The organism is Pantoea sp. BAV 3049 (assembly GCF_009765445.1).
Taxonomy (GTDB): domain Bacteria; phylum Pseudomonadota; class Gammaproteobacteria; order Enterobacterales; family Enterobacteriaceae; genus Erwinia.
In genome coordinates this window covers 386,762-442,919 of the sequence record NZ_WHOY01000031.1, presented here as the reverse complement: position 1 = coordinate 442,919, position 56,158 = coordinate 386,762, and the positions used below count along the sequence as shown (strand labels likewise).

Below are 56,158 nucleotides of genomic sequence, written 5' to 3'. Positions count from 1 at the left end.
CGAGACGCCTTTTGAGGCGGCCAACCGTGAGCTGAAAGAAGAGGCGGGTTTTGGCGCGGAGAAGCTGGAAGCGCTGGGTAAACTGACGCTGGCTCCCTCTTACTTCTCCAGCAAAATGAACATTCTGGTGGCGGAAGGGCTGTATGAAGAGCGGCTTGAAGGGGATGAGCCGGAGCCGTTGCCTCAGCTGCGCTGGCCGCTTGATAACCTGCTGGCCCTGCTGCAGGAATCCGATTTTCGTGAGGCGCGCAATGTCAGTGCCTTGTTCCTGGTAAGGGAATGGCTGGTTAAGCAGGGACGGCTGAGTTACTGAGTCAGTAACTCCACCGCGCGGCAATAAAAAAGGGATGAACCACTTCGGTTCATCCCTTTTTTGTTAAGCCACCGGGAAGCCCGGCGCTTAATTTTTAGAACAGCTCATGACTCTGGCCGTTATCCATCAGCGTGGTGCCCACGTCATGCACGGAATATTCCGTTGGCTGGGTGCCGTTAATGAAGAACTCCTGGCGGGTGTTGCCACCGCCGTTAGCCAGTTTGCCGGTGCTGCGGTCGATGGTCACGGTAACCACGCCGTCCGGCGGTGTCAGCGGCTGAACCGGCACGCCATCCAGTGCCGTTTTCATGTACTCATCCCAGGCTGGCTGAGCACTCTTCGCGCCGCCTTCATAGCCGGAAATCTGATCCTTAATCGCGCCGGATGCGGTAGTGCGGCCCAGATCGCGACGATGATCATCGAAGCCAATCCACACGGAAGTCACCACGCCAGGGCCGTAACCGGAGAACCAGGCATCTTTCGAGCTGTTGGTGGTCCCGGTTTTACCGCCGATGTCGTTACGCTTCAGGTCGCGGCCTGCACGCCAGCCTGTACCCATCCAGCCCGGCTCGCCGAATATGTTTGAGTTAAGTGCGCTTTTGATCAGGAATGACAGTGGAGTGTTGATCACGTGGGGCGCATACTGCTGCTGGCCATCCTGCTGAGCCTGCTGCTGGGTAACCTGCTCCAGCTGTGGCTGTGGCACGGCAGTGTTCGCACCTTCCTGTGAAACTGCCGGGTTTTCCACGCTGTCTTCACTCAGCGCCACGGCTTTCTTCGTTTCACCGTAGATCACTGGCAGATTGCATTCCGGGCAGGCAACTTTAGGTTTCTCTTCAAACACGGTATTGCCCTGTTCATCCTGGATCTTGCTGATGAAGTAAGGGTCAACCAGGAAGCCACCGTTTGCCATTACCGAATAACCGCGCACCATCTGCAGTGGAGTGAACGAGGCAGAACCCAGCGCCAGCGATTCGGTATGCACAATATTTTGTGCCGGGAAGCCGAAACGCTGCAGGTATTCCGCCGCATAGTCGACGCCCATCGCACGCATGGCGCGAACCATCACCACGTTCTTGGACTGGCCCAGACCCTGACGTAAACGGATTGGTCCATCATAGGTTGGTGGGGAGTTCTTCGGACGCCAGTCGGCACCGGCACCGGCATCCCAGCGGGAGATCGGCACGTCGTTCAGAATCGAAGCCAGCGTCAGCCCGCGATCCATTGCCGCTGTGTACAGGAACGGTTTGATGTTCGAGCCGACCTGACGCAGCGCCTGAGTGGCACGGTTAAACTTGCTGAGGTTAAAGTTGAATCCACCGACCAGTGCGCGAACCGCGCCGTCATGCGGATCGAGGGAAACCAGTGAAGAGTTAACGTCCGGTACCTGACCCAGCCACCAGTCATTTTCCACCTGACGCACCCAGACCTGCTGGCCTGCCTGCACCACTTCGGTCACCGACTTCGGCGTGCGGCCCTGAACGGTGTCTGATTTGTACGGACGCGCCCAGCGCATTCCCGCCAGGTTCAGTGTCACATTACTGCCATCACGTAGCAGGGCTGTGGCCTGGTCGTTGTTGGCTTCGGTAATCACCGCCGGGATCAGCGGGCCGTATACTGGCAGCGCCTTCAGAGTCTTCAGGATTTCCGTCTGATTCCATGCGTATTCACCGCTTTTCCACAGCACGTTCGACGGGCCGCGATAGCCATGACGCATGTCATAGTTCATCACGTTATCCTGCACGGATTGCTGTGCTGCCAGCTGCAGCTTGCGGGTGATGGTGGTGGTTACCTTAAAGCCATCGTTATAGGCATTGTCACCATAACGTTTGACCATTTCCTGACGAACCATCTCGGTCAGATACGGCGCAGAGAAGGCAATCTTCGGCGCGTGGTAGTTGGCGACCAGTGGTGAACTGCGTGCGTCATCGTACTGCGACTGGGTGATGTAGTGCTGATCCAGCATACGGCTGAGCACCACATTACGACGCTGCAATGCCCGCTCGTGAGAGTAGAGGGGATTGAATGTTGACGGCGCTTTTGGCAGACCGGCAATCATCGCCATTTCGCTTAGTGACAGCTGATCGACATTCTTACCGAAGTAGACCTGCGCCGCTGCGCCAACGCCATAAGCGCGGTAGCCGAGGTAAATCTTATTCAGATAGAGCTCAAGGATTTCGTCCTTGCTCATCATCTGTTCAATACGGATGGCGAGGAAGGCTTCCTTGATTTTACGCATCAGCGTGCGCTCAGGGCTGAGGAAGAAGTTTCGGGCCAGTTGCTGAGTGATGGTACTGGCTCCCTGTGAAGCATGACCGGATACCAGCGCGATACTTGCTGCACGGAAAATACCGATTGGATCGATACCGTGATGCTCATAGAAACGGCTGTCTTCGGTAGCGATGAACGCCTTGGTCAGTTCCGGGGGGATTTCCTGCAGTTTCAGCGGGATGCGGCGCTTTTCACCGTACTGAGCAATCAGCTCATTATCGGCGCTGTAGACCTGCATGGGGGTCTGCAGTCGCACGTCTTTCAGCGTGGCAACGTCGGGCAGCTGTGGCTCTATATATTTGTAAAGGCCATAGATCGAGCCTGCGCCCAGCAAAATGCAACACACTGCAAGGATCAAAAGATACTTTACGAACTTCACCTGATATTTTCCATTTTAAGTCGCCTGGACAGTTTATAAACAATCGCGCGGTAGTATAAAGGCAAGCCAGAAGCCTGGATACCTCAATTTCTGAGAGGCATGTTCCCGGCACTTTCAATCTCTGGCATTGACGATAGGGAGATCGCGATAAATGGCATTTCAGACATGGCAAGTCGGCCTGGATATTCAGAATGGGCAACTCTGTGCCCTTGGCATCCAGCGCCGCCGGAACGGCTGGCAACTTCGCCACTGGTGGCAACATGCGCTGCCGCACGATACGTTAACCCATGGGCTACTGCAACGGCCCGGGATCGTCATCGCTATTCTGCAGCGTTGGCGAAAGCAGTTGCCCTATCGTGTTTCATTACGGGTTGGCTTTCCGCCTCAGCTGGTGCTGCAACAGCAGATCGAGCTGCCGCGCCAGCAGTTACGCGAACCAGAGCGTAGCAGCTATATCGTAGCAGCGGCGAGGCGATTTTTCCCAATTGAGCCGGAGACGCTGGCGCTGGATTACCGCCAGGCACAGGAACCCGGCAGCCAGCTGTGGCTCACCGCCACCCGGCGCGAGGCACTGCTGAGCTGGCTAAACTGTCTGCAGGAAGTCCGCCTGACGCCGCAGGTGCTTGAGCTGACGCCTGCTGCGCTGTATGCGATGGCGAACACCCTGCGGCTCGATCCAACGGCGGCGCTGGTTCATCGTCTGCACGATCACTGGTTGTGGTTTTCTCCTTTAAAACCGCAGATCTGGGGCTGGTGCGCTGCGGAAGATGCCCCGGATTTCTCCACGTTGCGCCAGCAGCATCTGGCTGGCGCTTCCTCATTTTATTACAGCTCAATCAGAGAAGAAGCGTTGCCAGAGGGCACGCAATGGCTCAATCCGCTGGACGCTTTTGCCATGAAGCAGCCGCCGCTGCCGCGGGTGCCGGGTGCATTTACTCTGGCGGCGGGGTTGGCGCTGCGGCCGGGGGATCGCTGATGGTCTGGGTCAATCTGTTGCCGTGGCGTGCCCGGCAACTGCAGGCGCGAATGCACCGCTGGCTGCTGGTTTTGCTGGTGCTGCTGGCGGCCTTTCTGACTGCACTCCTGCTGGTTGCTGGTCAGCAGGCGGTTAACGCCCGGCAGCAGTTGATGGTGCTGCGACAGGAGGAGAGCAGCCAGCAGATTAACGAGCTGAAAACTCGCCTGGCCGCACGTATCCGTCAGCGTGAGGTTCTTGAGCAGCAGCTGGCCACCCGTCAGCAGGTGCAGCAGCGTCTGGAGCAGTGGGTAGATTTTTCCCTGCGGTTGGCGGAGCAACTGCCTGACATGCTGTGGCTTAGTGAACTGACCAAAACGCCGGAGCGGCTGACGCTAACGGGCTTTTGCCAGACGATGACCGATGTGCAGGATTTTCGTCAGCGCCTGCAGCAGCTCCCGCTATTTGGCCAGGTCACCACCGGCAAGCTCAGCCGCCGTCGGGACGGAATGATCCATTTCAGCCTGCTGGCAATTTTGAGCGGCGCGGAGGGCACCGGCGTGGTGTCTCAGACCGGTCGGCCTTTAAAAGGAGCCGGGTGATGAGCGGTCAGGGATGGCTGATTCGCTGGCTACACCAACCGTTGTGGCTGAGGCTGTCCAGCGTGGCTTTCGGCAGTGTCCTGCTGGCGCTGGCGCTCTGGCATTTTGGGGTGCGGCCGCTGTGGCGTGAGGCTGAAGCGCTTGCCAGCCAGCGTCGGCAGCAGGAACAACGATATCAGGGCAGCCTGCGTGCCCTGCTGCATCAGCCTCCGCTTCAGAGCATCGATGCTGACATTGTCAGACTGCAACAGGCATTGCTGCCCGATAAACGCCAGCTCCTTTCATTGCCGGTGCTGATTGCCAGGGCCGGAGGCGAGCTGGAACTCTGGCAGCCTGCCGGTCAGGGTGGAGAACTGACGATCAAGCTGCGCTGGCAGGGTGTACAGGCCGTTTTGCATTATCTGAGCAGACTTCAGTCCGGCGTCATTCTGCCCCAGTTCACTCTTAAGGCTGAACAGGAACAGCTGCACTTCAGATTAATACTGAGGCGGGCTCATGAAGACTGATCGATGGCGATGGCGGGGTAGTTTACTGCTGCTGACGTTATTCTGCTGGCGGGGCCAGGCGGAGCGGGACCCTTTTCAGCCGCCGCAGTCAGTGAGTTGCCTTAGTTCGCCAGCAGCGGTGCCGTTGTGGCAGCTACGCGGGATAGTGGGCCGGGCTGAAAATTATCGGGCGTGGCTGGTCTCCCCGCAGGGAAAAGGAGCGCTTTGGGCGCAGCAGCAATGGCCTGATGAACACTGGCAACTGCTGAAAGTAGAGGCGCTGAGTATTACCGCGGCGTCAGGACTGGAGTGCCAGACCCCGTTACGAATAATGTTAAAAGGGAGCATTTATGCCAGGGATGCAAAGAACGTCGACAGCCTGCATAAGGCGATACCTGCTGAGGGCAGGCCTGAGGCCAGGGACGCGGTTGGCCGGAATCGGACGGAAGCTAATGATGCCGGGGCTGAAACCGTGGACCGGCGCACTGGTTCTGCTACTGAATTTGCTACCGCAGCAAATCAGCCTGGCGGCATTGCCTCCGTCTCTTCCGCTCGCCAATCCAGTTCCGTTATCCCTGGCGTTCGATAACGCGCCGGTTGGGGAAATCCTGCAGGCGCTGGCGGATTATCAGCAGCTGAATCTGGTGGTGGCTCCCGACGTGGAGGGCACATTGTCGATCAGGCTGAAAGATGTGTCCTGGCCGCAGGCACTGGCGCTGGTTGCCCGGCTCGGACGGCTTACTATCGAGCATGAGGATGGCATTCTGCTGGTCTGGCCGCACAGCTTGCAGGAGGAGCGGGAGCGCCAGCAGGTGCTGCGCAGGGAGGAGGCCGAAAAGTCATTGCCCTTGCACACGCTCTCTCTGACGCTGCTGCATGCCGACGCGGCCAGAGTCAACGCCAGCCTGCAGGCCGAGCGTGCAAAGTTAATGACGCCGAGAGGGAGCGTGACGGTAGATGCACGAACTAACAGTCTGCTGTTACGTGACACCCGGGCAGCGCTGGAGCAAACCCGCCTTTGGGTAGCCGCGCTCGACGTGCCGCTGGAGCAAATCGAGCTGGCGGCCCATATTGTGACTATCACCGAAGGGAGCCTGCGTGAGCTGGGCGTTAGTTGGGGAATGAGCGGTGAAGAGCAGGTAACCCGTGCGTTACGGGCCAGCCAGCTGCGGGTGGATTTGGCCGCGACCAGTCCGGCACTGGCCGCAGGGTTCACTTTTGCCCGGCTCGACGGGAGGTTGCTGGATCTGGAGCTGAGTGCGCTGGAGCAGGAAAACAAACTGGAGATCATCGCCAGTCCACGTCTGCTCACCTCGCACCAACAAACCGCCAGTATTAAGCAGGGCACCGAAATTCCATATGAAGTTTCCAGCGGCAGCAGTGGCAGCACCTCGGTGGAGTTTAAGGAGGCGGTACTGGGAATGGAGGTCACGCCGGTGGTGCAGCCGAATGGGCGGATAATGCTGAAATTGCACATCAGTCAGAACCTGCCGGGCAGTACCCTGCGCAGTGGTGACGGTGAGTACATTGCTATCGACAAACAGGAGATCCAAACCCAGGTGACGGTCAAAGATGGACAAACGCTGGCGCTGGGGGGCATTTTCCAGCAGCACAACGCGCAGAATAAAAGCCAGGTGCCGCTGCTGGGCGATCTCCCGTTGATCGGCACACTGTTCCGTCACTCAACGTCAGAACAGAAACGGCGGGAATTAGTGATCTTTATCACACCGAGACTGATTCGTGAGGAGTAATGCGTTTTTTAGTCCAAACTGAGGAGCCAGGTGCTTTTTTGGCGGATTGCGACCATATGCGTTTGACGCAAGAGCGGAATTAGCTTACAAGGTTTAGCGATTTTTGATTTATGGGCCTCGGTTTGGCTTCAGAGAATGCATTTAACCCGTTTTTTATCGTGCGCAACCGGCGTAGCCGATGCAGTGACATCGGGCTGATAAATGAAGCGGACTGAAACGCGCCCGATGAGTGCGCAATGGGCAAGGTCAATTTAATCGGTTGCCAAAACACCTTCAGTGTTGAGATAATTTTCATCTGACTCTCGCACTATCGCTCATGAGGTTTCAGTTCATGTCCTGTCCGGTTGGACGGGGTATCATTAACGAATTGTCTTAGTAATACCGAAAAAATGGCAGAGAAACGCAATATCTTTCTGGTTGGGCCTATGGGTGCCGGCAAAAGCACTATTGGGCGTCAGTTAGCTCAGCAACTCAATATGGAATTTTTCGATTCCGATCAAGAAATTGAGCGACGTACCGGAGCGGATGTGGGTTGGGTGTTCGACGTCGAAGGCGAAGAAGGCTTCCGCGATCGCGAAGAGAAAATAATCAATGAACTCACCGAGAAGCAGGGCATTGTGCTGGCTACCGGTGGCGGTTCCGTTAAATCCCGTGAAACGCGCAATCGTCTTTCTGCTCGCGGTGTAGTGGTGTATCTGGAAACCACGATCGAGAAGCAGCTGGCGCGTACTCAGCGTGATAAAAAGCGTCCTCTGCTGCAGGTGGAATCCCCACCGCGTGAGGTGCTGGAAGCGCTGGCAGATGAACGTAATCCGCTGTACGAAGAGATTGCTGACGTCACTATCCGTACCGACGATCAGAGCGCGAAAGTTGTCGCGAATCAGATTATCAACGTGTTGGAAAAGAGCTGAATCAGCTCAAAACCCGCCTGCGGGCCAAAGTAATAAGGTGATACAGCTTCATGGAGAAGATTACCGTCACTTTGGGGGAGCGTAGTTACCCCATTACGATTGCTGCCGGACTGTTCAACGATCCGGCTTCTTTTTGGCCGCTCAAGGCGGGCGACCGGGCCATGCTGGTGACCAACCAGACTCTGGCCCCGCTCTATCTTGATCCTTTGCGCCAGCGGCTGGAAAGCGCCGGCGTGAAGGTTGACCAGGTCATTCTGCCTGACGGCGAGCAGTATAAAACGCTGGAAGTAATGGATCAGGTCTTTACCGCTCTGCTGGAAAAACCCCACGGTCGCGACACCACCCTGATCGCTTTAGGTGGCGGGGTGATTGGCGATCTGACCGGATTTGCTGCGGCAAGCTACCAGCGCGGCGTGCGTTTTATTCAGGTTCCTACCACGCTTCTTTCCCAGGTTGACTCATCCGTAGGCGGCAAAACTGCCGTAAACCACCCGTTAGGTAAGAACATGATCGGTGCGTTCTATCAGCCAGCGTCGGTGGTGATCGATCTTGACTGCCTGAACAGCCTGCCCGCTCGCGAGCTGGCTTCTGGCCTGGCGGAAGTGATCAAGTACGGCATTATCCTCGACGGTGAATTCTTCAACTGGCTGGAGGCTAACCTTGATGCGCTGCTGGCGCTCGACGGCAAGGCCATGGCGTACTGCATTCGCCGCTGTTGCGAGCTGAAAGCCGAAGTGGTGGCTGCCGACGAGCGTGAAATGGGCCAGCGTGCCCTGCTGAATCTGGGCCATACCTATGGCCACGCTATCGAAGCGCACATGGGCTACGGGAACTGGTTGCACGGTGAAGCCGTGGCGGCAGGGATGGTGATGGCTGCCCGAACCGCTGAGCGTCTTGGACAGTTCAGCGCTGAAGATACCGACCGGATCATCTCGCTGCTGCAACGCGCCGGGTTACCGGTCAATGGTCCTGCAAGCATGGTGGCAGAAGATTATCTGCCGCACATGATGCGCGATAAAAAAGTCCTGGCTGGTGAACTGCGTCTGGTTCTGCCGCTGGCAATCGGCAAAGCCGAAGTGCGCAGCGGAGTAGGGCATGATACGGTTCTGGCTGCGATTAATGATTGTCAGACGGCCTGAAGCCGCCTAAACGGGCGCAGGCCCCCTTAATTTGATGAAGTAACTGCCGCTCAAAGGGTATGGGGTGGCGTCCGCGCTCTACTGGAGGAGGTTGAATGGACGAGTTTAAACCGGAAGACGAGTTAAAACCTGACACCAGCGACCGCCGCCCGCAGCGGTCCCGCAAAACGTCTTCAGTCCCTAAAGTGCCTGTTTCCCGTCAGCACATGATGATGGGGATCGGTATTCTGGTTTTGCTGTTGCTGGTACTCGGTATTGGCTCCGCGCTGAATACCACGGGTAACAGCAGTAGCAGCCAGCAGCCTTCTTCCCAGCCTGGCACATCCGGCAGCGGCGGCGATAAAAGCATCGATCTCTCTGGCTCATCGTCCATGAGTGGTCAGAATGCGGGCCAGCAACCTGCACCTGATGCGACGGCCGCGAATCAGGCTCCGGGCAGTACGTCGGCTCCGGCGGCCAATGGCCCACAGGAGCTGAGTGCGCCTCCGGTTTCCCCAACGCCAACTCAGGCTGCACCGGTACAGACGCCGGCGAACCAGCAGCGCGTTGAGCTGCCGGGAGATCTCAACAGTGCTCTGGCTAATCAGCAGGGTCAGGTTGATAACGCGGCGCAGGGTGCGCAGGATAACGGCAGTTCACTGCCAACGGCTCCGGCTACCGTGGCTCCTGGTGCTCATACCAGCGCAGCGAAACCGGCAGCCGGTCAGCCCCATCAGGCCACCCAACGCCCGGCTACACAGCATCACAGCAAACCGGCTGCCAGCCACAAGCCTGCTGCCTCTCAGCCAGTGAAAGAAAGTAAGCCACAGAGCACGGCCAGCCATACGGCTTCCGCTCCGGCGAAATCTGCTTCAACCTCCGTACCGGGCGGCAGCTATACGCTGCAGCTGAGCAGCGCTTCGCGCTCTGATACGCTGAATGCCTGGGCGAAGAAGCAGAACCTGAGCAGCTACCACGTCTATAAAACCACCCGTAATGGTCAGCCATGGTTTGTGCTGGTCAGTGGTTCCTATGCAACGCCAGCCGATGCCAAACGCGCGGTTTCCTCTCTGCCAGCCGAAGTCCGGGCGCAGAACCCGTGGGTGAAGCCGGTCAGTCAGGTGAAGAAAGAAGCGTCCAACTAACGGCGGCCGGATTGCCCGGTCGCAGGATGAAAATCAGTCTGCCAGCGGCAGGCTGACCCTTAAAGCGCAGATATGCTGTCGGTGTAACCGCAGCCAGAAGAGTAATTGTAATAAAACGACGGCATGAAAAAAAATCGCGCTTTTTTGAAATGGGCGGGCGGTAAATTCCCGTTGCTTGACGATATCCAGCGTCATCTGCCTGCAGGCGACTGTCTGATTGAGCCTTTTGTTGGCGCGGGATCGGTGTTTCTCAACACTGACTTTCCAAACTACATTCTGGCGGATATCAACAGCGACCTGATCAATCTTTATGACATCGTAAAAACCCGCGTTGACGAGTTTGTCACTGACGCGCGTGCACTGTTCACCAGCGAAACCAACGACGCGGAGTTCTACTACGCCCGCCGTCAGGAGTTCAACCGCTGCACGGATGCCTATCGCCGCGGCGTGCTGTTTTTATATCTTAACCGCCACTGCTACAACGGGCTTTGCCGCTACAACCTGAGCGGTGAGTTTAACGTGCCGTTTGGCAGCTATCGCAGACCTTATTTCCCTCAGGATGAGCTCTACTGGTTCTCCGAACGCTCGCAGAATGCGACCTTTGTCTGTGAATCGTACGATGTTACCCTGAACAGGGCGCAAAAGGGCGCGGTGGTGTATTGCGATCCCCCTTATGCGCCGCTGTCGGCCACGGCGAATTTTACCGCTTACCACACCAACAGCTTCAGCCTGCGACAACAGCAGCACCTGGCGGAGCTGGCGGAGAAGCTGTCAATTGAGAGCCGCATTCCGGTGTTGATCTCCAACCACGATACCCCGCTAACCCGCGAGTGGTATCAGGCCGCGCAGCAACTGCATCAGATCAAGGCCCGACGTTCTATCAGCCGCAGCGGTACCGGTCGCATTCAGGTGAATGAGCTGCTGGCGTTGTTTACCGGCGGCTGAACCTCAACTGCTGTACGTGCCTGTCGTCAGGCGCGCTAATTGGGAGAAATGGATGAAACAGTTTTTACTAGCCCCATCAATTTTGTCTGCAGATTTTGCCCGCCTGGGTGAAGACACGGCCAAAGCGCTGGCTGCCGGTGGCGATGTTGTGCATTTCGACGTGATGGATAATCACTACGTTCCCAACCTGACGATGGGGCCAATGGTGCTGAAAGCACTGCGTGATTACGGCATTACCGCCCCGATTGACGTGCACCTGATGGTAAAGCCGGTCGACCGTCTGATCCCGGACTTCGCCAAAGCGGGTGCAAGCTATATCACTTTCCATCCCGAAGCCACTGAGCACGTTGACCGCTCGCTGCAGCTGATCAAAGAGCACGGCTGCAAAGCTGGTCTGGTGTTCAACCCGGCAACCTCGCTCAGCTATCTGGATTACGTCATGGATAAAGTCGACGTGATCCTGCTGATGTCGGTGAATCCCGGCTTCGGTGGTCAGTCTTTCATTCCCGGCACGCTGGATAAATTGCGTCAGGCTCGTAAGCTCATCGATCAGAGTGGCTACGACATTCGTCTGGAAGTGGATGGCGGCGTGAAAGTCGACAACATAGGCGAGATCGCTGCGGCAGGCGCGGACATGTTTGTTGCCGGTTCGGCCATATTTGGTCAGGCTGATTACAAAAAAGTGATCGATGATATGCGCACAGAACTGGAGAAATCTCGCCATGGCTCATTTCACTGAGGTTCGCGGACTGGCATTCGATCTCGACGGGACGCTGATTGACAGTGCTCCGGGACTGGCCAGTGCGGTGGATGCCGCGCTGGCTGCGCTGAATTTACCGGCAGCAGGTGTTGAGCGTGTCTCCACCTGGATCGGTAACGGCGCGGATGTGTTGATTGAGCGGGCGCTGACGTGGGCACTCGGCCATCAGCCATCAGACGATCGGGTGCGGGATGCCCGCGTGCTGCTGGATAAGCATTATGCCACCTCGGTGGAAAGCGGCAGCAAGCTGTTTCCGGAAGTGAAAGAGGGGCTGGCTGCCCTGGCCGCCACCGGCGTGCCAATGGCGATCGTTACCAACAAACCGACGCCGTTTGTCGAACCGTTGCTGACCTCGCTGGGCATCGCTCAGTACTTCTCGCTGATTATCGGCGGCGATGATGTGGTGGCGAAAAAGCCGCATCCGGCACCGCTGTTCATGGTGCTGGGTAAGTTTGGCCTGCTGCCGGGCGAGTTAGTGTTTGTGGGGGATTCCCGCAATGATATTATGGCTTCTCAGGCGGCAGGCTGCCCCAGCGTGGGGATGACCTACGGTTATAACTACGGTGAGCCGATTGCCACCAGTAACCCGACCCTCGTACTCGATCATTTTAACGATTTGTTGCCCGCACTCGGGCTGTAATAACCAGGACGAAAATCATGAGCAAACCCATCGTATTTAGCGGCGCACAGCCTTCCGGCGAACTGACCATCGGTAACTATATGGGTGCGCTCCGTCAGTGGGTCAACATGCAGGACGACTACGACTGCATCTACTGCATCGTTGATTTACATGCGATTACCGTCCGCCAGGATCCGACCGCGCTGCGTAAAGCGACGCTGGACACGCTGGCGCTGTATCTGGCCTGCGGCATCGACCCAAAAAAGAGCACCATTTTCGTTCAGTCGCACGTGCCTGAACACACTCAGTTGGGCTGGATCCTGAACTGCTACACCTACTTTGGTGAGCTGAGCCGTATGACCCAGTTCAAGGACAAGTCGACGCGCTATGAAGAGAATATCAACGCCGGTCTGTTTGATTATCCGGTGCTGATGGCGGCCGATATTCTGCTGTATCAGACCACTCAGGTGCCGGTAGGCGAAGATCAGAAGCAGCATCTGGAGCTGAGCCGCGATGTGGCTTCCCGCTTTAATGCCGTGTATGGCGACATCTTCAAAGTTCCTGAGCCATTTATTCCAAAATCCGGCGCGCGCGTGATGTCTCTGCTGGAGCCGACCAGGAAGATGTCCAAGTCTGACGATAACCGTAACAACGTCATTGGCCTGCTGGAAGATCCAAAATCGGTAGTGAAGAAGATCAAACGCGCAATGACCGATGGCGATGAGCCACCAGTCGTCCGTTACGACATCAAAGAGAAGGCGGGTGTTTCAAACCTGCTGGATATTCTCTCCGGTGTGACCGGCCAGAGCATTCCTGAGCTGGAGAAGCGGTTTGAAGGCCAGATGTACGGCCACCTGAAGGGCGCCGTGGCGGATGCTGTTTCCGGTATGCTGACTGACCTGCAGGAGCGCTATCACCGCTACCGTAACGATGAAGCCTTCCTGGAGCAGGTGATGCGTGATGGTGCTACTAAGGCCCGTTCACAGGCTCAGGAAACGCTGAAAAAGGTGTATAAAGCCGTTGGATTTGTTGCCCAGCCATAAGCACTGAACTTTACACCAGAAGCGGAGCCTTTCCGCTTCTGGTGATCCCGCCACTCAGCCTGCCTTTTTCAGCGCCAGAATCGCCCCGTCATACCAGTACAGCGTCATCGTGCCTTTCACTGGTACCGTCACCACTGCGCCCGGTCCCCAGGGGTGTTTGCCACAGAGCACGTTAAATCCTCCTGCAACCTGGTAGCTCTGTTCAGGATCGTTCTTATCGGCTGGAGTCAGTTCAGGCGTGCTGGTGCAGTTATCCGTGGCAGGATCGATGGCCCGATCTTTGGTGCCTTTGGTCCAGACGATCTTGCCGGAGGAGAAGGTGACTTCTGCCCCCATATATTGTGGATCGTTAACCACCACGGCCTGAATGCCACTGCTGTCCACCTGCACACCTTCCACCTGCCAGCGCCCCTTCAGGACTGAATAGTCGGGCGTGGCGGCGGAACTCAGCTGGCTGAACCCGGCCAGCAATACGGCAATCCAGAGGCGATTCATGCAATTTCCCTGCGGCTGAAAGGTGTTAAAAATCAGTATAGGTAAGAATTCAGAACCAGCGTAGCCGTTCGCGCAGGGCTACCACCCGGCCAACGATAATCAGCGCCGGACTGCTGACCTCTGTGGCAAGCGTGCTCAATTCTGCCAGCGTGCCGCTGACCACGCGCTGCTGCGTGGAAGTGCCTCTTTCCACCAGCGCTACTGGCATGGTGCTTTCCATGCCATGAGCGATCAGCTGCTGCTGAATTTCTCCGGCCTGCGACAGGCCCATATAAAACACCAGTGTTTGCTTCTCTGCGGCGAGGTTTTCCCAGTCCAGCGAGCCGTTATTCTGCACGTGGCCGGTGACCAGCCTGACGCTCTGGGCATAATCCCGGTGGGTTAGCGGGATGCCGCTGTAGGCCGAACAGCCGGAAGCTGCAGTAATGCCTGGCACCACGGAGAAAGGAATATCCGCATTCAGGAGCGCCTCCAGCTCTTCTGCACCGCGGCCAAAGATAAAGGGATCGCCGCCTTTCAGACGCACCACACGTTTACCGCGCTGTGCCTGTTCCAGCAGGATCTGATTAATAGATTCCTGCGGCACACAGTGGAAGCCCGCCCGTTTTCCCACAAAGATCCGCTCAGCATCGCGGCGGACCAGCTCCATCACCTCATCGGAAACCAACCGGTCATACACCACAATATCGGCTTGCTGGATCTGCTGCAGCCCTTTCAGGGTCAGTAAACCGGCATCGCCCGGCCCGGCGCCGACCAGCACCACTTCGCCTTTATGCTCCAGCGGCTCACTAAACAGGGCTTCGGTCAGTTTTTCCGCCTGTGCTGCATCCTGGTTAGCCAGCGTCTGCGCCAGACGATCGTGGTTGAAGACTTTCTCCCAGAAGCGTCTGCGTTGCCCCATCTCGCTGAACTGATCTTTCACCCGCTGGCGCAGGGAACCCGCCCACGCGGCCATTTTTCCCAGATGCTGAGGCAGTATCGCCTCAATTTTTTCGCGCAGCAGACGGGCCATCACTGGTGCAGTACCGCCGCTGGAGATGGCGATCATCAACGGCGAGCGGTCAACGATGGAGGGCATAATCACGCTGGCACCTTCAGGAGCATCAACCACATTGCAGAATATGCGTTGTGCTTCGGCTGCCTCGCTGACCTGCTGATTGACCCGTTCATTATCCGTGGCGGCGATAACCAGCCAGCACTCATCGATCATCCCTGGTGAAAAGTGCGCTTCCGTCAGCGTCACTTCTCCTGTCTGCTGCCACAGCTGAAACTGCGGCGAAAAATGCGTTGCACAAACCCGCAGGTTCGCACCGGTTTTCAGTAACAGCCGGGCCTTGCGCTCGGCAACCTCGCCACCGCCAACCAGCAGACAGGCTTTGCCACGCAGTTGGCAGAATAACGGGAGATAATCCATACGACGCTCACAGTAATAAAAAAGGGCCGCTAAGCGCGGCCACAAGAGAAGTCAGGAGTCAGACAGCCACTTCAACCTGGCCATCCCGCACTCTGGCGGGCCATGCCGCAATCGAGCGGTCGGCATCCTCCATGCACAGGCCATCGCTCAGGCGAAAGCGCTGCTTTTTCAGCGGGCTGGCAACCCACAGTGCATCCTGATGTTCGGCAATTATGCCGCGTGATAGTACGCTGGCCTGAGCAAAAGGATCAATATTACTCAGGGCATAAACCGTTTCCTCTGCTGAGGGACGGAAGAGAGCGACCTGACGGCCTGCCACCAATGCACAGACGCCGGTGGCGGGCAGGATGCTCTCTAAGGCACAGACGGGATGCCATTTGCTCATGGTTGCTCCTCCAGCAGGACCACAGGAATACGCTCATCCGGGCGGGCCGGACGGTGCTGATCGCGCTCGGTCACTACCTGTACCAGCGGGTCACGCTGCGTATTGTTAATAAAGTGCGAGAAGCGGGCCAGCTGGCTGCTGTCGCTGACGGTTGCCTGCCATTCGCAGGTGAAACCTTCGCGCAGGCGGGCAACTTCAGCTTCCAGCTGTGCGTTAAGGCCCAGTTTGTCGTGAATAATCACCTGCTGCAGGTAGCCGATGCCGCCTTCCAGGCTCTCCAGCCACAGCGAGGTGCGCTGGAGCTTATCGGCAGTGCGGATATACAGCATCATAAAACGGTCGAGATAGCGGATCAGGGTTTCACGATCCAGATCGGCCGCCAGCAGGTCTGCATGGCGCGGCTTCATCCCGCCATTGCCGCAGACGTAAAGGTTCCAGCCCTTTTCGGTAGCAATCACGCCGACATCTTTACCCTGTGCTTCGGCACATTCACGGGTGCAGCCAGATACGCCGAACTTCATCTTGTGTGGCGTACGGATGCCTTTGTAACGGTTTTCCAGCTCGACGCCCAGACCAACGCTGTCACCCACGCCAAAGCGGCACCAGCTGCTGCCCACGCAGGTTTTTGCCATGCGCAGTGCTTTGGCATAGGCATGGCCGGTTTCAAAGCCTGCGGCAATCAGCTGTTTCCAGATAGCGGGCAGGTCATCTTTCTGCGCGCCAAACAGGCCGATACGCTGTGAGCCGGTGATTTTGGTGTAGAGATTGTAGCGACGGCCAATTTCGCCAATCGCCATCAGACCTTCCGGCGTGATTTCGCCGCCCGCAGAGCGTGGGATCACTGAGTAGGTGCCATCTTTCTGGATATTGCCCAGGAAGTTGTCATTACTGTCCTGCAGGGCAGTGTGCTGTGGCTTCAACACGTATTCATTCCAGCAGGAGGCCAGCAGGGAACCGACCGTGGGCTTACAGACCTCGCAGCCGTAACCTTTGCCGTATTTCGCCAGTAGCTGGTCGAATGTTTTGATCTCTTCAACGCGGATCAGGTGATACAGCTCCTGACGGGAGTAGCTGAAATGCTCACAAAGATTGTGATTCACTTCGATGCCCTGGCTGCTCAACTCGGCGTTCAGCACCTGGGTCATCAACGGCACGCAGCCGCCGCAGCCAGTGCCCGCTTTGGTGTCCGCCTTGAGTGCTGCCACGGTGTGGCAACCGTTCTGAATGGCTTTGACCAGGTCGCCTTTGGTCACGTCGAAGCATGAGCAAATCTGTGCTGTTTCAGGCAGTGATTCAACGCCGATGGCCGGTTTGCTGCCCGCATGTACCGGGAGGATCAGCGTGTCCGGGTGCTCCGGCAGCTCAATGGCATTGAGCATCAGCTGCAGCAGATTGCCGTAGTCACTGGTGTCGCCAACCAGCACCGCGCCAAGCAGTGTCTTGTTGTCGGCGCTGACCACCAGACGCTTGTAAACCTCTTTGTTCTCATCGAGATAAACATAGCTGCGCGCGCCTTCGGTACGGCCATGGGCATCACCTATCCCGCCGACATCCACACCCATCAGCTTCAGTTTGGCGCTCATATCCGCCCCAATGAAAGCATTGTCGTTGCCCAGCAGCTTGTCTGCGGTCACCTGCGCCATCTTATAGCCCGGAGCCACCAGACCATAGATGCGGTTCTGCCAGGCGGCGCATTCGCCGATGGCATAGATGTCCGGGTCTTCAGTCTGGCACTGATCGTTGATCAGAACGCCGCCGCGCTGGCCTAACGGCAGCTCTGACTGGCGGGCGAGTTTATCCTGCGGGCGAATACCGGTAGAGAAGACAATAAAATCGATCTCCAGCTCGCTGCCGTCGGCAAACTCCATGGTTTTGCCACCACCGGGGCGGTCGACGATCTGCTGAGTGTTCTTGCTGGTATGAACAAACACGCCCATCCGTTCGATTTTCTGTCGCAGCTGCTGTCCACCCATGGGATCCAGCTGTTCGGCCATCAGCACCGGGGCAAATTCGATCACGTGGGTTTCAATGCCGAGGTTCTTCAGCGCGCCCGCGGCTTCCAGCCCCAGCAAGCCACCGCCCACCACAGCGCCACGTTTGCTGCGGCGTGCGCAGGCTTCAATCGCGTTGAGGTCTTCAATGGTGCGATAAACGAAGCAGTCCTGACCTTCAGCCCCTTTAATCGGCGGAACCCACGGATAGGAGCCAGTAGCCAGCACCAGTTTGTCGTAGTAGACGGCGCGGCCGGTGCTGGAGTAGATGACCTTTTCCTTGCGGTTCAGGGTGATGGCGCGTTCACCAACCAGCACTTCAATATTGTGCTTCTGGTAAAAGCCTTCAGAAACCAGCGACAGCTCTTCAGCAGTATGATGGGAGAAATAGGCGGAGAGGTGCACGCGGTCGTAGGCCACGCGGGGTTCTTCGCAAAAAACGGTGATGGCAAACTGGCCTGGAACGGCTTTCTCAACCAGTTCTTCGATCAGACGATGTCCAACCATGCCGTTGCCAATAATGACGAGTCGGGTGCTCATTTTTGCCTCACATTGCAAAATTATGCCGCTACAATAGCGCGCAAAGCAGAGGGGGTATTGATGTATATCAATACGCTTTTTAAATACTCCTTTATGGGTAGATTGCTGATTTCCCGATGTTTTTACTAACCTGCGGATATTCTTCAACTTTACTTTGCGAGGCCAAATCAGCGTCCTGGCCAATCAGCCGTGCACGGCCTCAAAACAGTGGTATGGTTAACAGAGACTACTGACGTTGAGGAGCGTTTCCATGCAGGCTGTTCATTTGAAATGGATTAATCATGTTCGTTTACCCTGGCGTGAAGGGTTATGGCAGATCGCTATCCGCGACGGCAAAATAGCCTCTCTCTCGCCACAGCCGCAAAATGCGCCCGTTGAGGGCTCGCTGGATGCGGAAGGGGGCCTGGCCTTCCCACCCTATATAGAACCCCATATCCATCTTGATACTACGCAGACGGCGGGTGAACCGGCCTGGAACGAATCCGGCACGCTGTTTGAAGGGATTGAACGCTGGGCCGAGCGCAAGGCTCTGCTGAGCCATGAAGACGTGAAGATGCGCGCCCGGCAGACGCTGAAGTGGCAGATTGCTAACGGTATTCAGCATGTTCGTACCCACGTTGACGTTTCCGATCCCTCGCTGATAGCGCTGCGGGCGATGCTGGAGGTGAAAGAGGAGATGGCGCCGTGGGTCGATATCCAGCTGGTCGCTTTTCCACAGGAGGGTATTCTCTCCTATCCGGACGGCGAAGCGCTGCTGGAAGAGGCGTTAAAGTTAGGAGCGGATGTGGTCGGGGCCATTCCACATTTTGAATTTACCCGTGAATACGGCGTGGAGTCACTGCACAAAACCTTCGCGCTGGCGCAGAAGTATCAACGCATGGTCGATGTGCATTGTGACGAAATTGACGATGAGCAGTCACGCTTTGTGGAAACCGTCGCCGCTCTGGCGCTGCGCGAGAAAATGGGTGCGCGAGTAACCGCCAGCCATACCACCGCCATGCACTCCTATAACGGGGCTTATACTTCACGCCTGTTCCGTCTGCTGAAGCTGTCCGGTATTAATTTCGTTGCCAACCCGCTGGTGAATATCCACCTGCAGGGCCGTTTTGATACCTATCCGAAACGGCGTGGTATCACGCGGGTGAAGGAGATGCTGGAGGCCGATATCAACGTCTGCTTCGGGCATGACGACGTATTCGATCCCTGGTATCCGCTGGGGACCGCCAATATGCTTCAGGTATTGCAGATGGGGATGCATGTCTGCCAGCTGATGGGCTACGGCCAGCTGGATGAGGGGATCAAGCTGATCACCGATAACAGTGCCAGAACGATGCAGTTGAAGGATTACGGCATCCAGACTGGCAACAGCGCCAACCTGATTATTTTACCTGCTGAAAATGGCTTTGATGCGCTGCGCCGCCAGGTACCAACCCGCTATTCAATCCGCCACGGGCGGGTTATTGCGGAAACTAAACCGGCGGAGACCACCATCCATCTGGCTGAAAGCGAGTACGTAGATTTTAAAAGGTAGCCGGGAATGGAGGAAAAAAGCCGGGAAATCCCGGCTTTTTCGTCTGTAACTGTCAGTGCAAGGACATATGTCCGGGCTGTTTATGCTTGCTGACGAAGCCCAGCAACAGACACATCACGAACACGACCGCGTACAGTCCGGTGGTGGTCATCAGCGCCGCGTGCGGCCCACTTTTTTCCACAATCGGGCCGGTGACCACGAAGGTCAGCATGGTGCCCACGGTGCCGCAGGTCAGAATAAAGTTCACCAGCTTCGGCGAGGAAACTTTGGTCTGCAGCGAGCCCAGCGTAATGATGGTGGTGTAGATAGCGCTGGAGCAGAAGCCCAGGCTGATCATAATCCACTTCAGCATGGAAGCATCGCTGCTGCTGACAAACCAGTACATCAGTACGGTCGCCAGCAGAGCCAGCACGGTCACAATGCGCTGCGGATCGAAGAAGCGCAGAATGGCGCTGAACGCCCACATACCGATCATGTAAGAGGTCCAGAAGTTGCCAACCAGCCCACCGGCCTGAGTCAGGTCCATGCCCATATTTTTAGTGGCATACTGCGGCACCCAGCCGATAAAGCCCAGCTGACCAAGGATGTAGCACAGGGCGGCAATCGACAGGAACAGCACGCCAACCCCCCATTTTTCCTTTTCAGCCGTCTGCTGGCTCGCGGCTTTTTTGCCCAGCACTGGGAACTCAAAACATAACGCCAGTACGAAAATCGCCACATAAATCACGCCAATGCAGGCATATACCCAGTACCATGGCAGAGAACGTGCGAGGATAGCCGCGGCGATGATCGGGAAAATGGTTCCTGCCATACTGAAGAAGGAGTCGGTGAACAGCAGGCGCGAGCCGCGTTGCCGTCCTTCATACAGATGGGTGATCAGGAAGGTGCCGATCGACATGGTGATGCCACTGACCACCCCCAGCACGAACATACACAGCGAGAAGACGCTCAGATTGTGGCTGGTCATCAGCCCCAGCACCGCCAGCACCATCAGCACAAAGCCGAATATCAGCTGGCGCTTCAGCGGGATGATCTCCATCAGCCAGGCGTTCAGGAACACCGCCACCAGAATACCGGCGTTAAGGAAGGTAAAGGTATTGCTCATCTGCGCGACTGGCAGGTGGAAATAATCCGCAATATTTTCCAGCACCATGCCGGTAACAATCACAACTGCGCCGGTCAGCGCATAGGAGAAAAAGCTGATCCAGGTAAGCCCGATTCGATCGCGATTAGTCATAGTGGAACCTGTGAGTCTGAGGGATCGTGAAGCAGGACGCTCACGGTAAGCGTCGGCAGTGTAACGATTTTCGTGATCGCCATAAATAAATAATGAAATATTTCGTTTCATATTCATGAGTTTCGTGATGAATATCACCATTTTTCGCTGCAGGGTATCGGTTGCGGTCAAAATGTGACAAGTAAATTAAGGTAAAACGCTGGCGCGTTGGTAAGCGCCTCTTTAGAATCAACTTTGTTTTTCTGGCCTGTAGCCCTAAGTAAGGAATCTTTCATGTTAAAACGTACTTTGACAGCGGTTGCCACTGTTTTCGCGCTGTCCACGATTTCCGCTTCCGCGATGGCTGCGAAGGGAGATACTCACGTACTGCTGACCACGTCAGCCGGCAATATTGAGCTGGAACTCAATAATCAGAAGGCCCCGGTTTCAACAAAAAACTTCGTTGATTACGTCAACAGTGGGTTCTACAACAACACCACTTTTCATCGCGTAATCCCTGGGTTTATGGTGCAGGGCGGCGGTTTTACCGCTGACATGCAGCAGAAACCGACCAACGCGCCGATTAAAAACGAAGCGGACAACGGTTTACTGAACAAGCGCGGCACTATCTCTATGGCCCGCACCGCCGACAAAGACAGCGCCACCAGCCAGTTCTTTATCAACGTTGCGGATAACGCCTTCCTTGACCACGGTCAGCGTGACTTTGGCTATGCCGTGTTCGGTAAAGTTGTCAAAGGACAGGATGTGGCAGACAAAATTTCTCAGGTTCAGTCGCAGAACGTCGGCCCTTACCAGAATGTCCCGGTGAAGCCGGTAGTGATCCTTTCCGCGAAAGTCCTGCCATAAATCCTCCTGACGGGGGATTGCTGCTTATAATGAGTGCAGAAAGTCTGCACAACGCAGTGATGACCCCGCCAAAGGAGGCAGCATGTCCGGAAAGCTAACCGATAAGCAAAAAACTTCCCTCTGGCAGCAACGTCAGGACGCAAATTTCCTCGCCAGTTTCCTGCTGGGCGGTACCACTCTCGATCTTGGCGCACCCAATCCGGGGCTGCCACATCTGCGAGCTTTGCATCGCGCACTGTTCCATGATGTTCTCGATCGGGCGGGCGAACTTCGCAGCGTCGATATTCAACTGGGCGACACACCCTGTTGCCACTTCGAATATATCGAGAAAGAGGGTAATGCGCTGATGCAGGCGCTGGAAGAGGAGATCGGCGTGGCTGACCTGCCGGTAAACCAGCTGGTGGAGAGGCTGGCATGGTATTACTGCGAACTGACGGTTTTACATCCTTTCCTGCGCGGTAACGGCCGTGCGCTACGGCTGTTCTTTGAGCAGCTGATCATTCATGGCGGTTACGATATCCAGTGGCGGCAAATTGACCCCGCAAGCTGGCATACGGCGGTGGAAACCAGCCTGGCGGGCGATCTCGCGTTACTTACGGCGGCGTTTGGCAAAGTGGTAAGCGAACGGCCGGAAAATGCGTAGAATAGCGGCCTTCCAAACCGGTCCGGAGTGCCGATGCTGCTGCTTATTGATAACTATGACTCTTTTACCTGGAACCTCTGTCAGTACTTCTGTGAGCTGGGGGAAGAGGTGCTGGTCCGGCGTAATGACGAGCTGACGTTGGATCAAATTGCCACCCTGCGGCCGGAAAAGCTGGTGATCTCTCCCGGTCCCTGTACACCGGACGAGGCGGGTATTTCACTGGCGGCGATTGCGGAGTTCGCCGGAAAACTGCCAATTCTCGGCGTCTGCCTGGGTCACCAGGCTATCGCGCAGGCTTTTGGTGCGCGGGTGATACGGGCCAGGGAAGTGATGCACGGCAAAACGTCGGTGATTGAGCATAATGATGGGGGCGTCTTTTCCGGCCTGAAACATCCGCTGACGGTGACGCGCTACCATTCGCTGATTGTGGAGAAAGCGTCCCTTCCGGCGGAATTTGAAATGACTGCCTGGACACTGCGCGATGGCAAGTCTGACGAGATTATGGGGTTCCGCCATCGTCATCTGCCGCTGGAAGGGGTGCAGTTCCATCCGGAAAGCATTCTCAGCGAGCAGGGACACCAGCTGCTGGAAAATTTCCTCCGGCAGTGAAAAAGTTGCCTTTGATTGATTTTTTATGCATATTTTGTGATTATAATTTCACTTCCTGCAACGTAAAAAAACAGATGAGGTAGTCAATGGCAGCGGATAAATTAGCGGTAACGCGGGCGACGTTCGATGAGGTGATCCTGCCTGTTTATGCACCAGCTCAGTTTGTGCCGGTGAAGGGCAAAGGCAGCCGGGTCTGGGACCAGCAGGGGAAAGAGTATATCGACTTTTCCGGCGGTATCGCGGTGACTGCGCTGGGCCACTGTCATCCGGCGCTGGTGGAAGCCTTAAAAAGCCAGGGAGAGACGCTGTGGCACACCAGCAACGTCTTCACCAACGAACCTGCGCTGCGCCTCGCCAGCAAACTGATTGCAGCGACTTTTGCCGATCGCGTGTTTTTTGCTAACTCCGGCGGTGAAGCGAACGAAGCCGCTTTCAAGCTGGCCCGCTATTACGCCTCAAAACGCCATTCGCCTTACAAGAGCAAAATCATCGCTTTCCACAACGCCTTCCACGGGCGGACGCTGTTTACCGTTTCCGTTGGGGGGCAGCCGAAATACTCGGACGGCTTCGGTCCGAAACCGGCGGATATCGTCCACGTGCCGTTTAACGATCTGGCTGCGGTCAAAGCGGTTATCGATGACCACACCTGCGCCATCGTGGTGGAGCCAATCCAGGGTGAAGGCGGTATTATGCCTGCCACGCCGGAGTTTATGCAGGGCCTGCGCCAGTTGTGTGATGAGCATCAGGCACTGCTGGTGCTGGATGAAGTGCAGAGCGGCATGGGTCGCAGTGGCAAACTGTTTGCTTACGAGCATTACGGCGTGGAGCCGGACATTCTGACCACCGCAAAAGCGCTGGGCGGCGGCTTCCCGGTCAGTGCGATGCTGACAACTAATGAAATTGCCTCCACCATGTCACCGGGCGTGCATGGCACCACCTACGGCGGTAACCCACTGGCCTGTGCGGTGGCCGAAGCAGCATTGGATATCATCAACACCGAAGAAGTGCTGAGCGGCGTGGAAACCCGTCGTCAGCAGTTTGTCACCGCGCTGAAAGCAATCGACGCGAAGCTGGATCTGTTCAGTGAGATCCGTGGCAAAGGCTTGCTGATTGGTGCGGCTCTCAAGCCACAGTATGCCGGTAAGGCTCGTGACATTTTGAATGCTGCAGCGGCGGAAGGGGTGATGATCCTCAACGCAGGAACGGATGTGATCCGCTTTGCGCCTTCACTGGTGATCGAACCGGCTGATATTGAAGAGGGGATGGGCCGCTTTGCCGTCGCGGTGGAGAAAGTGCTGGCCGGCTAAGGCACGCAAACGGCGAGGTTGTTAACGTATTCCCCGCGCCTTGAGTTTGTAGCAAACAGGGGCCTGAGCGATCGGGTCTATTTTCTCAAGCGCCGCGACAGCCAGCGCCCGTGATGTGGTCGATTGAACCATGCCAGTGACGAGATGGTGTGCATCACGCTGAGATGTCCCAATATGCGCTGCACGTGCCTTTCCAGAATGGTCACCGGACCCTGCTGAATTTCTCCCAGGCCATCCAGCACGTTAGTGTCAGAGCTGGGGCCGTCATATTCCAGTCGCTGCTGGCAGCGCTGTAACGCAATCTCACAGGACTGCAAATACCGCTCCGCCAGCGATGACGTCAGCATGGTATGCTCACGCGCGAGGATGGTCATCGCGTTGATGTGCTCAACGATAAACTGGCTGTGCGTCACCCACAGCTTCATGTCTGCCAGATAACTCGAATCGAAACCGGGCTCCTGCATCGCCTGATTCAGCGAGTTAAAGAGGGCGTTATGAGCCTGATTGACCCGCATACGCTGGTAAGCCAGCTTTACCGGGTCTTGCTCGTTGCCCAGCAGCATCTGCAGCGCTCCCTGATAGGCTTCCAGCGCATCGTGCGCATTCTGCCGCAGCAGCCCGCTTTGCCACTGCGGCCACAGCCAGATCATGCCGCCAAAGGCAATCAGGCAGCCCATCAGCGTATCCATCAGGCGCGGCAGCAGGAAATCAGCCCCGTTCAGTGACAGCAGCTGAAGGGAGTAAACCGCCGTGACGGTAAAGCCAATCATCGCCCAGCCGTAGAACTTACGGATAAACAGATAGCTGATCAGGGTGATTGCCAGCATCACCAGCAGCACCAGAGGCTCCGGGGCCTGCAGCCGCAGAGTGACGGCAGCGATAATCAGCCCGGCAAGGGTTCCCAGCGCCCTGTGCTGGATCCGGACTCTGGTGGCGCTGTAACCGTTCTGGCTGACAAACATCACCGTCATCAAAATCCAGTAGGGCTTGGGCAGGTTAAAGAACAGCGCCAGCGAGCTGGCAAAGGTCAGCATCACCGCAAAACGGGCGGCGGTGCGCAGCGCGGCGGACTTCAGCGAGAGATAACTTCTTATGGCCGGGAGCAGCGGCAGACGGCGCTGGCGGTCGGCCATCAGGTCGCGCTGATAAAGTGGGCGCTGAGTGCGCAGGACGCGGGCAATGCGACTGAAGTGGTAATAACAGAAGTTGCCGACCGGATTGTCCCGGTGCTGGCGGGAAATTTTTTCCAGCGCCTGAAGCTGCTTATCCATGGTAAATCGCTCAGGCAGCTTATGATAAAGGATATCGTCTGCCAGTTCGCGCAGCCTGGCCGCAATGGTCTGGGCGTTCCAGCGGATCACCGCTTCGGCGTGGCTCTGTTCCACCAGCTTCTGCACCTCTTCCGGCTGATGCAGGCTGACGGAGATATGCTCCTGCAAATCCAGCGCCACCTGAAAGGCGCGGGTCAGCCGCTTGTGATGATTATCGTTATTGGCGGCCAGCATGTGCATTTGCTGGTAGCAGGTGGTGATCAGATCGACCGCTTTCTGCTGACGGGCCAGCAGCGGCGGCAGGGCTTTTTCCGGATCGGTGAGTTTAGTCAGCAGGGTATATTTAGCTTCACAGTAACCGGCCAGCTCCCGGTACAGCAGGCTCAGCGTTTCGCGCATCGGCTGCTCTTTCCACAGCCAGAACCAGAACCAGTTGAAGACGCCGTACCAGACCGTGCCCAGCACGTAGAGCATCGGCGGCTGCCAGATTGGCATCCTTCCCGCCAGGCTGAGGGTGAAGATCGCTGCAATCAGCGAGCCGGGCAGCAGTCGTCCGTGCAGCGGGCTGATCTCTCCGGTCACGCCGAGCAGCATCGCCATCACGAATAAAATAGCGGGCAGGGGAACCTGGTGTGCGCCCAGGTACTGGATCAGAAAGCTGCTGAAGGCAAACAGGCTACCGCCCACGATCAGGCGTTTGAAAAAGCGTTTATGCGGGGTATCAAGACCGGCGATGTTGCAGCAGGCCGGGACTAAGGAGAACAGCAATCCCTTTTGCAAATCGCCCAGCAGCCATCCGATAGCAACCGGTAAACAGAGCACCAGCGTCTGGCGCAGTGCGTAGTTGACTTCAGGGTGATAAATAATTCGACGCCACATCACTCCGTACCAAATAAAAAGGCGCAACAGAGACTGTTGCGCCGAGGATCAGAGCCGGTTAGCGTGTGCCGTAGACAACGATAGTTTTACCGTGTGCCGAGATCAGGTTCTGATCTTCCAGCATTTTCAAAATACGCCCAACGGTTTCACGGGAGCAGCCAACAATCTGGCCGATCTCCTGACGGGTGATTTTGATCTGCATTCCGTCAGGGTGAGTCATGGCATCCGGCTGTTTAGCCAGATTGAGCAGGGTTTGCGCGATGCGACCAGTCACATCGAGGAAAGCTAAATTGCCCACTTTCTCGGACGTTACCTGCAGGCGACGCGCCATCTGCGAAGAGAGACGCATCAGAATGTCGGGGTTCACCTGGATCAGCTGGCGGAATTTCTTATAGGAAATTTCAGCGACTTCGCACGCGGTTTTTGCCCGTACCCACGCACTGCGCTCCTGACCCTCTTCGAACAGGCCAAGCTCGCCAATAAAATCGCCCTGATTGAGGTAAGAGAGGATCATCTCTTTGCCTTCTTCATCCTTAATCAGCACCGCTACCGCGCCTTTGACGATGTAGTAGAGGGTTTCCGCTTTCTCACCCTGGTGAATCAGCGTGCTTTTGGATGGATACTTATGAATATGGCAATGTGACAGGAACCATTCAAGTGTCGGGTCTGTTTGCGGTTTGCCGAGAACCATTCGCTGTTATCCTCTGTTGTCATCGTGCCTTAAATACAGGGGCAGAGTTCCCTGTCAGGCGTTGAAATAGTCAAGCGTTTCCCTGTCAGGAAATTTATTCGGCTTCTTTGGGAAGCCAGGCTCGTTATGTCGTTCCGTTTCGTCAAAGCTTGTAGAGTACTGACGAAAGTATTACAGCCTTGTTTGTAGCACAGCTTTGCACGAGTGTCTTCTGTTGTCTCGCTTCAGCATAGTGCGAAATCTGCTGCGTTGCCGTTTTTGTTGCTAAAGCGTAATCTGGTGTTAACTGAATGAATTAGAGGAGTTTGTTATGCAGGCACGTGTCAAATGGGTGGAAGGGCTGACCTTTTTGGGAGAATCCTCATCAGGACATCAGGTGCTGATGGATGGCAACTCAGGGGATAAAGCACCCAGCCCGATGGAGATGGTGTTGATGGCAGCGGGCGGTTGTAGCGCGATTGACGTGGTTTCAATCCTGCAAAAAGGCCGTCACGATGTTAAAGATTGTGAGGTTAAGTTGACCTCCGAACGGCGTGAAGAGGCTCCGCGTCTCTTCACCCATATCAATCTGCATTTTATCGTAACGGGTAACGCATTGGGCGATAAAGCCGTGTCCCGCGCTGTCGATCTCTCAGCAGAAAAATATTGCTCCGTTGCGCTGATGCTGGGCAAAGGTGTGGAGATCACTCACAGCTATGAAGTGATTGAGCTGTAAAATATCCCGTGCCCCGCACTGTCGGGGCACTACTCTATCTTCTTCCCTTCGATTAACCGTTGCACCAGCGGCCCCATGATCAGCTCCATCGCCAGCCCCATTTTGCCGCCAGGTACCACCAGCGTGTTAATGTGAGAGATAAAAGAACCCTGCAGCATCGCCAGCAGATAGGGGAAGTCGATATCTTCCAGTCCCTGAAAGTGGATCACCACAAAACTTTCATCCAGCGACGGGATGCCCCGTGCGGCGAACGGATTGGAGGTATCAACGGTCGGGACGCGCTGGAAGTTAATGTGCGTGCGCGAGAACTGCGGTGTGATGAAGTTGATGTAATCCTCCATAGAACGCACTACCGAGTCCATTACCGCTTCTCGCGAATGGCCGCGTTCACTGGTGTCACGCACCAGCTTCTGGATCCACTCCAGGTTAACGATAGGCACCACGCCAACCAGCAGATCCACATGCTGTGACACGTTGTTCTGCGGTGTTACCACCCCGCCGTGCAGCCCTTCATAGAACAACACATCAGTCGGCTCCGGCAGCGGCTGCCACGGCGTGAAGGTTCCCGGCACCTGGTTCCACGGCACCGCCTCATCATAGGTATGCAGATACTTGCGCGACTTGCCGCTGCCGCTTTTACCGTATTCCTGGAAGGTTTGCTCCAGCAGCGCGAAGTCGTTGGCATCAGGGCCAAAATAACTGATGTGTCGGCCCATATCGCGCGCTTTGCGGATTGCCATATCCATCTCAGGCCGGGTATAGCGGTGAAAGCTGTCTCCCTCCACTTCGGCGGCATGCAGGTTAAGCTGCTGAAAAATTTTGCGGAAGGCCAGGCTGGTTGTGGTGGTTCCCGCGCCGCTGGAACCGGTCACGGCAATCACCGGATGTTTGGCAGACATGTTAGCTCCCTGAGAAAGATCGTATCGATCCAGCATTGGTATCATGTTTAGCGCACGGGTGTCACCTTTGCCCCTCTCTGATGCCAAAAAAGCAACGCGCCGCCGCATTTTTGCTGCTTCATTTAGCGCACCAAATTGACCAGACTGTATAAAACAGTGCAGGAGATAACTTTTAATGAATATGCCTTCGTCACGCTGGTGGTGGGATCTCTCGACCCGTGAATTCAGCGAGCTGGAGATGGACAAGATTGTTGCGGTGCTGCCGATTGGCGCAGTGGAGCAGCATGGCCCGCATCTGCCAGTCAGGGTGGATGCCGCGATTAATGCCGGGATCGTTGCCGAAGCGGTCGGCATGATGCCTGCAGATCTCCCGGTGCTGATCCTTCCCGCACTGCCGGTTGGCAAATCTGATGAGCATCTCAATTACCCCGGCACGCTGACCCTTCCTTATGATCTGCTGGGCAAAGTGTGGTTTGAAGTGGCAAAAAGCGCCTGGCGCGCCGGGATCCGCAAGCTGATTTTCTGGAATTCGCATGGCGGCCAGCCGCAGCTGATGGAGATTGTCTGCCGCCAGCTGCGCATTGAACTGGGAGTGTTTGCCGTCGGAGCCAGCTGGTTCCGAACCATCGACTCCAGCGATCTGTTCAGCGAACACGAGCGGCAGCACGGTATTCATGGCGGTGAGTCGGAAACCAGTGTGATGCTGCATCTTCATCCGGATCTGGTGCAGATGAAATACGCAGAGGATTTTGTGTCCGCCTCGGTGGCACTGGCGGAAACTGGCGGCATCCTTACCCCGGAAGGAGGCGTGGGCTTTGGCTGGATGGCGGAGGATCTGCATCCTTCCGGCACCACCGGTAACGCCGCAGCTGCGGATGCCGAACGCGGCAAAATCGAAACCCGGCGGGCGGCTGAGGCGCTGATTAAGCTGATCCGTGAGGTGCAGGCTTACCAGCCACCTTACCAGTCAAAATAGAGTATGCCTTCAGCAGGCGGCATGCCACGCATTTCAGCACGCCGTATTGCCCGCTTTCCTTACCGTGAGATTTAAGGCGGCTCCGGCACGCTGAAGTCCGCTAAGCCATCTGGCTCATCATTATCATTGCCTTAATGGTCTCCGCCAGCACGCTGCCAATCGCGCTGGTGCCCCTGTCGTGCCCAATCAGCATCAGGTTCTGTGTGCGCTGCGCCAGCTCGCGCACCGGAATATAGATCAGCCTGCCGCTGCGCAGATCGAACTCAATATCAAACGGCGTCAGGAAGGTCAGCGCCTGGTCGACCATCGCCGCCTGACGCATCACCTCGATCGAATTGGTTTCAATGACCGGGTGCACGGTCACTGACGCCCGAGAGAACAGATCGTTCAGATAAGGACGGATCACCATCGACTTGTCGGCAATTACCAGCGAATGGGGCACGCAGTCGCTCAGGCGCAGGCTGGTTTTATCCGCCAGTGGATGACCGGGTGACACCACCGCCCCAAGCCTTCCGACCGCACTGCCCAGCGTACGGAGGGAAGGGGGTAAATCAAAATCGAATCCCAGCCCTAAATCAGCCTCGCCCGACTCCACCGCGCTGGTAATGTCGTGACCGGTGGTCATCTGCCGCAGGACTAATTTTACCCTGGGATTTGCCCGGCGGAATTCAGCGGCCACGCGGGGGATCAGATTGGCCGCCAGCCCGCTCATCATCGCTACCGTGACTTCGCCACGCCGCAGCCCCTTCAGTTCCTCAATCTTAATCTGCGCCCATTCCAGCTCTTTGAATGTCTGGCGGACGTGGTGGATCAGCACTTCTCCGGCGGCCGTCAGCACCATTTTGCGTGGCAGGCGTTGGAACAACGGGGTGCCGAGTTCCTCTTCCAGCGCGAGGATTTGCCGGTTAATGGCGGAAGCTGAAATATGCAGTCTGCTGGCCGCTTTACGGATTGACCCGCTGCGCGCCACTTCATCCAGATAGGTCCACAGGCGATGCTGAAGCATGACGACTCCGTAGTGTTGCCTTTAAGGCATCGTTGAGTACGAAAAACTGTGCTTTTAAGGTAACGAAAATCGCGGCATAACTGAACAATCTTCAGTTGAGGGGGCATAAAAAATGGCAGGTGTAAGTCGCAGGGGATTTGCAAAGATGCTGGCGGGCGCGGTGATGTTACCGGCTCTGGCGCCGTTACTTTCTCGCAAAGCGCTGGCCGCGGATAAGAGCATCAAAATCGCATTGTTGTTGCCGGGTTCCGTTGCCGATGGCGGCTGGAGCATGCTGGCGTATCAGGGGCTACAGGCGCTGAAAAAAGAAGGTTTCACCGCGGCTTACAGCGAAAGCGTGCCGCAGGCGCAGATGGAGCAGGTGATCCGCGGCTATGCCGACGACGGTTACTCGCTGATTATCGGCCACAGCTTTGAATACGGCTCGGCGTTTGCCGAAATTGCCCCTGACTACCCGGATACCCACTTCTTCGCTTCCACCTTTAAGCCGGATGAAACCGCGCCGGGCAATGTGGAATACGTCAATCTTGCCTATCTGCAGGCGGCTTATGCCGCAGGCGCTCTGGCAGCTCTGATTTCCGATCAAGGTAAAGCGGTCGGCTTTGTCGGCGGCGGTGATAATCCAACACAACAGGCGATGATGCGTGCCTTTATTGCCGGTGCCGAGAAAACCCGCCCAGGCGTGAAAGGGCTGGGCGTGGTCACTGGTGATTACGATAACGCAGCGAAGGGCCGGGAAGCGGCAACTACCCTGATCGGCAACGGAGCCGACGTGATCTGGCATGCCGCTGATGTGACCGGGCTGGGTGCACTGCAGGGTGCTGCCGCCGCGAAAGTTAAAGCCATCGGCTGCTATGCCGATCAGATGGATGTTTCCCCGGCGTACATTGCCTGCAGTCTGAAGCAGAACCTCGACTGGATGGTGGAAGAAGTCGGCCATTCCGTGGCGAATAACGCCTTCCTCGGTGGCAAAGAGTGGGCACCGACGGTGGCAAAAGCCTGGTCTGTGGTGCACGGTAAAGAGCAGTACAACAGCAAGCTGGTCAGCGCTGAGGCATGGCAGAAATTCACTGCCATCTGGCAGCAGCTGGATAATGGCACCATCGTGCCGAAAGTATGAGCGAACCTCAGGTGATGGTAGCGATGCAGCCCCGCGTAGCGTTAAACAAAGTGACCAAGCGATTTGCGCGCGTCACGGCGAATGACTGCGTGTCGATGAATGTCGCCGCAGGGGAAATCCATGCGCTGCTCGGTGAGAACGGCGCGGGGAAAAGTACCCTGATGCAGATCCTGTACGGGCTGTATCAACCCGACGAGGGCGAAATTGTTATCGACGGACAGCCGGTGATCCTGCGCAATCCGGGAGATGCCATCGCGCACGGCATTGGCATGGTCCATCAGGAATTTATGCTGGTCCAGCCGATGACCGTAGTGGAGAACGTGATCCTTGGCCTGAAGGAAACCCGCAGCTGCCGCCTGGACTTGCAGGCGGCAGCGCTACGGTTACAGGCGCTTTCCGATCGCCACGGACTGGCAGTCGATCCCTGGGCAAAAATTCAGCATTTGCCAATCGGGGTCCAGCAGCGGGTAGAAATCCTCAAATTGCTGTATCGCGATGCGCAAGTGTTGATCCTCGATGAACCTACCGCCGTGCTGACGCCGCAGGAAAAAGAGGGGCTGTTTGCCACGCTTCACTCGCTACGGGAAGAAGGACGCTCGGTGGTGATAGTGACGCATAAGCTCTATGAAATTATGGCCGTGGCGGATCGCGTTTCCGTGATGCGCGGTGGCAGGATGATTGAAACGGTGGCGGTGGATGACACATCCGAAACCGATCTGGCTCGCCGCATGGTGGGGCGTGATGTGGTGCTGCGGGTGGAGAAAACCCCGTGCCAGCGTGGCGAGGAGATCCTGCATGTGGACAGCATCGCGCTGCGGGATGAAACCGGTCAGCAAAAAATCTGGCGCGCCTCGCTGAAAGTCGCCGCCGGAGAAATACTCGGCATTGCCGGAGTGGATGGCAACGGCCAGTCTGAGCTGGCGGATGCGCTGCTTAATCTGCGGGAAATTGAGGCGGGACGAATTTTACTCGCCGGGGAAGATATTTCAGCGCTCTCACCAGCCGCACGCCGGGCGAAGGGAATCGGTTTTATTCCCGCTGACCGTCGCGGAGTCGGTTCGGTCACCTCGTTGTCGATAGCGGACAATGCCATGCTCGGTGCCCAGCAGTCGTTCACGCATGCCCGTGGCTGGCTGCTGGACCGCAAAAAGATTGTCCGTCACGCCCGTGCCATCATCGACCACTTCAAAGTCCGCACGCCGGATACTGATTTCGAGGCGGGCAAACTCTCCGGCGGCAACCTGCAAAAACTTATCCTGGGACGTGAAGTCGCCCGCAAACCCCGTTTGCTGGTGGTTGAGCAACCTACCCGAGGGCTGGATGTCGGCGCTGTGGAAGCGGTCTGGCAGGGGCTGCTGGCTGCCCGTGACAGCGGTTGTGCGATTGTGATGATCTCCGCCGAGCTGGAAGAAATTCTCAACCTTTCCGACCGCATCGCGGTGATGTATGGCGGCCAGGTAGCTGGCGTGCTGGATGCCTCTGACGCCACGGCGGAAAAGCTGGGTGAACTGATGGCGGGCGGCAAATTAACAGGAGCAGACGATGAGCAGGCTGCTTGAAAAACGACTCGCCCCTGTGGACTCTTCCACCGCCGTGATCGCCACCACCTCAGGCGCGATGCTGGCGGCATTTGTTATTGCCGGGCTGCTGTTTATACCCTTTGGCGGCAACCCTTTCAGCGCTTACCAATTTTTGTTCAGTGAGGCTTTTGGCTCGCTGCGGGGCTTTGGGCAAACGCTGGTGCAGGCCACACCATTAATCCTGATTGCGCTGGGAACTATCGTTATCTGGCGCGCCGGGTTGGGTTATATCGGCTTTGAAGGCTGTTTCCTGGCAGGCGCTGCGGCAGCCAGCTGGGTTGCGCTGGCCGGAACGCCACAGAGTATGCCGTGGGCGCTGCCTGGCTGGGTTTACTGGCCTGCGGTGATCTGTGCCGCGTTTGTCGCCGGGGCATTGTGGGCGGGATGGGTAGGCTTCCTGCGCGTGCGGTTTGGCGGCAATGACGTGCTGATTTCGCTGATGGCGAACTACGTGGCGGTTTTTCTCATCCAGTATCTGGTCTCCGGCCCGATGCGTGCGGTGGGCGACCTGCCACAAACGCCACGCTTGCCACATGATAGCTGGCTGCCTTTCATCATGGAGGGGATGCGAGCGCACTGGGGACTGGGCATTGCGTTGGTCGCCACGGTATACGTCTGGTGGCTGATCCGCGCCACGCCAGCAGGGTTTGAAATCATCGTCAGCGGGCTGAATCCAAAAGCAGCCCGCTATGGCGGCATCGCCGTCGGCAAAAGGCAGATGAGCGCGGTGCTGCTGGGCGGCGGTCTTGCTGCGCTGGCCGGACTTTGCGCCGTGCTTGGCGTGCAGCACCGCCTGATGGAAGGGTTGTCCGGCGGCGTGGGCTTTATTGGCGTGGTGGTGGCGCTACTCGCCAGGCTGAATCCGCTGCTGGTGATCCCAACTGCCGTGCTGTACGGCGGCCTTGAAGTGGGCGGCAGCGCGATGCAGCGTCAAACCGGCCTGCCAACTTCAGTGGTGCTGATCCTGCAAAGCCTGGTGGTGATCCTGATCCTCGCCGGAGACATCCTGCGCTATTACCGGCTGCGCTGGCCAGGCCGTACTCCTGCGCAGCAGCTGTCGGAGGAGAAATCATGAGCGCGCTGATGAATATCGATACGGCTTTTATCATCACCTGGCTTGCTGCTGCTGTGCGTCTGGCAGGGCCGGTGCTGCTGGCCGCTTTGGGCGAAATCTATGCCGAGCGGGCTGGCGTACTGAATATTGGCATTGAGGGCACCATCCTGATGGGAGCGCTCGCCAGTTATATGACGGCTGTTTACAGCGGATCGACGGCGCTGGGCTTTATCGCTGGCGGCGTGGCCGGGCTGGCAGTGGGCGTGTTGCTGGCAGCTCTGTATCTGCGGGCCCATGCCAGCCAGATCGTGATTGGTATTGTCTTTAATATCCTTGCTGGCGGCGTGGCGACCTGGATCTATTCGCTGGTAATGGGCGATGCTTCTTCCCCAACCATCACCATGCTTAACCCAATTCATGTGCCGCTGCTGTGGGAAATTCCCGGGATCGGACCGGTGCTGTTCACTCAGCCTCTGCCCCTCTACCTCACTTTGCTGCTGGTGGCGGTGGCGCACTTTGGCCTGTTCCATACGCGCTTTGGCCTCTCGCTGCGTTCAGTGGGCGAAAACCCTCGTGCGGCACATGCTGCCGGGCTTAACGTGCTGCGCATCCGCACCTGGGGCGTGCTGCTCTCCTGCCTTGGCGCGGGGCTGGCTGGCAGCTATCTGGTCACCGCCCAGATTGGCCTGTTCCGCGACAACATCGTCAGCGGCCAGGGCTTTATCGCCCTCGCGATCGTTATTTTTGGCCGCTGGAGCCCGGTGAAAGCGATGATTGCGGCATTTATATTTGGGGCTGCCGATGCGCTACAGCTCTCACTGCAGCTTTTCGAAAGCAGCCTGCCGCCGCAGGTCTTACTGGCACTGCCCTATCTGCTGACCATTCTCGCCATGTCCGGCGCGGTCGGCCGGACGGTGCAGCCTGCGGCGTTAACCCAGCCTTACCGGAAGGAGTAAAGGATGAAAAATTTCCGCTTAACCAACCCCGCGGAGGCTCAGGTCTTCCGCATCAGTCCGCAGGACACTAACTACTTTGCCGTGCTATTCGACAAGCAACAGGACGGAATTGAGAACATTTTCGTGGTGGAGATCTTCACCGTTGGCGGTGCCACACCGCCGAATGAACATGCCCATGCGCACGAGTTCTTCTTCGTCTTACACGGTGAAGGCATCGCGCGTTGTAACGGCGATGAAGTGACTATTCGCCAGGGTGATGCGCTGCTGCTGCATCCGGGCAATGAGCATCTGATCAAGAACACCGGTAAGAGCAAGCTCTACACCCTGACGGTAATGACGCCGAACGAAGGCTTTGCCGAGCTGATCCGTGGCGGTCAGCCGGTGACGCTGGACGAAGAAGATCTGCGCGTGCTGAGCGGGGGCTGATATGGCAGGGAATCCTCTGGGCAGTTCCGTGCATAACCAGTGGCGGGTGTCAGTCGGGCAGGTGGATATGGTACGTGCGCCGGTGCTGTCCAACCCGGTGACGCTGACCAGCCGTGGCCGGGAGGTCACTTTCGATCTCAACCGCACGGCGCTGCTGGTGATTGATATGCAGAATGACTTCTGCCATCCCGAAGGCTGGCTGGGACATATTGGCGTGGATGTCACCCCTGCGCGAGCGCCGATCGCACCGTTGCAATCTCTGTTGCCCGGCCTGCGGGAAGCGGAAGTGCCGGTGATCTGGCTGAACTGGGGCAATCGCCCTGACCGGCTGAACCTCAGCCCGGCGCTGCTGCACGTCTACAACGCGGATGGCGAGAGCGTGGGGCTGGGCGATCCTTTACCTGTATCAGGCGCGCCAGTGCTTGAGGCCGGAAGCTGGGCAGCCGAGGTGGTTGATGAACTCAGACCCGCGGCAAGTGATATCCGCGTCAATAAATACCGCATGTCTGGCTTTCAGGACACCGAGCTGGACAGCATACTGCGCAATCTGGGTGTAACCACATTGCTGTTTGCCGGGGTGAACATCGATCAGTGCGTACTGTGCACGCTGCAGGATGCCAACTTCCACGGCTATGACTGCCTGCTGCTGGAAGATTGCAGCGCCACCACGTCGCCTGCATTTTGCCTGGATGCCACGCTGTACAATGTGCAGCAGTGTTTTGGCTTTGTCGTTGGATCGGGCGGGCTGCTGCCGCAACTGTAAGGAATCGCCGTGTCTTATCTTCTTGCCGATGGCTGGATCATCACCATGAATCCGGACCGTGACATACTACAGCAGGCCAGTTTGCTGATAGCCGGTGACCGGATTACGGCTATCGGCACGCGGCAGAGCCTGCAGACCGCCAGCCCGGAAGCGGAGGTGATTGACTGCCGTGACAGCATCATCATGCCGGGCATGGTGAACACCCATACCCACCTTTTCCAGACGCTGCTGAAAGGGCTGGGGGATGACATGGTGCTGAAGAAGTGGTTCACCTGCATGACCGGACCGAGCGCTGTGGCGCTGACTGAAGAGGATGTGTTTGCCGCCGCGCTGCACGGTTGTGTGGAATCGATTCGTTCCGGCGTGACCTCGCTGGTTGATTTTATGTATGCCCATCCGCGGCCGGGTCTGACGGCGAAAGTTATTGAAGCATTTGAGCTGAGCGGCGTCCGTGGGCATGTCTGCCGTGGATTTCTGACCACCGGTGCGGAGCATGGTATCCCGCAGGAGCTGATTGAAACGCCGGAAGCGGCGCTGGCCGATGCGCGACAGGTTATTCAACGCTATCACCGCCCTGATGGCAGGGTGAAAGTCGGGCTGGCCCCCAGTATGATCTGGGCGCTGGATGAAAAGGTGCTGCGCGGAACCCGTGCGCTGGCTGACGAAACTGGTGTGCTGATCACCACCCACGTGGCGGAGACTGACTTTGAAATCGCTCAGGCGCAGTTGCGTTTTCAGGGCAGTGATACCGAATTTTTAAGCGATATCGGCTTTCTCGGGCCGGATGTGCTGGCGGTGCATTGCGTGCAGTGCAGCTCGCGAGATATCCGCGCCCTGAAACATCATGATGTGCGCGTTTCGCACAATCCCTGCAGCAATCTCTACCTGGCATCCGGTATTCCGCCAATCCCGGAAATGCTGGCGGCTGGCATTACCGTTGGCCTGGGGTCGGATGGTCCGGCCAGCAGCAACAACCACAACCTGTTCCAGGCGATGAAAACTGCCGCGCTGATGCAGAAGGGGGTGCATCGCGATCCGACCATTATGACGGCGGAGAAGGTGATGGAAATGGCTACCATCGACGGAGCGAGGGCGATTGGCCTCGATCACCTGGTGGGATCGCTGGAGGTGGGGAAAAAAGCCGACGTGATTGTGATTGGCACTGACCATCCGGCAATGACACCGGTCCACCATCCGGTTTCGGCGCTGGTCTACTCCGCGCTGGGGCATGAAGTGACGGATGTGTTCATTGACGGGCAGCCGGTGATGCGTGATGGCACTTTAACCCGCGTTAATCAGCGTGAGGTGCTGCAGCGTTCAGCCAGAGCGGCCACTTCTCTGGCTGCGCGAACCGGTAACAATAAGCCGCGCCGCTGGCGTTCCGCTGCGTTTTAACCGGTAACCTGCCCGCGAGGCATGATGTTGACCGTTTCATGCAGTTCCGACCAGACCAGAACCGCTTCGCCGCTGCTTAACTGGCGGCGAACGTCTTTGACTTTTTGCTCCAGCGACCGCTCCTGCTCGCCGTAGTCGGTGCCTTCGCGCAGTACAAAGGATTCAATCAGATTATCGAGCGTTTCCGCTTCCAGGTCTTTCCAGGGAATTATCACGTCAGTTGTCCAGCCAGGTTGAGAGCCATTGCGGAATGCGCTGTTCCAGCCACATTTGAGGTCTGAAGAGGGTTCCACCGACAAATCCCACATGCCCGCCGTACTGCGTCAGTTGATACTCCACGCTGGAGGGCAGCTGCGCCGGGTCAGGAATGACCTCGTCGGTCATAAAGGGGTCGTCTTTGGCATGAATGATCAGTAAAGGTTTACGCACGCCGGGTAGTCGCGGCATGGCGCTGCAGCGCCGGTAATAATCGGTGGCATCCGTATAGCCGTGGGCGCGGGCAGTTATGGCATCATCAAAGTCGCGCAGCTTTTTCAGCCCCCGCAGCTGGGCTAAATCCACTGGCAGCGTGCCCGGCCAGGCAATCAGCTTGCGCGCGGCATTCTGTTTCAGCAGGTTTAAAAGATAGTGCTGATAGACGCGGGAAAAACCCTGTTCCAGCCTGAAGCTGCACGGCTCCAGCATCAGCGGCGCTGAGACCACCACCCCGGCATCCAGCAGGCAGCGGTCGCCCTGTTCGCCCATCAGATAAGCCAACATATTGCCGCCCAGCGAAAAACCGACGGCGGCGGTGGGCACGGTGCCCCATTCGTCACGCAGCCACTGCAAAAAGAACGTCGCATCGCTGGTTTCACCGGAATGATAAATGCGATTCAGCCGGTTGGGTTCGCCGCTGCATCCGCGAAAGTGCATCACCACGCCGAGCCAGCCGTGCGCTTTGCACACCTGCAGCAGGCCATGGGCATAAGGGCTGTGGAAACTTCCCTCAAGGCCATGAAAAAGCACTACCCGTGGCTTGTGGCTGGCCTGAGCGGGGTCTTCACTCCACGCCAGATCGACAAAATCACTGTCCGGCAGCGTCAGGCGCTGCCAGTGCGGCTGCAGGGAAATGCGGCGGCGCACCAGGCGGGGAAGAATGGTTTGCAGATGCGCGTTGCTCATCCCCGGGATGGGCTGAAAGGCCGTCTCCGGGGTTTGACTAAAATTCATGTTCAAAATGCTTGTAGGATCCCTGTCACATTGCTAGCTTCGTCTGGTTCGTTTCTGGTCAGGGGGTGAGGAGCACCCGTTTCATATGGAACTGAGTTTGTTTTTGTCTATGCTGGGCTTTCTGTGGGTCGCTGCGATCACGCCAGGCCCTAATAATATGTTACTCACCGCCTCGGGCGCCAACTTTGGTTTTCTGCGTTCGCTGTGGTTGCTGATTGGCATCATGATGGGCATGCAGGTGATGCTACTGATGGTGGCTTTCGGCGTGGGTGGGTTAATCCTGCTTTATCCTTCCCTCCATCTGTTCCTGAAAATCGCCGGGAGTGCTTACCTGCTATGGCTGGCGTGGAAAATTGCCACTGCGGAATATGAAAAGCTGGAGACCGGCGATGCCCCGGCTAAGCCGATGCCGCCCTGGCAGGGGGGGCTGTTGCAGCTGATCAACCCGAAAGCGTGGCTGATGGCGCTGGGGGCCGTGGCCAGCTTCAGCCTGGCGGGCGATGCCTACCGTGGTTCGGTGGTGGCGATCAGCGTGGGCATGGCGCTGGTGAACCTGGTGGCCGGTTTTATCTGGCTGGGCTTTGGCTCGCTGATCGGCCGTATTCTGCGCAGCCGCCGTGCCTGGACCCTCTTTAATGTTGCCATGGGGCTGCTCACCGCCGCCTGCGTATTGCTGATCTGGCACTGATTGTTTCTCCGTTTTTGAATCAACCACCGTTCTGCGGTGGTTTTTTTATGCTTTAACCAGCAATCCAACTTAACAATCCTGGTTTTCTTCTAAGGATTTATGGTTATAAACGATAATTTTTAATTACTTTATTGCGATGATTGCTCTCGGTTACAAAGAGGTTCACCTCATAACAATGATAACCGGAGCAGCATTATGGCGCGTAAATTCACACTTTTTCTGCTAACAGCAACGCTTTCACTTTCCGCGCTCAGCGCACAGGCGGTGGATGTCACCATCGCTTACCAGACCTCTGCGGAACCGGCCAAGGTCGCGCAGGCCGATAACACTTTTGCTAAAGAGAGTGGCGCAAAAGTCGACTGGCGTAAATTTGACAGCGGCTCCAGCGTGGTCAGAGCGCTGGCTTCCGGTGACGTGCAAATTGGCAATATTGGCTCCAGCCCATTAGCGGTGGCGGCCAGCCAGCAGGTGCCGATTGAGGTGTTCCTGCTGGCTTCCCAGCTTGGCAATTCCGAAGCGCTGGTGGTTAAAAAGGGCATTAAAAATCCCAAAGATCTGATCGGCAAGCGCATTGCCGTGCCCTTTATCTCCACCACCCATTACAGCCTGCTGGCCGCGCTGAAGCACTGGGGCATCAAACCCGATCAGGTTCAAATCCTTAACCTGCAGCCACCGGCCATTATTGCGGCCTGGCAGCGCGGGGATATAGACGGTGCCTACGTCTGGGCCCCGGCAGTGAACGAACTGGAGAAAGACGGCAACGTGCTGACGGACTCCGCGCAGGTAGGCATTTGGGGTTCTCCAACGCTGGATGTGTGGGTGGTACGCAAAGACTTTGCCGAAAAGTATCCAGAGGTGGTGACCGCTTTTGCCCGCAGCGCAATTGAAGCGCAAAAAGGCTACATCGATAACCCTGACCAGTGGCTGAAAAACGGCGACAACCTCAGCAAGCTGTCGCGCCTGAGCGGCGTGCCGGAGCAGCAGGTTCCGGGACTGGTCAGGGGCAATACCTATCTGACCGCGCAGCAGCAGGTTGAGCAACTGGCTAAGCCCGTCGATAAAGCGATTGTCGACACCGCGCAGTTCCTGAAAGAGCAGGGCAAAGTGCCGCAGGTCGCCACCGACTACAGCAGCTATGTCACTGACCGCTTCGTTAAGCCACTCGCTAAGTAACCGGAGGAAGCATGCTTGCAGTCTCACATCTGACGGCCCGCTATGACGGCCATCTTGCGCTGGAAGACATCAGCCTGTCGATCGCTGCCGGAGAGCTGGTGGTGGTGCTGGGGCCTTCAGGCTGTGGGAAAACCACGCTGCTGAATCTGGTCGCCGGGTTTCTGCCCGCGGAGTCCGGCAGCATCACTCTGGATGGTAAAACCGTATCCGGGCCGGGCGCTGAACGCGGCGTGGTGTTCCAGCATGAGGGGCTGCTGCCGTGGCGCAACGTGCTGGACAACGTGGCATTTGGCCTGCAGCTGGCAGGTGTGGCGAAAGAGCAGCGAAGAGAAACTGCCCGACAAATGCTGAAAAAGGTCGGGCTGTCCGGCGCGGAAAAAAAGTTTATCTGGCAACTTTCCGGCGGGATGCGCCAGCGGGTGGGAATAGCGAGAGCGCTGGCGGCCGATCCGCAGCTGCTGTTGCTGGATGAACCCTTTGGCGCGCTGGATGCTTTTACCCGCGAGCAGATGCAGGAGCTGCTGCTGACGCTGTGGCGGGAGAGTGGCAAACAGGTGCTCTTAATTACCCACGATATTGAGGAAGCGGTGTTTCTGGCCAGCGAACTGATCCTCCTGTCGCCGGGGCCGGGCCGCATTATTGAGCGGCTTTCGCTGGGCTTCGGTCAACGCTATGCCGCCGGCGAATCCTGCCGGGCCATCAAGTCCGATCCTGAATTTATCGCCCGGCGCGAGCACGTGCTGAGCCGGGTCTTCCAGCAGCGCGAGGTCTTTTCATGAGCCTGTTATCATCGGAAAAAACGCTGGTGTCACGGCGTCCTAACCTCCGCTGGCCATTCAGCCGCCAGCTGACTCTCAGTGCCGCCACGCTGCTGGTGCTGCTGGCCATCTGGTGGGCAGTCACCGCGCTTGATTTGATTACGCCACTGTTTTTACCGGCTCCGCAGCAGGTGCTGCATCAGTTGCTGACCATTGCCAGCCCGAAAGGTTTTATGGATGCCACGCTGTGGCAGCATCTTGCCGCCAGCCTGAGCCGGATCCTCATTGCCCTGCTGGCTGCGGTGGTGATTGGCGTGCCGGTTGGCATCCTGATGGGACTGAATGAAACGGCTCGCGGCATCCTCGATCCGCTGATCGAACTTTATCGTCCGGTGCCGCCGCTGGCCTATTTGCCGCTGATGGTCATCTGGTATGGCATCGGCGAAACCTCGAAAATATTACTGATTTATCTGGCTATTTTCGCCCCGGTTGCCATGTCGGCACTGGCGGGCGTGAAAAGCGCCCAGCAGGTTCGCCTGCGGGCAGCCAGGTCACTCGGCGCTAACCGCTGGCAGGTGCTGTGGTATGTGGTTCTGCCGGGTGCGCTGCCGGAAATCCTGACCGGGGTGCGCATCGGCCTGGGCGTGGGCTGGTCAACGCTGGTCGCCGCCGAGCTGATTGCCGCCACCCGCGGACTGGGCTTTATGGTGCAGTCCGCCGGTGAATTCCTGGCAACGGATGTGGTGCTGGCTGGCATCGCGGTGATCGCTCTGATCGCTTTCACTCTTGAACTGGGGTTGCGTGCGCTGCAACGTCGCTTAACCCCCTGGCATGGAGAACACTCATGAACGAACGTCTGACTATCACGCCGCTGGGGCCGTATATCGGTGCTCAGATCTCTGACATTAACCTCAGCCGCCCGCTTAGCGACGCCCAGTTTGAGCAGCTTTATCACGCGCTGATCCGCCATCAGGTGCTGTTCTTCCGCGACCAGCCGGTAACCCCTCAGCAACAGCGTGCGCTGGCTGGCCGCTTCGGCGACCTGCACATCCACCCGGTGTATCCTCATGCCCCTGGAGTGGAAGAAGTTATCGTGCTGGATACCCACGATAATAATCCGCCGGACAATGATAACTGGCACACCGATGTGACCTTTATCGAAACGCCACCGGCAGGCGCAATTCTCGCCGCGAAACAGCTGCCGGAAACCGGAGGCGACACGCTGTGGACCAGCGGTATTGCAGCTTATGAAGCGCTGTCTGAACCGTTCAAAGTCCTGCTCAGCGGTTTGCAGGCGGAGCATGACTTCACCAAATCATTTCAGGAATTTAAATACCGTGGCAGCGAAGAGGAACACGCGCGCTGGAAGCTGGCGGTAGAAAAGAATCCACCACTGCTTCATCCGGTGATCCGCACTCACCCGGTCAGCGGTAAACAGGCACTGTTTGTCAATGAAGGGTTCACCACGAGAATTGTGGATCTCAGTCAGAAAGAGAGCGACGCGCTGCTGAATTTCCTGTTTGCCCATATCACCAAACCGGAGTTTCAGGTGCGCTGGCGCTGGCAGGAAAACGATCTGGCAATCTGGGATAACCGTGTGACGCAGCATTATGCTAATGCGGATTATTTGCCGGCGCGGCGCATTATGCACCGCGCGACGATTCTTGGGGATAAGCCTTACTACCGGGCCTGATTAAACACAAGGCCATGCCAGCTACGAGTTGAGCATGGCCTCTAACTGCTCCTGGGCATCCAGCCATTCCATCTCGCACTCTTCCAGAGCGGATTTAGCTTCTGCCTGTTGCTTTAGCGCAGCGGTGAGATCCGCTTTATGGTTTTGCTCGTAGATCGCTGATTCAGCCAGTTTTTCTTCCGCTGCGGTCAGTTGGGTGTTCAGCTTTTCCATCTGCTTTTCCAGCTTTTCAATTTGCTTGCGTAGCGGCTGCGTCTGGGTACGCAGTTCAGCCTCGCGTCGCTTCTGATCCTTTCTGGCCTGGGCGCTGTTGGTGTTGTCCTGTTTTGGCTCAGCGCTGCTGACAATTTGCTTCTGCAGGTCGCTCAGCCACTGCTGATAGTCTTCCAGATCACCGTCAAAGGCTTCCACCTTGCCGTCATGAACCAGGTAGAGATCGTCGGTGGTGGACCGCAGCAGATGACGATCGTGCGAGACCACAACCAGTGCGCCTTCGAAGCCGATCAGCGCTTCGGTCAGCGCCTGGCGCATATCCAGATCGAGATGGTTAGTGGGTTCATCAAGCAGCAGCAGGTTAGGGCGCTGCCAGACGATCAGCGCCAGTACCAGACGCGCTTTTTCACCGCCGGAGAAGCGCTCTGTATTTTCGGTGACCTTATCGCCCTGGAAGCCAAAACCGCCCAGGTAGTCGCGCAGCTGCTGCTCCAGCACTTTTGGGGCCAGGCGGACCAGATGCTGCAGGGGAGATTCATCTGCCCGTAAGAATTCCAGCTGATGCTGGGCGAAGTAACCCAGCTTAATGCCCTTCGCCAGGCCGATATCGCCCTTCAGCGGAGCCAGCTCACCGGCCAGCAGCTTGATCAACGTGGATTTTCCGGCGCCATTACGGCCCAGCAAACCAATTCGCGAGCCGGGGACCAGGTTGAGCTTGATCGAATTCAGGATGATGCGATCTGAATAGCCTGCGCTGACTTTTTCCATATTCAGCAGTGGGTTCGGCAGGCTTTCTGGTTCCCGGAAGCTGAAAGTAAACGGGTTGTCGACATGCGCGGGAGCAATCAGCTCCATGCGCTCCAGCATTTTGATACGGCTTTGCGCCTGCCTGGCTTTGCTGGCTTTGGCCTTAAAGCGGTCGATAAAACTTTGCAGGTGCGCCACTTTCTGCTGCTGGTTTTCAAACATTGACTGCTGCTGCGACAGTTTGGTCGCGCGCTGAATTTCGAACGAACTGTAGTTACCGGTGTATTCAAACATCGCCTGCTGCTCAATATGCAGGATCTTGTCCACCACTGGATCGAGGAAGTCGCGGTCATGGGAAATCAGGATCAGCGTGCCCTGATAGCTTTTCAGCCAGCGCTCCAGCCAGATCACCGCATCCAGGTCGAGGTGGTTAGTCGGTTCATCGAGCAGCAGCAGGTCCGAGCGGCAAATCAGCGCCTGCGCGAGGTTGAGGCGCATACGCCAGCCCCCCGAGAAGTCGCTCACCGGGCGCTGCAGCTGTTCCTGAGAAAAGCCCAAACCGTTAAGCAGGCTGGCCGCGCGTGACTGTATTGTCCATGCCTGAATGGCATCGAGCTTGCCGTGCAGCGTGGCGATGGCGTGGCCGTCATTAACCTCGTTGGCGTGGGCTAATCCCGCTTCGAGCTGGCGGAATTCGCGGTCGCCATCGATAACATACTCAATGGCAGGGACAGAGAGCGCAGGCGTCTCCTGGTTGACCCAGGCCAGCGACCAGTTTCCGGGATAGTTAACGCTGCCACCATCGGCGCTTATCTCGTTCTTAAGCAGCGACAACAGCGTGGATTTGCCGCAGCCATTTTTCCCCACCAGGCCGACTTTCTGCCCGGGGTTAATGGTGGCGGTGGCGTTATCCAGCAGTACGCGGACACCGCGTCGAATTTGTAACGAGGAGAAGACAATCATAAGCGCCGTAATAGTCAGAATATGTTAAATTAAATCATCATAATTGCTTTTCGGAATTCACAATTCCGTTGCGTCGAGCATGGTAGCGGAATTTCCCCGCTATGACGACGATTTGGAGGGGAATGATGTCGCAGCCGCCCAAAGTTTTGCTGCTTTACGCCCACCCGGAGTCGCAAGATTCGATTGCCAATCGGGTTTTGCTGCAGCCGGCGAAAGATCTGCCCAATGTGACCGTGCACGATCTGTACGCGCATTATCCTGACTTTTTCATTGATATTCATCACGAACAGCAGTTGCTGCGTGAGCATGACATCATCGTTTTTCAGCACCCGTTATACACCTACAGCTGCCCGGCATTGCTGAAAGAGTGGCTGGACCGCGTGCTGTCCCGTGGCTTTTCCAGCGGACCCGGTGGCAACGTGCTGGAAGGTAAATACTGGCGAAGCGTGATCACCACCGGAGAACCAGAAGCGGCCTATCATCAGGAGGGGCTGAACCGTTATCCAATGTCAGAAATTATGCGCCCCTTTGAACTGACCGCCCAGATGTGCCGGATGCACTGGCTGACGCCGATGATTATCTATTGGGCACGGCGTCAGACTCCAGAGGTGATGAAAAACTTTGCCCGGGCCTATGCTGACTGGCTGGCTTCCCCGTTGCCCTATGGAGGTGTCTGAATGGAAGGGCCAACTCTGCTGACGGCTGGCGTCGTCTATCTTTTCGCTGCGGTGATTGCGGTGCCGATTGCGGCACGACTGGGTATCGGTGCCGTGCTGGGTTACCTGCTGGCCGGTATCGCTATCGGGCCGTGGGGACTGGGTTTTATCAGCGACGTTGACGAAATCCTGCACTTCTCTGAGCTTGGTGTGGTGTTCCTGATGTTTATCATCGGGCTGGAGCTGAAGCCTTCAAAACTTTGGGAATTGCGCCGTTCCATTTTCGGGGTCGGCGCGGCTCAGGTCATTCTCAGCGCGGCGATCCTCGGCGGGTTGTTACTGCTGACGGACTTTTCGTGGCAGGCCGCTGCCATTGGAGGGATTGGCCTGGCGATGTCCTCTACCGCCATGGCACTGCAGCTGATGCGCGATAAGGGCATGAACCGCAATGAGGCCGGGCAGCTTGGCTTCTCGGTGCTGCTGTTCCAGGATCTGGCAGTGATCCCGGCACTGGCGCTGGTTCCGCTGCTGGCTGGTGGTGACAGCGGTCATACTGACTGGATCAAAGTGGGGATGAAGGTGCTGGCCTTCGCCGGGATGCTGATCGGCGGGCGCTACCTGCTCAGACCCATTTTTCGCTTTATCGCGGCTTCCGGCGTGCGTGAAGTCTTTACCGCCGCGGCACTGCTGCTGGTGCTTGGCTCAGCGTTGTTTATGGATGCGCTGGGGCTTTCAATGGCATTGGGGACGTTTATTGCCGGTATTCTGCTGGCGGAAAGTGAGTATCGCCACGAACTGGAAATCGCCATCGATCCGTTTAAAGGGCTGCTGCTTGGACTGTTCTTTATTTCGGTGGGAATGGCGCTGAACCTGGGAGTGCTTTACACCCATATCGCTGAAATTCTTATCGGTGTGGTGGCGCTGGTTGCCATTAAAGCTGGTGTGCTCTATCTGCTTTCGCGCATTTTTGGCCTGCGCAGCTCAGAGCGGCTGCAATTTTCGGGCGTGCTCAGCCAGGGCGGTGAGTTTGCCTTCGTGCTGTTCTCGGCGGCTTCTACGGCGAAGCTGTTTAGCGGCGATCAGATGCCCCTGCTGCTGGTGACGGTGACGCTGTCGATGATGACCACACCGTTGCTGATGCAGGGCGTTGATAAAATTCTGGAAAGGCGCTTTAACGATGGCGACGACAACGAAGAAAAGCCGTTTGTTGAGGATGACAAACCTGAAGTTATCGTGGTCGGTTTTGGCCGTTTTGGTCAGGTGGTGGCGCGTTTGCTGATGGCAAACGAAAAGCGTATTACGGTGCTGGAGCGGGACATCAGTGCGGTAAGCCTGATGCGAAAGTATGGATACAAAGTATACTATGGTGATGCCACCGAGCTGGAATTATTACGGGCCGCCGGTGCCGAAACGGCACAGTCGATAGTGATAACTTGCAACGCCCCGGAAGATGCGATGGAGATTGTGCACCTCTGCCAGCATCATTTCCCGCACTTGCAGATTCTGGCACGGGCGAGGGGCCGCGTGGAAGCGCACGAGCTGATTCAGGCAGGCGTATCGCAGTTCTCGCGTGAAACATTCTCCAGTGCGCTGGAGCTGGGCCGCAAGGCGCTGATGACGCTGGGGATGCATCCCCACCAGGCCTTCCGGGCGCAGCAGCATTTCCGACGCCTGGATATGCGCATGCTGCGCGAGCTGATGCCGAACCATTCTGACAGTCAGCAAATTTCGCGAGTGAAAGAAGCCCGCCGCGAGCTGGAAGACATTTTTCAGGCTGAGATGCAGCATGAGAAGCGCCAGTTCGACGGCTGGGATGAATTTGAATAGGAACAGATATGCGTAAAAGATTTATTGCCGGTGCGACCTGCCCCAGCTGTCAGGCACAAGATACGCTGGCGCTGTGGAAAGAAAATAATATTGATGTGGTTGAATGTGTTAAGTGTGGCCACCAGATGAGAGAGGCGGATAAACAGGTTCGCGATCGGGTTCGGACCAACGAGCAAGTGATCGGAATTTTTCATCCTGAGTAGCGTTATGGCTCAGCTTTTTTTAAGCTGTACCGTACAGCGGCGTTGAAATTCAGTACACTCGACGCAATTTAGAGCCATTCACGTTGGCAAAAGGCCAACAGATAAGGGCTCAAGCTCTCAACGGTTAGGAGTAATCATGAAAGTAGCAAAAGACCTGGTGGTCAGCCTGGCATACCAGGTACGTACAGAAGACGGTGTGTTGGTTGATGAGTCTCCGGTGAGCGCACCGTTGGACTATCTGCACGGTCATGGTTCCCTGATTGCCGGTCTGGAAAAAGCACTGGAAGACCATGAAGCGGGTGACAAGTTCGAAGTGAACATCACCGCCAACGACGCTTATGGTCAGTACGATGACAATCTGGTGCAGCGTGTACCGAAAGACGTATTCATGGGCGTTGACGAACTGCAGGTAGGCATGCGCTTCCTGGCAGAAACCGATCAGGGTCCGGTTCCGGTTGAAATCACCGAAGTCGAAGACGACCACGTGGTGGTTGACGGTAACCACATGCTGGCGGGTCAGAACCTGAACTTCAATGTTGAAGTTGTGGCGATCCGTGAAGCGACTCCGGAAGAACTGGCTCACGGTCACGTTCACGGTGAGCACGATGATCACCATGACCACGATCATGATCACGACCACGGTAAAGGTGGTTGCGGTACCGGCGGATGTGGCTGCAGCCATTAATCTCCGCAGGATCAAAAAAGGCCACCAGTGATGGTGGCCTTTTTTATTTGCCTGCAGCAGTTTTAATAATGCGGAGGCGGTGTCTCTTCCGATTGTGAAGCAATCATAGACGGGGCCGCAGATTTCAGCTTATCGGTCAACAGACGCATCTGCTCCCGCAGGCGGGCCATCTCCAATTGATGGTGGATCACCGTTTGGTTTAGCTCTTCGATGGTGTGTTCCTGAAAGGCCAGTCGGCTCTCCAGCATCTCCATTCGCTGTTCAAACAATGATTGTTGCATACTCTTTCCCCTTGTTACCGCGCGAGCCGCTATAATGGCCGGATTGCTCCGATTCTAACGGCAAAGCCCGCAGTGAAACAGGAATATACGCCTTAATTTCATGCGGACAGTTGAAAAAAGAGTTTGGCGTCTGCATTTCAGTGGTGAAACTTTCGGGTGGACAAGCGGTCGGAAGTTAACTTAGTTTTCATTGCGAGATTGTGTAGTTTTCTCGCGCACAGTTATAGTACAGGCCCCGGTTTGTAAACGATTTCCGAGGTGAGAGGCTTCGGTTTTGGAGAAATGGATGAAATCACTGTTTAAAGTCACACTGTTAGCCACCACCATGGCCGTTGCCCTGAATGCACCTCTGGTGATGGCTGCCGAGACCGCACCGGCAGCAGCACCAGCAGCACCAGCAGCCGCTCCAGCCGAACAGGCTCCGAAGAATGCCGCGTTCAAAACTGAGGACGAACAGTCCGCCTACGCGCTGGGCGCTTCTCTGGGTCGCTACATGGAGAACTCCCTGAAAGAACAGGAAAAACTGGGCATCAAGCTGGACAAACAGCAGCTGATCTCAGGCGTGCAGGATGCGTTCGCTGGCAAGAGCAAACTCTCTGACCAGGAAATCGAACAGACTCTGCAGTCCTTCGAGGGTCGCGTGAAAGGCGCAGCTCAGGCGAAGATGGAAAAAGACTCGAAAGAGAACACCGAAAAAGGTGAAGCTTTCGCGGCTAAATTCGCCAAAGAAAAAGGCGTGAAGAAAACTGAATCCGGCCTGCTTTATCAGGTTGAGAAAGAAGGGACTGGTAGTGCACCAACAGACAGCGACACCGTGGTAGTGAACTACAAAGGCACGCTGATTGACGGTACCGAGTTCGATAACTCTTACACCCGTGGCGAGCCACTGTCCTTCCGCCTTGACGGCGTGATCCCGGGATGGACCGAAGGTCTGAAGCACGTGAAGAAAGGCGGTAAAATCAAGCTGGTCATCCCACCAGCGCTGGCTTACGGCAAAAATGGCGTTCCGGGTATTCCGGCTAACTCCACACTGGTCTTTGATGTTGAACTGCTCGATATCAAACCAGCAGCGAAAGCTGAAGCTGCCCCGTCAGCTCCGGCTCCAGCTGAAGCGCCAGCGACCAAATCTGAATAAGTCTCTCCACCGCCACACTTGTTGTGGCGGTGTTCTTATCTGCCTCTCAATACTCTCCGCTTTTTTTGCTGTACCCTGCAATTCATAACAAAGGTCAGGACAGGCGTTTCAGATTTTTGCTAAACTAGCCACCGCGCATTTTCTTCAGAACGAGTCTGCCCTGGCGCCGTGTGACAGGCTCTTTTCAAGGGTGGTGTCTTAATGTCTGGTTCAATTTTTACCGGTGATGTGGCCGATCTGGAACTCCTGGAACAGCACCCCTTCGGGCAAACCGACTTCGAAATCCTGAAATCCTATGAAGCGGTGGTGGATGGCCTGGCGATGCTGATTGGCTCCCATTGCGAAATCGTTCTTCATTCTCTGGAAGATCTGAAGTGTTCCGCCGTGCGTATTGCTAACGGCGAACATACCGGCCGTAAAATCGGTTCACCTATTACCGATCTCGCTCTGCGCATGCTGCATGATATGAACGGGGCGGACAGCAATGTCTCCAAAGCCTACTTCACCCGCGCCAAAAGCGGTGTGCTGATGAAGTCGGTGACCATCGCTATCCGCAACGGCAATCATCGGGTGATTGGCCTGTTGTGTATCAACATGAACCTCGATGTGCCGTTTTCGCAAATTATGGCGACTTTTATGCCGCCGGAAACGCAGGAAGTTGCCTCTTCGGTTAACTTTGCTTCGTCAGTGGAAGACCTGGTCATGCAGACGCTGGAGTTCACCATTGAGGAAGTCAGCGGCGACCGCAACGTCTCCAACAACGCCAAGAATCGGCAGATTGTGCTCAACCTGTATGAGAAAGGGATCTTTGATATCAAGGATGCCATCAACCAGGTGGCCGATCGCCTGAATATCTCCAAGCACACGGTTTATCTCTATATCCGCCAGTTTAAAAGTGGAGATTTCCAGGGGCAGGATCGCTGATGCGTTACACCTTGCTGGTCACCGGACCGGCATACGGAACTCAGCAGGCCAGCAGCGCCTGGCTGTTTGCACAGGCCTTACTGACGCAGGGGCATACTCTGGAAAGCGTGTTTTTTTATCGCGAAGGGGTGCTTAACGCCAGTGCGCTGAGCTCTCCCGCCAGCGATGAGTTTGATCTTACTCGTGGCTGGCAGCAGCTTCATCGGGAACAGGGCGTGGCGCTGAATATCTGTGTGGCGGCAGCTTTACGCCGTGGGGTGACGGACGAGCAGGAAGCGAAGAACCTCGGCCTGCCCGCAGCAAATCTTGCGCAGGGTTTCCAGCTCTCTGGTCTTGGAGCACTGGCTGAAGCAGCACTTAGCTGTGAAAGGATGGTGCAGTTCTGATGAATCGTGTCGCCATTGTTTTTACCCAGTCTCCTCATGGCAGCAGTGCCGGCAGGGAAGGGCTGGATGCCGTGCTGGCCATTTCCGCCTTGAGCGAAGAGATTGCGCTGTTTTTTATCAGCGATGGCGTCTTGCAACTGACTCCCGATCAACAGCCTGAGCAGATACTGGTGCGCGATTATGCCGCCACCTATGGCGTGCTGCCTCTTTACGATATCGACAAGCTGTACGTCTGCGCTGCGTCGCTGGCTGAACGTGGGCTGGCTGCCGATGGGCAGAAAGTGCTGCCAGTTGCAGTGCTGGAACCTGCCGCGCTCCGTGCAGAGCTTGAAAGTTACGACCGGGTCATCACGTTCTGAGGATATTATGCTGCATACCCTGATTAACTCCCCCTTTAAATGCGATTTCGCTGCGCTGCTGCGTCTGCTGGCAGAAGGGGACGACGTTTTGCTGATGCAGGACGGCGTGCTGGCTGCGCTGCAGGGTAGTCAGGCTCTTGAATCTCTGCTCAACGCCCCCATCTCTCTGTACGTGCTGCAGGAGGATGTTATTGCCCGCGGGCTTTCTGCTCATATTTCAATCAATGTGGCGACAGTAGGCTATAATCACTTCGTCGCGCTGACGGTAAAAAATTCGCAACAAATGACCTGGTAGAGACGATATCCTGGTTATTTCTTGACACCTTTTCTGCTCAGCCCTAAAATTCCGCGTCCTCGTTATACCACGAGGCGATTTATCACGTGTTTACGAAGCAAAAGCAAATCCCAGGAGCTATTTAATGGCAACAGTTAACCAGCTGGTTCGCAAATCACGCGCACGCAAAGTTGCAAAGAGCAACGTGCCTGCGCTGGAAGCCTGCCCGCAGAAACGTGGTGTATGTACTCGCGTATATACTACCACTCCTAAAAAACCGAACTCCGCACTGCGTAAAGTATGTCGTGTTCGCTTAACCAACGGTTTTGAAGTTACCTCCTACATCGGCGGTGAAGGTCATAACCTGCAGGAACACTCCGTGATCCTGATCCGTGGCGGTCGTGTTAAAGACTTGCCAGGTGTGCGTTACCACACCGTTCGTGGCGCGCTGGACTGCTCAGGTGTTAAAGACCGTAAGCAGTCACGCTCCAAGTACGGCGTGAAGAAGCCAAAGGCTTAATGGTTCTCCGTTAAGTAAGGCCAAACGTTTTATCTTAAATGTCATAATAAACTCGTAGAGTTTTGGACAATCCTGAATTAACAACGGAGTATTTCCATGCCACGTCGTCGCGTAATTGGCCAGCGTAAAATTCTGCCGGATCCTAAGTTCGGATCAGAGCTGCTGGCTAAATTTGTAAACATCCTGATGGTAGACGGTAAAAAATCTACTGCTGAATCAATCGTCTATACCGCGCTTGAGACCCTGGCTCAGCGTTCAGGTAAAAACGAACTGGAAGCATTTGAAGTAGCCCTGGACAACGTCCGCCCAACCGTGGAAGTTAAATCCCGCCGCGTTGGTGGTTCTACTTATCAGGTACCAGTTGAAGTCCGTCCGGTTCGTCGTAATGCTCTGGCAATGCGTTGGATCGTTGAAGCTGCTCGTAAACGCGGTGATAAATCAATGGCTCTGCGCCTGGCGAACGAACTTTCTGATGCTGCAGAGAACAAAGGTACTGCAGTTAAGAAACGTGAAGACGTTCACCGTATGGCCGAAGCCAACAAGGCGTTCGCTCACTACCGCTGGTAACAGCTTCGTAGTTGTTATTAACCCAGCGGGCGTCTAAGTCGACCACTCGCTGGGCTTTACTAACTTAGAACGTCCGAGAATCAGAGGAATCAAATGGCTCGTACAACACCCATTACACGCTACCGTAACATCGGTATCAGTGCACACATCGACGCCGGTAAGACAACTACTACCGAACGTATTCTGTTCTACACCGGTGTAAACCACAAAATCGGTGAAGTTCATGATGGCGCAGCCACCATGGACTGGATGGCGCAGGAGCAGGAGCGTGGTATTACCATTACCTCCGCAGCGACTACCGCTTTCTGGTCTGGTATGGCTAAGCAGTTCGAGCCGCACCGCGTAAACATCATCGACACCCCGGGACACGTTGACTTCACCATCGAAGTAGAACGTTCCATGCGTGTGCTTGACGGCGCAGTAATGGTTTACTGTGCAGTTGGTGGTGTTCAGCCACAGTCTGAGACCGTATGGCGTCAGGCTAACAAATATAAAGTTCCACGCATCGCGTTCGTTAATAAAATGGACCGTATGGGTGCTAACTTCCTGAAAGTTGTCGGCCAGATCGAAACTCGTCTGGGTGCAACTCCGGTTCCTCTGCAGCTGGCTATCGGCGCTGAAGAGAAATTCACCGGCGTTGTTGACCTGATCAAGATGAAAGCGATCAACTGGAACGACGACGACGCGGGCGTGACCTTCGTTTACGAAGAGATCCCAGCTGATATGCAGGAACTGGCAGAAGAATGGCGCCAGAAACTGATCGAAGCCGCAGCTGAAGGTTCTGATGAGCTGATGGAGAAATTCTTTGGTGGCGAAGAGCTGTCTGAAGAAGAGATCAAAGCTTCTCTGCGTAAGCGCGTACTGAATAACGAAATCATCCTGGTAACCTGTGGTTCTGCATTTAAGAACAAAGGTGTTCAGGCGATGCTGGATGCGGTTATCGAATACCTGCCGTCTCCAACTGACGTTACCGCGATCAACGGTATCCTGGATGATGGCAAAGACACTCCGGCCGTTCGTCATTCTGATGATGAAGAGCCGTTTGCAGCGCTGGCGTTCAAAATCGCAACCGACCCGTTTGTGGGTAACCTGACGTTCTTCCGCGTTTACTCCGGTATCGTGAACTCTGGCGACACCGTGTTCAACCCGGTTAAGTCTGCTCGTGAGCGTCTGGGCCGTATCGTACAGATGCACGCCAACAAACGTGAAGAGATTAAAGAAGTTCGCGCAGGTGATATCGCTGCTGCAATCGGTCTGAAAGACGTAACGACTGGTGACACCCTGTGTGACCCGGACAACGTCATCATTCTGGAGCGCATGGAGTTCCCTGAGCCAGTAATCTCTATCGCCGTAGAACCAAAAACCAAAGCTGACCAGGAAAAAATGGGTCTGGCTCTGGGCCGTCTGGCTAAAGAAGACCCATCATTCCGCGTATGGACTGACGAGGAAAGCAACCAGACTATCATCGCCGGTATGGGTGAGCTGCACCTCGACATCATCGTTGACCGTATGAAGCGTGAATTCAACGTTGAAGCGAACGTCGGTAAACCTCAGGTTGCTTATCGTGAAGCGATTCGCAGCAAAGTGACCGATATCGAAGGTAAACACGCCAAGCAGTCTGGTGGTCGTGGTCAGTACGGTCATGTCATTATCGATATGTACCCTCTGGAGCCGGGCGTTAACCCGAAAGGTTACGAGTTCGTCAACGACATCAAAGGTGGTGTGATTCCTGGTGAATACATCCCTGCGGTTGATAAAGGTATCCAGGAGCAGCTGAAATCAGGTCCTCTGGCTGGTTATCCAGTAGTTGATCTGGGTGTTCGTCTGCACTTTGGTTCTTACCATGACGTTGACTCCTCTGAGCTGGCGTTTAAACTGGCAGCTTCTATCGCGTTCAAAGACGGCTTTAAGAAAGCAAGCCCAGTTCTGCTTGAGCCGATCATGAAGGTTGAAGTAGAGACTCCGGAAGAGAACACCGGTGACGTTATCGGTGACCTTAGCCGTCGTCGTGGTATGCTCAAAGGACAAGAATCTAACGCTACTGGTGTTCAGATTCACGCTGAAGTTCCGTTGTCTGAAATGTTCGGATATGCAACTCAGCTGCGTTCTCTGACTAAAGGCCGTGCTTCATACTCGATGGAGTTCCTGAAGTATGATGATGCGCCGAACAACGTCGCTCAGGCCGTTATTGAAGCTCGTGGCAAATAAGCTACAGTTTTAAAATATTGATCATATGCTCTCACCACAGCGTGAGAGCATTAAAGTAAGGAATATCGTCGTGGCTAAAGAGAAATTTGAACGTAACAAACCGCACGTCAACGTTGGTACTATCGGACACGTTGACCACGGTAAAACTACCCTGACTGCTGCTATCACCACCGTTCTGGCTAAAACCTACGGCGGTTCTGCACGTGCTTTCGACCAGATCGATAACGCGCCAGAAGAAAAAGCTCGTGGTATCACTATCAACACTTCACACGTTGAATATGACACCCCAACTCGCCACTATGCGCACGTTGACTGCCCAGGCCACGCCGACTATGTGAAAAACATGATCACCGGTGCTGCTCAGATGGACGGCGCAATCCTGGTCGTTGCTGCAACTGACGGCCCAATGCCTCAGACTCGTGAGCACATCCTGCTGGGTCGTCAGGTTGGCGTTCCTTACATCATCGTGTTCCTGAACAAGTGCGACATGGTTGATGACGAAGAGCTGCTGGAACTGGTAGAAATGGAAGTTCGTGACCTGCTGTCACAGTACGACTTCCCGGGTGACGATACTCCAATCGTTCACGGTTCTGCTCTGAAAGCACTGGAAGGCGAAGCTGAGTGGGAAGCGAAAATCATCGAACTGGCTGGTTACCTGGATAG

59 protein-coding genes (1 of these 59 only partly in view) are annotated in these 56,158 nt (G+C 56.3%); 45 read left to right on the top strand and 14 right to left on the bottom strand.

Annotated features, from left to right (window positions below; translation table 11 throughout):
• Positions 1–313 carry the 3' portion of an ADP compounds hydrolase NudE gene (gene nudE, locus GSQ70_RS02900; protein WP_158780966.1) on the top strand. The gene continues 254 nt to the left of window position 1, outside the view, so only the last 313 of its 567 coding nucleotides appear in the window; its start codon lies beyond the left edge, outside the window; the stop codon is at positions 311–313.
• A 94-nt stretch (positions 314–407) separates the two neighbouring features.
• Here nudE and mrcA read toward each other — a convergent pair whose 3' ends face one another.
• Positions 408–2,963, bottom strand: a complete 2,556-nt coding sequence (gene mrcA, locus GSQ70_RS02895; RefSeq protein WP_158780964.1) for a peptidoglycan glycosyltransferase/peptidoglycan DD-transpeptidase MrcA — start codon at positions 2,961–2,963, stop codon at positions 408–410.
• 151 nt (positions 2,964–3,114) lie between these two features.
• Between mrcA and pilM the strand changes: the two genes are divergently transcribed.
• The 12 genes from pilM to trpS all read left to right on the top strand — a co-directional run bounded on the left by pilM (position 3,115) and on the right by trpS (position 13,297).
• Positions 3,115–3,939, top strand: a complete 825-nt coding sequence (gene pilM / locus GSQ70_RS02890) for a type IV pilus biogenesis protein PilM (RefSeq protein WP_158780962.1) — start codon at positions 3,115–3,117, stop codon at positions 3,937–3,939.
• A complete protein-coding gene (locus GSQ70_RS02885; RefSeq protein ID WP_158780960.1) occupies positions 3,939–4,520 on the top strand; it encodes a PilN domain-containing protein in 582 nt (193 codons plus the stop codon). The genes pilM and GSQ70_RS02885 overlap by 1 nt, the downstream gene beginning before the upstream one ends.
• Entirely contained in the window at positions 4,520–5,026 is a 507-nt protein-coding gene (locus tag GSQ70_RS02880; RefSeq protein ID WP_158780958.1) for a hypothetical protein, read from the top strand. Before GSQ70_RS02885 ends, GSQ70_RS02880 begins: the two co-directional genes overlap by 1 nt.
• Positions 5,016–5,594, top strand: coding sequence for a HofP DNA utilization family protein (locus GSQ70_RS26310; RefSeq protein WP_158780956.1), 579 nt, complete (start codon positions 5,016–5,018; stop codon positions 5,592–5,594). The genes GSQ70_RS02880 and GSQ70_RS26310 overlap by 11 nt, the downstream gene beginning before the upstream one ends.
• On the top strand, positions 5,491–6,756 hold the full coding sequence (gene hofQ / locus GSQ70_RS02870; RefSeq protein ID WP_370521102.1) for a DNA uptake porin HofQ: 1,266 nt from the start codon (positions 5,491–5,493) through the stop codon (positions 6,754–6,756). Before GSQ70_RS26310 ends, hofQ begins: the two co-directional genes overlap by 104 nt.
• A 389-nt stretch (positions 6,757–7,145) precedes the next feature.
• On the top strand, positions 7,146–7,667 hold the full coding sequence (gene aroK / locus GSQ70_RS02865) for a shikimate kinase AroK (RefSeq protein ID WP_158780954.1): 522 nt from the start codon (positions 7,146–7,148) through the stop codon (positions 7,665–7,667).
• Positions 7,668–7,717: 50 nt separating this feature from the next.
• The gene (gene aroB / locus GSQ70_RS02860; RefSeq protein WP_158780952.1) at positions 7,718–8,806 is read left to right on the top strand and encodes a 3-dehydroquinate synthase; all 1,089 of its coding nucleotides are present in this window, start codon (positions 7,718–7,720) and stop codon (positions 8,804–8,806) included.
• A 95-nt stretch (positions 8,807–8,901) separates the two neighbouring features.
• Entirely contained in the window at positions 8,902–9,930 is a 1,029-nt protein-coding gene (locus GSQ70_RS02855) for an SPOR domain-containing protein (RefSeq protein WP_158780950.1), read from the top strand.
• Between the two features lie 123 nt (positions 9,931–10,053).
• Complete coding sequence (dam, locus tag GSQ70_RS02850) at positions 10,054–10,875, top strand: adenine-specific DNA-methyltransferase (RefSeq protein WP_158780948.1); 822 nt, start codon at positions 10,054–10,056, stop codon at positions 10,873–10,875.
• Between the two features lie 52 nt (positions 10,876–10,927).
• Positions 10,928–11,614 (top strand): ribulose-phosphate 3-epimerase, encoded by a 687-nt coding sequence (gene rpe / locus GSQ70_RS02845; protein ID WP_158780946.1) that lies wholly within the window; start codon positions 10,928–10,930, stop codon positions 11,612–11,614.
• On the top strand, positions 11,598–12,275 hold the full coding sequence (locus GSQ70_RS02840) for a phosphoglycolate phosphatase (protein ID WP_158780944.1): 678 nt from the start codon (positions 11,598–11,600) through the stop codon (positions 12,273–12,275). The genes rpe and GSQ70_RS02840 overlap by 17 nt, the downstream gene beginning before the upstream one ends.
• A gap of 17 nt (positions 12,276–12,292) precedes the next feature.
• On the top strand, positions 12,293–13,297 hold the full coding sequence (gene trpS, locus GSQ70_RS02835) for a tryptophan--tRNA ligase (protein ID WP_158780942.1): 1,005 nt from the start codon (positions 12,293–12,295) through the stop codon (positions 13,295–13,297).
• 54 nt (positions 13,298–13,351) lie between these two features.
• On the opposite strand, the gene GSQ70_RS02830 is transcribed toward trpS, so the two are convergent.
• From GSQ70_RS02830 to nirB, 4 genes are read right to left on the bottom strand one after another with little or no spacing between them, the layout of a single operon-like run.
• Positions 13,352–13,792 carry a hypothetical protein gene (locus GSQ70_RS02830; RefSeq protein ID WP_158780940.1) on the bottom strand — a complete coding sequence of 147 codons (441 nt, stop codon included), beginning with the start codon at positions 13,790–13,792 and terminating at the stop codon, positions 13,352–13,354.
• Between the two features lie 49 nt (positions 13,793–13,841).
• Positions 13,842–15,206, bottom strand: a complete 1,365-nt coding sequence (cysG, locus tag GSQ70_RS02825; protein WP_158780938.1) for a siroheme synthase CysG — start codon at positions 15,204–15,206, stop codon at positions 13,842–13,844.
• Between the two features lie 58 nt (positions 15,207–15,264).
• Positions 15,265–15,591 carry a nitrite reductase small subunit NirD gene (nirD, locus tag GSQ70_RS02820; protein WP_158780936.1) on the bottom strand — a complete coding sequence of 109 codons (327 nt, stop codon included), beginning with the start codon at positions 15,589–15,591 and terminating at the stop codon, positions 15,265–15,267.
• Positions 15,588–18,122, bottom strand: coding sequence for a nitrite reductase large subunit NirB (nirB, locus tag GSQ70_RS02815; protein WP_158780934.1), 2,535 nt, complete (start codon positions 18,120–18,122; stop codon positions 15,588–15,590). Before nirB ends, nirD begins: the two co-directional genes overlap by 4 nt.
• A gap of 250 nt (positions 18,123–18,372) precedes the next feature.
• On the opposite strand from nirB, the gene GSQ70_RS02810 reads away from it, so the two are divergent.
• The gene (locus GSQ70_RS02810) at positions 18,373–19,653 is read left to right on the top strand and encodes a cytosine deaminase (protein ID WP_158780932.1); all 1,281 of its coding nucleotides are present in this window, start codon (positions 18,373–18,375) and stop codon (positions 19,651–19,653) included.
• Positions 19,654–19,705: 52 nt separating this feature from the next.
• Here the strand turns inward: GSQ70_RS02810 and tsgA are convergent, their stop codons facing one another.
• Positions 19,706–20,890, bottom strand: coding sequence for an MFS transporter TsgA (gene tsgA / locus GSQ70_RS02805; RefSeq protein ID WP_158780930.1), 1,185 nt, complete (start codon positions 20,888–20,890; stop codon positions 19,706–19,708).
• A gap of 273 nt (positions 20,891–21,163) precedes the next feature.
• On the opposite strand from tsgA, the gene ppiA reads away from it, so the two are divergent.
• The 4 genes from ppiA (at position 21,164) to GSQ70_RS02785 (ending at position 24,295) form a co-directional block, all read left to right on the top strand.
• Positions 21,164–21,736 (top strand): peptidylprolyl isomerase A, encoded by a 573-nt coding sequence (gene ppiA / locus GSQ70_RS02800; RefSeq protein WP_158780928.1) that lies wholly within the window; start codon positions 21,164–21,166, stop codon positions 21,734–21,736.
• An 82-nt stretch (positions 21,737–21,818) separates the two neighbouring features.
• Complete coding sequence (locus GSQ70_RS02795; RefSeq protein WP_158780926.1) at positions 21,819–22,379, top strand: putative adenosine monophosphate-protein transferase Fic; 561 nt, start codon at positions 21,819–21,821, stop codon at positions 22,377–22,379.
• Positions 22,380–22,412: 33 nt separating this feature from the next.
• Positions 22,413–22,988, top strand: coding sequence for an aminodeoxychorismate synthase component II (locus tag GSQ70_RS02790; protein WP_158780924.1), 576 nt, complete (start codon positions 22,413–22,415; stop codon positions 22,986–22,988).
• 86 nt (positions 22,989–23,074) lie between these two features.
• A complete protein-coding gene (locus GSQ70_RS02785; protein WP_158780922.1) occupies positions 23,075–24,295 on the top strand; it encodes an aspartate aminotransferase family protein in 1,221 nt (406 codons plus the stop codon).
• 77 nt (positions 24,296–24,372) lie between these two features.
• Here the strand turns inward: GSQ70_RS02785 and GSQ70_RS02780 are convergent, their stop codons facing one another.
• Both GSQ70_RS02780 and crp read right to left on the bottom strand, forming a co-directional pair.
• Positions 24,373–26,445, bottom strand: coding sequence for a YccS/YhfK family putative transporter (locus tag GSQ70_RS02780; protein WP_158780920.1), 2,073 nt, complete (start codon positions 26,443–26,445; stop codon positions 24,373–24,375).
• Positions 26,446–26,503: 58 nt separating this feature from the next.
• Complete coding sequence (gene crp / locus GSQ70_RS02775) at positions 26,504–27,136, bottom strand: cAMP-activated global transcriptional regulator CRP (protein ID WP_017803012.1); 633 nt, start codon at positions 27,134–27,136, stop codon at positions 26,504–26,506.
• A 310-nt stretch (positions 27,137–27,446) separates the two neighbouring features.
• Between crp and GSQ70_RS02770 the strand changes: the two genes are divergently transcribed.
• Positions 27,447–27,851 (top strand): OsmC family protein, encoded by a 405-nt coding sequence (locus GSQ70_RS02770; RefSeq protein ID WP_158780918.1) that lies wholly within the window; start codon positions 27,447–27,449, stop codon positions 27,849–27,851.
• 29 nt (positions 27,852–27,880) lie between these two features.
• Here GSQ70_RS02770 and GSQ70_RS02765 read toward each other — a convergent pair whose 3' ends face one another.
• The gene (locus GSQ70_RS02765; protein WP_158780916.1) at positions 27,881–28,750 is read right to left on the bottom strand and encodes a phosphoribulokinase; all 870 of its coding nucleotides are present in this window, start codon (positions 28,748–28,750) and stop codon (positions 27,881–27,883) included.
• Between the two features lie 175 nt (positions 28,751–28,925).
• Here GSQ70_RS02765 and GSQ70_RS02760 point away from each other — a divergent pair, with 175 nt between their 5' ends.
• The gene (locus GSQ70_RS02760; protein ID WP_158780914.1) at positions 28,926–29,726 is read left to right on the top strand and encodes a creatininase family protein; all 801 of its coding nucleotides are present in this window, start codon (positions 28,926–28,928) and stop codon (positions 29,724–29,726) included.
• Between the two features lie 100 nt (positions 29,727–29,826).
• Here the strand turns inward: GSQ70_RS02760 and GSQ70_RS02755 are convergent, their stop codons facing one another.
• Positions 29,827–30,732 carry a LysR family transcriptional regulator gene (locus GSQ70_RS02755; protein ID WP_158780912.1) on the bottom strand — a complete coding sequence of 302 codons (906 nt, stop codon included), beginning with the start codon at positions 30,730–30,732 and terminating at the stop codon, positions 29,827–29,829.
• 112 nt (positions 30,733–30,844) lie between these two features.
• Here GSQ70_RS02755 and GSQ70_RS02750 point away from each other — a divergent pair, with 112 nt between their 5' ends.
• The 7 genes from GSQ70_RS02750 to GSQ70_RS02720 are packed head-to-tail and all read left to right on the top strand — an operon-like array spanning position 30,845 to position 38,026.
• Positions 30,845–31,852, top strand: a complete 1,008-nt coding sequence (locus GSQ70_RS02750; RefSeq protein WP_158780910.1) for a BMP family protein — start codon at positions 30,845–30,847, stop codon at positions 31,850–31,852.
• On the top strand, positions 31,849–33,411 hold the full coding sequence (locus GSQ70_RS02745) for an ABC transporter ATP-binding protein (RefSeq protein ID WP_233268235.1): 1,563 nt from the start codon (positions 31,849–31,851) through the stop codon (positions 33,409–33,411). The genes GSQ70_RS02750 and GSQ70_RS02745 overlap by 4 nt, the downstream gene beginning before the upstream one ends.
• Entirely contained in the window at positions 33,395–34,507 is a 1,113-nt protein-coding gene (locus GSQ70_RS02740; RefSeq protein ID WP_158780902.1) for an ABC transporter permease, read from the top strand. The genes GSQ70_RS02745 and GSQ70_RS02740 overlap by 17 nt, the downstream gene beginning before the upstream one ends.
• Positions 34,504–35,442, top strand: coding sequence for an ABC transporter permease (locus GSQ70_RS02735; protein WP_158780900.1), 939 nt, complete (start codon positions 34,504–34,506; stop codon positions 35,440–35,442). The genes GSQ70_RS02740 and GSQ70_RS02735 overlap by 4 nt, the downstream gene beginning before the upstream one ends.
• A 3-nt stretch (positions 35,443–35,445) precedes the next feature.
• Positions 35,446–35,868 carry a cupin domain-containing protein gene (locus GSQ70_RS02730; RefSeq protein ID WP_158780898.1) on the top strand — a complete coding sequence of 141 codons (423 nt, stop codon included), beginning with the start codon at positions 35,446–35,448 and terminating at the stop codon, positions 35,866–35,868.
• 1 nt (position 35,869) lies between these two features.
• Entirely contained in the window at positions 35,870–36,631 is a 762-nt protein-coding gene (locus GSQ70_RS02725; protein WP_158780896.1) for a cysteine hydrolase family protein, read from the top strand.
• Positions 36,632–36,640: 9 nt separating this feature from the next.
• Entirely contained in the window at positions 36,641–38,026 is a 1,386-nt protein-coding gene (locus GSQ70_RS02720; RefSeq protein WP_158780894.1) for an amidohydrolase family protein, read from the top strand.
• Here GSQ70_RS02720 and GSQ70_RS02715 read toward each other — a convergent pair.
• On the bottom strand, positions 38,023–38,241 hold the full coding sequence (locus GSQ70_RS02715; RefSeq protein WP_158780892.1) for a YheU family protein: 219 nt from the start codon (positions 38,239–38,241) through the stop codon (positions 38,023–38,025). The two genes, GSQ70_RS02720 and GSQ70_RS02715, sit on opposite strands and share 4 nt — an antisense overlap.
• Before the next feature lies 1 nt (position 38,242).
• Complete coding sequence (locus GSQ70_RS02710) at positions 38,243–39,235, bottom strand: hydrolase (RefSeq protein ID WP_158780890.1); 993 nt, start codon at positions 39,233–39,235, stop codon at positions 38,243–38,245.
• Between the two features lie 85 nt (positions 39,236–39,320).
• On the opposite strand from GSQ70_RS02710, the gene GSQ70_RS02705 reads away from it, so the two are divergent.
• The 5 genes from GSQ70_RS02705 to tauD all read left to right on the top strand — a co-directional run bounded on the left by GSQ70_RS02705 (position 39,321) and on the right by tauD (position 43,547).
• On the top strand, positions 39,321–39,923 hold the full coding sequence (locus GSQ70_RS02705; protein ID WP_158780888.1) for a LysE family translocator: 603 nt from the start codon (positions 39,321–39,323) through the stop codon (positions 39,921–39,923).
• Between the two features lie 195 nt (positions 39,924–40,118).
• The gene (tauA, locus tag GSQ70_RS02700) at positions 40,119–41,096 is read left to right on the top strand and encodes a taurine ABC transporter substrate-binding protein (protein ID WP_158780886.1); all 978 of its coding nucleotides are present in this window, start codon (positions 40,119–40,121) and stop codon (positions 41,094–41,096) included.
• 11 nt (positions 41,097–41,107) lie between these two features.
• A complete protein-coding gene (tauB, locus tag GSQ70_RS02695; protein ID WP_158780884.1) occupies positions 41,108–41,875 on the top strand; it encodes a taurine ABC transporter ATP-binding subunit in 768 nt (255 codons plus the stop codon).
• Positions 41,872–42,702 carry a taurine ABC transporter permease TauC gene (tauC, locus tag GSQ70_RS02690; RefSeq protein WP_158780882.1) on the top strand — a complete coding sequence of 277 codons (831 nt, stop codon included), beginning with the start codon at positions 41,872–41,874 and terminating at the stop codon, positions 42,700–42,702. Before tauB ends, tauC begins: the two co-directional genes overlap by 4 nt.
• Complete coding sequence (tauD, locus tag GSQ70_RS02685) at positions 42,699–43,547, top strand: taurine dioxygenase (protein ID WP_158780880.1); 849 nt, start codon at positions 42,699–42,701, stop codon at positions 43,545–43,547. Before tauC ends, tauD begins: the two co-directional genes overlap by 4 nt.
• Positions 43,548–43,568: 21 nt before the next feature.
• On the opposite strand, the gene GSQ70_RS02680 is transcribed toward tauD, so the two are convergent.
• Positions 43,569–45,470 carry an ABC transporter ATP-binding protein gene (locus GSQ70_RS02680; protein WP_158780878.1) on the bottom strand — a complete coding sequence of 634 codons (1,902 nt, stop codon included), beginning with the start codon at positions 45,468–45,470 and terminating at the stop codon, positions 43,569–43,571.
• A gap of 125 nt (positions 45,471–45,595) precedes the next feature.
• Here GSQ70_RS02680 and kefG point away from each other — a divergent pair, with 125 nt between their 5' ends.
• From kefG to slyD, 4 genes are all read left to right on the top strand, one after another.
• Complete coding sequence (gene kefG / locus GSQ70_RS02675; protein ID WP_158785180.1) at positions 45,596–46,147, top strand: glutathione-regulated potassium-efflux system ancillary protein KefG; 552 nt, start codon at positions 45,596–45,598, stop codon at positions 46,145–46,147.
• A complete protein-coding gene (kefB, locus tag GSQ70_RS02670) occupies positions 46,148–47,953 on the top strand; it encodes a glutathione-regulated potassium-efflux system protein KefB (protein WP_158780876.1) in 1,806 nt (601 codons plus the stop codon).
• An 8-nt stretch (positions 47,954–47,961) separates the two neighbouring features.
• Positions 47,962–48,156 carry a YheV family putative zinc ribbon protein gene (locus tag GSQ70_RS02665; RefSeq protein WP_158780873.1) on the top strand — a complete coding sequence of 65 codons (195 nt, stop codon included), beginning with the start codon at positions 47,962–47,964 and terminating at the stop codon, positions 48,154–48,156.
• Positions 48,157–48,292: 136 nt separating this feature from the next.
• Positions 48,293–48,841 (top strand): peptidylprolyl isomerase, encoded by a 549-nt coding sequence (gene slyD / locus GSQ70_RS02660; RefSeq protein ID WP_158780871.1) that lies wholly within the window; start codon positions 48,293–48,295, stop codon positions 48,839–48,841.
• Positions 48,842–48,903: 62 nt separating this feature from the next.
• Here slyD and GSQ70_RS02655 read toward each other — a convergent pair whose 3' ends face one another.
• The gene (locus GSQ70_RS02655; protein WP_158780869.1) at positions 48,904–49,122 is read right to left on the bottom strand and encodes a protein SlyX; all 219 of its coding nucleotides are present in this window, start codon (positions 49,120–49,122) and stop codon (positions 48,904–48,906) included.
• Positions 49,123–49,408: 286 nt separating this feature from the next.
• Here GSQ70_RS02655 and fkpA point away from each other — a divergent pair, with 286 nt between their 5' ends.
• The 9 genes from fkpA to GSQ70_RS02610 form a co-directional block, all read left to right on the top strand.
• Positions 49,409–50,257, top strand: coding sequence for an FKBP-type peptidyl-prolyl cis-trans isomerase (gene fkpA / locus GSQ70_RS02650; protein ID WP_158780868.1), 849 nt, complete (start codon positions 49,409–49,411; stop codon positions 50,255–50,257).
• 201 nt (positions 50,258–50,458) lie between these two features.
• A complete protein-coding gene (locus GSQ70_RS02645; RefSeq protein ID WP_158780866.1) occupies positions 50,459–51,181 on the top strand; it encodes a transcriptional regulator in 723 nt (240 codons plus the stop codon).
• Positions 51,181–51,567, top strand: coding sequence for a sulfurtransferase complex subunit TusD (gene tusD, locus GSQ70_RS02640; RefSeq protein WP_158780864.1), 387 nt, complete (start codon positions 51,181–51,183; stop codon positions 51,565–51,567). Before GSQ70_RS02645 ends, tusD begins: the two co-directional genes overlap by 1 nt.
• Positions 51,567–51,926: a sulfurtransferase complex subunit TusC gene (gene tusC / locus GSQ70_RS02635; protein WP_158780861.1), complete on the top strand. Its 360-nt coding sequence runs from the start codon at positions 51,567–51,569 to the stop codon at positions 51,924–51,926. The genes tusD and tusC overlap by 1 nt, the downstream gene beginning before the upstream one ends.
• 7 nt (positions 51,927–51,933) lie before the next feature.
• Positions 51,934–52,221, top strand: coding sequence for a sulfurtransferase complex subunit TusB (tusB, locus tag GSQ70_RS02630; protein WP_158780859.1), 288 nt, complete (start codon positions 51,934–51,936; stop codon positions 52,219–52,221).
• Between the two features lie 124 nt (positions 52,222–52,345).
• Entirely contained in the window at positions 52,346–52,720 is a 375-nt protein-coding gene (gene rpsL, locus GSQ70_RS02625; protein ID WP_158780857.1) for a 30S ribosomal protein S12, read from the top strand.
• Positions 52,721–52,816: 96 nt separating this feature from the next.
• A complete protein-coding gene (gene rpsG, locus GSQ70_RS02620) occupies positions 52,817–53,287 on the top strand; it encodes a 30S ribosomal protein S7 (protein ID WP_008457106.1) in 471 nt (156 codons plus the stop codon).
• A gap of 93 nt (positions 53,288–53,380) precedes the next feature.
• Positions 53,381–55,495 (top strand): elongation factor G, encoded by a 2,115-nt coding sequence (fusA, locus tag GSQ70_RS02615; RefSeq protein WP_158780855.1) that lies wholly within the window; start codon positions 53,381–53,383, stop codon positions 55,493–55,495.
• A gap of 70 nt (positions 55,496–55,565) precedes the next feature.
• The coding region (locus GSQ70_RS02610; protein WP_158785179.1) for a GTP-binding protein at positions 55,566–56,158 on the top strand (593 nt) is incomplete at its 3' end.

Coding starts and splice junctions, on each gene's coding strand:
- pilM (WP_158780962.1), top strand. CDS start 3,115: ATGGCATTTCAGACATGGCAAGTCGGCCTGGATATTCAGAATGGGCAA.
- GSQ70_RS02885 (WP_158780960.1), top strand. CDS start 3,939: ATGGTCTGGGTCAATCTGTTGCCGTGGCGTGCCCGGCAACTGCAGGCG.
- GSQ70_RS02880 (WP_158780958.1), top strand. CDS start 4,520: ATGAGCGGTCAGGGATGGCTGATTCGCTGGCTACACCAACCGTTGTGG.
- GSQ70_RS26310 (WP_158780956.1), top strand. CDS start 5,016: ATGAAGACTGATCGATGGCGATGGCGGGGTAGTTTACTGCTGCTGACG.
- aroK (WP_158780954.1), top strand. CDS start 7,146: ATGGCAGAGAAACGCAATATCTTTCTGGTTGGGCCTATGGGTGCCGGC.
- aroB (WP_158780952.1), top strand. CDS start 7,718: ATGGAGAAGATTACCGTCACTTTGGGGGAGCGTAGTTACCCCATTACG.
- GSQ70_RS02855 (WP_158780950.1), top strand. CDS start 8,902: ATGGACGAGTTTAAACCGGAAGACGAGTTAAAACCTGACACCAGCGAC.
- dam (WP_158780948.1), top strand. CDS start 10,054: ATGAAAAAAAATCGCGCTTTTTTGAAATGGGCGGGCGGTAAATTCCCG.
- rpe (WP_158780946.1), top strand. CDS start 10,928: ATGAAACAGTTTTTACTAGCCCCATCAATTTTGTCTGCAGATTTTGCC.
- GSQ70_RS02840 (WP_158780944.1), top strand. CDS start 11,598: ATGGCTCATTTCACTGAGGTTCGCGGACTGGCATTCGATCTCGACGGG.
- trpS (WP_158780942.1), top strand. CDS start 12,293: ATGAGCAAACCCATCGTATTTAGCGGCGCACAGCCTTCCGGCGAACTG.
- GSQ70_RS02830 (WP_158780940.1), bottom strand. CDS start 13,792: ATGAATCGCCTCTGGATTGCCGTATTGCTGGCCGGGTTCAGCCAGCTG.
- cysG (WP_158780938.1), bottom strand. CDS start 15,206: ATGGATTATCTCCCGTTATTCTGCCAACTGCGTGGCAAAGCCTGTCTG.
- nirD (WP_158780936.1), bottom strand. CDS start 15,591: ATGAGCAAATGGCATCCCGTCTGTGCCTTAGAGAGCATCCTGCCCGCC.
- nirB (WP_158780934.1), bottom strand. CDS start 18,122: ATGAGCACCCGACTCGTCATTATTGGCAACGGCATGGTTGGACATCGT.
- GSQ70_RS02810 (WP_158780932.1), top strand. CDS start 18,373: ATGCAGGCTGTTCATTTGAAATGGATTAATCATGTTCGTTTACCCTGG.
- tsgA (WP_158780930.1), bottom strand. CDS start 20,890: ATGACTAATCGCGATCGAATCGGGCTTACCTGGATCAGCTTTTTCTCC.
- ppiA (WP_158780928.1), top strand. CDS start 21,164: ATGTTAAAACGTACTTTGACAGCGGTTGCCACTGTTTTCGCGCTGTCC.
- GSQ70_RS02795 (WP_158780926.1), top strand. CDS start 21,819: ATGTCCGGAAAGCTAACCGATAAGCAAAAAACTTCCCTCTGGCAGCAA.
- GSQ70_RS02790 (WP_158780924.1), top strand. CDS start 22,413: ATGCTGCTGCTTATTGATAACTATGACTCTTTTACCTGGAACCTCTGT.
- GSQ70_RS02785 (WP_158780922.1), top strand. CDS start 23,075: ATGGCAGCGGATAAATTAGCGGTAACGCGGGCGACGTTCGATGAGGTG.
- GSQ70_RS02780 (WP_158780920.1), bottom strand. CDS start 26,445: ATGTGGCGTCGAATTATTTATCACCCTGAAGTCAACTACGCACTGCGC.
- crp (WP_017803012.1), bottom strand. CDS start 27,136: ATGGTTCTCGGCAAACCGCAAACAGACCCGACACTTGAATGGTTCCTG.
- GSQ70_RS02770 (WP_158780918.1), top strand. CDS start 27,447: ATGCAGGCACGTGTCAAATGGGTGGAAGGGCTGACCTTTTTGGGAGAA.
- GSQ70_RS02765 (WP_158780916.1), bottom strand. CDS start 28,750: ATGTCTGCCAAACATCCGGTGATTGCCGTGACCGGTTCCAGCGGCGCG.
- GSQ70_RS02760 (WP_158780914.1), top strand. CDS start 28,926: ATGAATATGCCTTCGTCACGCTGGTGGTGGGATCTCTCGACCCGTGAA.
- GSQ70_RS02755 (WP_158780912.1), bottom strand. CDS start 30,732: ATGCTTCAGCATCGCCTGTGGACCTATCTGGATGAAGTGGCGCGCAGC.
- GSQ70_RS02750 (WP_158780910.1), top strand. CDS start 30,845: ATGGCAGGTGTAAGTCGCAGGGGATTTGCAAAGATGCTGGCGGGCGCG.
- GSQ70_RS02745 (WP_233268235.1), top strand. CDS start 31,849: ATGAGCGAACCTCAGGTGATGGTAGCGATGCAGCCCCGCGTAGCGTTA.
- GSQ70_RS02740 (WP_158780902.1), top strand. CDS start 33,395: ATGAGCAGGCTGCTTGAAAAACGACTCGCCCCTGTGGACTCTTCCACC.
- GSQ70_RS02735 (WP_158780900.1), top strand. CDS start 34,504: ATGAGCGCGCTGATGAATATCGATACGGCTTTTATCATCACCTGGCTT.
- GSQ70_RS02730 (WP_158780898.1), top strand. CDS start 35,446: ATGAAAAATTTCCGCTTAACCAACCCCGCGGAGGCTCAGGTCTTCCGC.
- GSQ70_RS02725 (WP_158780896.1), top strand. CDS start 35,870: ATGGCAGGGAATCCTCTGGGCAGTTCCGTGCATAACCAGTGGCGGGTG.
- GSQ70_RS02710 (WP_158780890.1), bottom strand. CDS start 39,235: ATGAATTTTAGTCAAACCCCGGAGACGGCCTTTCAGCCCATCCCGGGG.
- GSQ70_RS02705 (WP_158780888.1), top strand. CDS start 39,321: ATGGAACTGAGTTTGTTTTTGTCTATGCTGGGCTTTCTGTGGGTCGCT.
- tauA (WP_158780886.1), top strand. CDS start 40,119: ATGGCGCGTAAATTCACACTTTTTCTGCTAACAGCAACGCTTTCACTT.
- tauB (WP_158780884.1), top strand. CDS start 41,108: ATGCTTGCAGTCTCACATCTGACGGCCCGCTATGACGGCCATCTTGCG.
- tauC (WP_158780882.1), top strand. CDS start 41,872: ATGAGCCTGTTATCATCGGAAAAAACGCTGGTGTCACGGCGTCCTAAC.
- tauD (WP_158780880.1), top strand. CDS start 42,699: ATGAACGAACGTCTGACTATCACGCCGCTGGGGCCGTATATCGGTGCT.
- GSQ70_RS02680 (WP_158780878.1), bottom strand. CDS start 45,470: ATGATTGTCTTCTCCTCGTTACAAATTCGACGCGGTGTCCGCGTACTG.
- kefG (WP_158785180.1), top strand. CDS start 45,596: ATGTCGCAGCCGCCCAAAGTTTTGCTGCTTTACGCCCACCCGGAGTCG.
- kefB (WP_158780876.1), top strand. CDS start 46,148: ATGGAAGGGCCAACTCTGCTGACGGCTGGCGTCGTCTATCTTTTCGCT.
- GSQ70_RS02665 (WP_158780873.1), top strand. CDS start 47,962: ATGCGTAAAAGATTTATTGCCGGTGCGACCTGCCCCAGCTGTCAGGCA.
- slyD (WP_158780871.1), top strand. CDS start 48,293: ATGAAAGTAGCAAAAGACCTGGTGGTCAGCCTGGCATACCAGGTACGT.
- GSQ70_RS02655 (WP_158780869.1), bottom strand. CDS start 49,122: ATGCAACAATCATTGTTTGAACAGCGAATGGAGATGCTGGAGAGCCGA.
- fkpA (WP_158780868.1), top strand. CDS start 49,409: ATGAAATCACTGTTTAAAGTCACACTGTTAGCCACCACCATGGCCGTT.
- GSQ70_RS02645 (WP_158780866.1), top strand. CDS start 50,459: ATGTCTGGTTCAATTTTTACCGGTGATGTGGCCGATCTGGAACTCCTG.
- tusD (WP_158780864.1), top strand. CDS start 51,181: ATGCGTTACACCTTGCTGGTCACCGGACCGGCATACGGAACTCAGCAG.
- tusC (WP_158780861.1), top strand. CDS start 51,567: ATGAATCGTGTCGCCATTGTTTTTACCCAGTCTCCTCATGGCAGCAGT.
- tusB (WP_158780859.1), top strand. CDS start 51,934: ATGCTGCATACCCTGATTAACTCCCCCTTTAAATGCGATTTCGCTGCG.
- rpsL (WP_158780857.1), top strand. CDS start 52,346: ATGGCAACAGTTAACCAGCTGGTTCGCAAATCACGCGCACGCAAAGTT.
- rpsG (WP_008457106.1), top strand. CDS start 52,817: ATGCCACGTCGTCGCGTAATTGGCCAGCGTAAAATTCTGCCGGATCCT.
- fusA (WP_158780855.1), top strand. CDS start 53,381: ATGGCTCGTACAACACCCATTACACGCTACCGTAACATCGGTATCAGT.